Raw genomic sequence first — 49,537 nt, forward strand, 5'->3', positions numbered from 1 at the left:
GTCGAGATCGTGATCCCGCGCGCCTTCTCCTCGGGAGCCTTGTCGATCTGGTCATACGCCGTGAACGACGCACCGCCAGACTCAGCCAAAACCTTCGTGATCGCAGCCGTCAAGGACGTCTTGCCATGGTCGACGTGACCAATCGTTCCAATGTTGCAATGCGGCTTCGTGCGAGCGAATTTCTCTTTGGCCATCGTAGCCTCCGTCCGTCAGTCGTTTTTAATCGAAAAGGGTTCAGATATCGCAGATCAGGCGTATTTGGCCTGGACCTCGGCGGCGACCGCCGAAGGAACCTGCTCATAGTGGTCGAACTGCATGGTGTAGTTGGCGCGTCCCTGGCTGAACGAGCGCAGCTGGTTGACGTAGCCGAACATGTTGGCGAGCGGCACCATCGCGTTGACGACGACGGCGTTGCCGCGCATGTCCTGGCCCTGGATCTGGCCGCGACGCGAGTTCAGGTCGCCGATGACCGAACCGGTATAATCTTCCGGGGTCACGACCTCGACCTTCATGATCGGCTCGAGCAGCACGGAGCCACCCTTCTGCAGACCTTCACGCAGCGCGGCACGCGACGCGATTTCGAAGGCGAGAGCCGACGAGTCGACCTCGTGGAAGGCGCCGTCGGTCAGCGTCACCTTGACGTCCACCACCGGGAAGCCGGCGATGACGCCCGATCCGATGACCGAGTTCAGGCCCTTTTCGACGCCGGGGATGTATTCCTTCGGAACCGACCCGCCGATGACCTTGGACTCGAACAGGAAGCCCTTGCCGACTTCATTCGGCTCGACCGTCAGCTTGACGCGGGCGAACTGACCCGTGCCGCCGGTCTGCTTCTTGTGGGTGTAGTCGATGTCGACCTTCTTGGTCAGCGTCTCGCGATAGGCCACCTGCGGCGCGCCGATATTGGCGTCCACCTTGTAGGTCCGGCGCAGGATGTCGACCTTGATGTCGAGATGCAGTTCGCCCATGCCCTTGAGAATGGTCTGGCCGCTCTCCTGGTCGGTCGAGACGCGGAAGGACGGATCCTCGTTGGCGAGCTTCGCCAGCGCCAGACCAAGCTTCTCCTGGTCGGCCTTGGACTTCGGCTCGATCGCGATCGTGATGACCGGCTCGGGGAACTCCATCCGCTCGAGGATGACGGACTTGATCGGATCGCACAGCGTGTCGCCGGTGCGGACATCCTTGAGGCCGGCCAGCGCGACGATGTCGCCGGCGAAAGCCTCCTTGATGTCCTCGCGGTTGTTGGCGTGCATCAGCAGCATGCGGCCGACACGCTCTTTCTTGTCGCGGGTCGAATTGATCACGCCTGCGCCAGTCTCGACCTTGCCGGAATAGACGCGGCAGAAGGTGATGGTGCCGACGAAGGGATCGTCCATGATCTTGAAGGCGAGCATGGAGAAGGGATCCTCGTCCGTCGGATGACGAACGGTCTCTTCCTCGGTCTTGAAGTCGATGCCCTTGATCTCGCCACGGTCGACGGGCGAAGGCAGGAAATCAACCACTGCATCAAGAAGCGGCTGGACGCCCTTGTTCTTGAAGGCCGAACCGCACAGCACGGGATGGAAGGCGCGGCGCTGGACGGCGGTCCGGACCAGGCGACGCAGCGTCTCGGCGTCGGGCTCGGTGCCTTCGAGATAGGCCTCCATCGCCACGTCGTCCATGTCGACGGCGGCTTCGACCAGCTTGTTGCGGTATTCGGCGGCCTTGTCGGCGAGATCGGCGGGAATGTCCTTCTCTTCGAAGGTCGCGCCGAGGGCCTCGCCGTTCCAGACGATCGCCTTCATCTTGATCAGGTCGATGACGCCGACGAAGTCGGATTCAGACCCGATCGGGATCTGCAGGCAGACGGGCTTGCCGGCGAYGCGGTCGATGATGTCCTGGACGCAGCGATAGAAATCGGCGCCGATCTTGTCCATCTTGTTGACGAACACGATGCGCGGCACGTCATACTTGTCGGCCTGGCGCCAGACGGTCTCGGTCTGGGGCTCGACGCCCTGGTTGCCGTCGAGCACGCAGACGGCGCCGTCGAGCACGCGCAGCGAACGCTCGACTTCGATGGTGAAGTCGACGTGGCCAGGCGTGTCGATGATGTTCAGGCGATGCTCGCGCCACAGGCAGGTGGTGGCAGCCGAGGTGATCGTAATGCCACGCTCCTGCTCCTGCTCCATCCAGTCCATGGTGGCCGCGCCGTCATGGACTTCGCCGATCTTGTGCGACTTGCCGGTATAAAACAGCACGCGCTCGGTCGTCGTCGTCTTGCCGGCGTCGATATGCGCCATGATGCCGAAATTGCGGTATCGGTCGATGGGATGAGTGCGTGCCATAGGAGCGCTCTGTCTTTCTCAAATCTGCCGAACGGTTACCAGCGGTAGTGCGAGAACGCGCGGTTGGCTTCCGCCATCCGGTGCGTGTCTTCACGCTTCTTCACCGCGTTGCCGCGGTTGTTGGCGGCGTCCATCAGCTCCGAGGAGAGCCGCTCGACCATCGTCTTGTCGTTGCGGCCGCGGGCGGCCGTGATCAGCCAGCGGATCGCCAGCGCCTGACGGCGCTCGGTGCGAACCTCGACCGGAACCTGGTAGGTGGCGCCGCCGACGCGACGCGAGCGGACTTCGATCGCCGGAGCAACGTTCTCGAGCGCGCTCTTGAAGACGGCGAGCGGATCGCTCTTCATTTTGCCTTCGATGATTTCGAAAGCGCCGTAGACGATCCGCTCGGCGGTCGACTTCTTGCCTTCGTACATCACCGAATTCATGAACTTCGTCACGATGATATCGTGGAACTTCGGATCGGGAATGATCTCACGCTTTTCAGCGCTATGGCGGCGGGACATCGTCTAGTCTCCGGTCAAATCTAAAACGCTGCGAACCGGCTGGGCTCATCGCCCTGCCAATCAGGCAGAACTCACTTCGGACGCTTGGCGCCGTACTTCGAACGACGCTGCTTGCGGTTCTTGACGCCCTGGGTGTCGAGCACGCCGCGCAGGATGTGGTAGCGCACGCCGGGCAAATCCTTGACGCGGCCGCCGCGGATCATGACGACGGAGTGTTCCTGAAGGTTGTGGCCTTCACCGGGAATGTACCCGATCACCTCGAAGCCATTGGTCAGCCGCACCTTGGCGACCTTGCGGAGCGCCGAGTTGGGCTTCTTCGGCGTCGTCGTATAAACGCGCGTGCAGACGCCGCGCTTCTGCGGGCAGGACTCGAGCGCCGGAGCGGTGTTGCGCGCCTTGACGGGCGAACGCGGCTTGCGAATGAGCTGGCTGATTGTCGGCATTCTGGCCTCTCGCTCCACTGAGCGTTTGGAAATCTTTAGGTCCGTGGCCCAGACCGAACGAAGCCATGACACAAACGAAGCCGCGCCATCGGCTCCCGGCAGGGAAACCTCAGGCGCGTTCGCCAGCAGAGGACCACGGGTTACCCCGCGCTCATGCATCCTGCCATGTCGTCTATCGACGCTGGAATTTCCGGTGGAGTTTCGGCCGCGAAATTCGCTCGCAACGAGGCAAGAGCGACATACGTGTCCGACAACCACCGACAGTGGCGCGCTTATGACTCGGCATCCGAGTCGCGTCAACCCCGAATTAGCATTTGGCGGCCCTCACCGCCGGATCAGTCCAGCTCCGGAGCGAAACCAGGGCCCTCATGCCGATGGATGGCGTCCAGACGCATTCGAACGCGCAAGGTCCTCATATGAAAGAGGCCGCCCCGAAGGACGGCCTCGATCAGGATCGATGGCTGAGGCGCCCGAGCGCCGGCAACCTTACTCGGCTGCGGGCAAGGCCGCAGCGATGGCCGCGGCCGCGCTGGCTGCCGCCGCATTGGCGGCCTTGGCCGCCTTGGCTGCGGCATCCGCCTTCTGGCTGACGATGAGATCGTCGCGACGCGTCGCCACCTGCTTGATGCGGGCGACCTGCGCGCCGGTGCCGGCCGGGATCAGCGAGCCGACGATGACGTTCTCCTTGAGGCCTTCCAGCGTGTCGTACTTGCCGTTGACCGCCGCCTCGGTGAGGACGCGGGTGGTTTCCTGGAACGACGCCGCCGAGATGAACGACCGCGTCTGCAGGCTCGCCTTGGTGATGCCGAGCAGGACGGGCACTCCGGAAGCGGGCTTCTTGCCCTCTTCCTTCATCTTCGCGTTGATCTCCTGCAGCTCGATGCGGTCGATCTGGTCGCCGGTCAGGATGTCGGTATCTCCCGACTCGGTGATCTCGATCTTCTGCAGCATCTGCCGGACGATCACCTCGATGTGCTTGTCGTTGATGCCCACGCCCTGGAGGCGATAGACCTCCTGGATCTCGTTCACCAGATAAGCCGCCAGCTCCTCGACGCCCTTGATCGCAAGGATGTCGTGCGGGGCCGGATTGCCGTCGAGGATATAGTCGCCCATCTCGACGACGTCGCCGTCCTGGAGATGGATGTGCTTGCCCTTCGGGATCAGGTATTCGAGCCCGTCGGAACCATCATGCGGGGTCAGCGTGACCCGACGCTTGTTCTTGTAGTCCTTGCCGAAGCCGATGACGCCGGCCTTCTCGGCGATGATCGCCGCATCCTTGGGACGGCGCGCCTCGAACAGTTCCGCCACGCGCGGAAGACCGCCGGTGATGTCGCGGGTCTTGGCCGAGTCGGTCGAGACACGCGCCAGCACGTCGCCAGCCTTGATGTGAGCGCCCGGCTCCATCGAGATGATGCCCTCGACAGGCAGGATGTAGCGGGCTTCGCCGCCACGCGCGAGCTTGGCGATCTTGCCGTCGGGGCCGTGCACCGTCAGCGCCGGACGCAGGTCCGACGTGCGGGCCGAGCCGCGCCAGTCGATGACGACGCGCTTGTTGATGCCCGTCGCCTCGTCGGTCGTCTCGGTGATCGACATGCCGTCCACGAGATCCTCGTAGCCGACCGTGCCGTCCACTTCCGCCAGGATCGGGCGGGAATAGGGGTCCCACTCGATCAGGCGCTGGCCGCGCTTGACCTTGTCGCCCTCGTCGACACGCAGCTTGGAGCCGAACTGGACGCGGTGAACCGCGCGCTCGGCGCCGTCTGGTCCGACGATCACGACGGCGATGTTGCGCGCCATGGCGATCAGGTCGCCGTCCGAGTTGCGCGCCACATTGCGGTTGCGCATCTTCACCACGCCCTCGAAGTTCGACTCCACGAAGGACTGGTCGGCGATCGTCGCCGCGCCGCCGATGTGGAAGGTGCGCATGGTGAGCTGCGTACCCGGCTCGCCGATCGACTGCGCCGCGATGACGCCGACGGCTTCACCCATGTTGACGGGCGTGCCGCGGGCGAGATCGCGTCCGTAGCAGGTCGCGCAGACGCCGTTCTTGGTGGCGCAGGTCAGCACCGAACGGATCTTCACCTCCTGCACGCCGGCGGCGTTGATCGCCTCGATATGCGCCTCGTCGATCATCGTGCCCTTCGGCACCAGAACCTTGCCGTCGATATCGGTGACATCCTCCGCGGCCGAACGGCCGAGGATGCGGATGCCGAGCGAGGCGACGACCTGGCCCGCGTCGATGATGGCGCGCATCTTGATGCCGCTCTCCGAGCCGCAATCGACTTCGGAGATGATGGCATCCTGCGCCACGTCGACGAGACGGCGCGTGAGATAGCCGGAGTTGGCCGTCTTGAGCGCGGTGTCGGCGAGGCCCTTGCGGGCGCCGTGGGTCGAGTTGAAGTACTCGAGAACGTCGAGGCCTTCCTTGAAGTTAGAGATGATCGGCGACTCGATGATCTCGCCCGAGGGCTTGGCCATCAGGCCGCGCATCGCCGCGAGCTGCTTCATCTGGGCTGGCGAACCGCGCGCACCCGAATGGCTCATCATATAGATCGAGTTGATCGGCAGATCGCGGCCGTCCTTGTCCTTCTTCACCGTCGAGATGCGCAGCATCATCTCCTGGGCGAGCTTGTCCGAGCACTTCGCCCAGGCGTCGACGACCTTGTTGTACTTCTCGCCCTGCGTGATCAGGCCGTCCTGGTACTGCTGCTCGTAATCCTTGGCGAGCGCGCGCGTGGTGTCGACGATCTCCCACTTGTTCTCCGGCACGACCATGTCGTCCTTGCCGAAGGAGATGCCGGCCTTGAAGGCGTGTGTGAAGCCCAGCGACATGATGCGGTCACAGAAGATCACCGACTCCTTCTGACCGCAGCCGCGATACACGGCGTCGATCATCCCGGAGATTTCCTTCTTCGTCATCAGGCGGTTGCTGACGTCGAAGGTCATGTTCGCGTGCCGGGGCAGCGCGGTCGAGAGGATCACGCGACCAGGCGTGGTGTCGTAGATCTTGGTGTAGTCCTTGCCGTCGGCGCCGAGGCCGGTCCAGCGATATTTGATCTTCGAATGCAGCGTCACGACCTTCTCGTGCAGCGCGAATTCAAGCTCTCCGATATCGCCGAAGATCTTGCCCTGGCCCGGCTCGCCGTCCGAGACGATCGAGAGGTAATACAGGCCCAGCACGATGTCCTGCGACGGCACGATGATCGGCAGGCCGTTCGCCGGATGCAGGATGTTGTTGGTCGACATCATCAGCACGCGCGCTTCCAGCTGCGCCTCGAGCGACAGCGGAACGTGCACGGCCATCTGGTCGCCGTCGAAGTCGGCGTTGAACGCGGCGCAGACCAGCGGGTGAAGCTGGATCGCCTTGCCCTCGATCAGCGTGGGCTCGAAGGCCTGGATGCCAAGGCGGTGCAGCGTCGGCGCGCGGTTCAGCATCACCGGATGCTCGCGGATGACCTCGTCCAGGATGTCCCAGACCTCCGGCTTCTCCTTCTCGACCAGCTTCTTGGCCTGCTTGACCGTGGTCGAGTAGCCCTTGGCGTCGAGGCGCGCATAGATGAACGGCTTGAACAGCTCCAGCGCCATCTTCTTGGGCAGGCCGCACTGGTGCAGCTTCAGCTCCGGGCCGACGACGATGACCGAGCGGCCGGAATAGTCCACGCGCTTGCCGAGCAGGTTCTGGCGGAAGCGGCCCTGCTTGCCCTTCAGCATGTCGGCGAGCGACTTCAGCGGACGCTTGTTGGCGCCGGTGATGACGCGGCCGCGACGCCCGTTGTCGAACAGCGCATCGACCGATTCCTGCAGCATCCGCTTCTCGTTGCGGATGATGATGTCAGGCGCGCGCAGCTCGATCAGCCGCTTCAGGCGGTTGTTGCGGTTGATGACGCGACGATAGAGGTCGTTCAGGTCCGACGTCGCGAAGCGGCCGCCGTCGAGCGGCACCAGCGGGCGCAGATCGGGCGGGATCACCGGGACGATGGTCATGACCATCCATTCCGGCTTGTTGCCCGAAAGCTGGAACGCCTCGATGATCTTGAGACGCTTCATCAGCTTCTTGGGCTTCAGCTCAGACGTCGTCGTCGCGATCTCATGCTTGAGATCGGCGTTGATCTGGTCGAGGTCGAGCGCGCGCAGCATCTCGCGGATGGCTTCCGCGCCGATCATCGCAGTGAAGGTATCCGCGCCGTACTCTTCCTGGCAGCGGACATACTCTTCTTCCGAGAGCAGCTGACGGTCCTTGAGCGGGGTCAGGCCCGGCTCGATGACCACATACGACTCGAAATAGAGGATGCGCTCGAGATCCTTGAGCGGCATGTCCATCAGGAGGCCGATGCGCGAGGGCAGCGACTTCAGGAACCAGATATGGGCGACGGGGGCGGCGAGCTCGATATGGCCCATGCGCTCGCGCCGGACGCGGGCGAGCGTGACTTCCACGCCGCACTTCTCGCAGATGACGCCCTTGAACTTCATGCGCTTGTACTTGCCGCACAGGCACTCGTAGTCCTTGATCGGCCCGAAGATGCGGGCGCAGAACAGGCCGTCGCGCTCGGGCTTGAAGGTCCGGTAGTTGATGGTCTCGGGCTTCTTGATCTCGCCATAGGACCAGGACAGGATTTTCTCCGGGCTGGCGATCGAGATGCGGATCGCATCGAACGCCTGCTGCACCGGCTGCTGCCCAAAGAGATTCATGACCTCTTGCTTCATCGCCTGCTCTCCTGCCGCCGGCGGGGGTCTCTGGAACCACCCTGCCCGGCCTTCATGCGATCAACCGGCGGCGTGAGTGTCGCCGGCATGATGTCGTCTTCCGCCGTTCCTTAGGGAACGACTGGCTTATTCGGCCGCTTCGGCCGGCGGCAATTCGCCGGTCTTGGGCTTGTTGTTGATCAGTTCGACATTGAGGCCGAGCGAACGCATTTCCTTGACGAGCACGTTGAAGCTCTCGGGGATGCCCGCCTCGAAGTTGTCCTCGCCGCGCACGATCGACTCGTACACCTTGGTGCGGCCCGCAACGTCGTCCGACTTCACCGTCAGCATTTCCTGCAGGGTGTAGGCGGCGCCATACGCTTCGAGCGCCCAGACCTCCATCTCGCCGAAGCGCTGTCCGCCGAACTGCGCCTTGCCGCCCAGCGGCTGCTGGGTCACGAGCGAGTACGGGCCGATCGAACGGGCGTGGATCTTGTCGTCGACCAGATGGTGCAGCTTCAGCATGTAGATGTAGCCCATCGTGACCTTGCGGTCGAAGGGCTCGCCGGTGCGACCGTCATACAGCGTCGACTGACCAGATGAGTGCAGACCCGCCTGCTCCAGCAGCCGCTCGATATCGGCCTCCTTGGCGCCGTTGAACACCGGCGTCGCCATCGGCACGCCGCGACGAAGATTTTCGCCCATTTCGACGAGCTCGTTCTCGTCCATCGAGGCGATGATCTCGTTGTCGTCGTAGACGGCATCGAACGACGCCCGCAGCGCCTTGACGTCGTGCGCCTTCTTGTAGGCGTCGATCGCCTTGCCGATCTGCTTGCCGAGACCCGCAGCCGCCCATCCGAGATGGGTTTCCAGGATCTGGCCGACATTCATGCGCGACGGCACGCCGAGCGGGTTGAGCACGATGTCGGCATGGGTGCCGTCCTCGAGGAACGGCATGTCCTCGGCAGCCACGATGCGCGAGACCACGCCCTTGTTGCCGTGACGGCCGGCCATCTTGTCGCCGGGCTGGATCTTGCGCTTCACCGCGACGAAGACCTTGACCATCTTCATCACGCCGGGCGGCAGTTCGTCGCCACGCTGCAGCTTCTCGACCTTGTCGAGGAAGCGCTGCTCGAGGCGCTTCTTCGATTCGTCGTACTGCTTCCGCATCGCCTCGATTTCGGTCATCAGGGCGTCGTCGCCGGTGGCGAACAGCCACCACTGCGAACGCGGGAACTCGGTCATGCCCTCGCGGGTGATGACGGTGTCCTTCTTGAAGCCCTTGGGCCCGGCGAGACCGGTCTTGCCGGTCAGGATGTCGGCCAGACGCGCGAACGTGTTGCGGTCGAGGATCGCCTGCTCGTCGTCGCGGTCCTTGGCGAGACGCTCGATTTCCTCGCGCTCGATCGCCTGGGCGCGTTCGTCCTTGTCGACGCCATGGCGATTGAACACGCGCACTTCGACGATCGTGCCCTGCACGCCGGGCGGAACCCGCAGCGAGGTGTCGCGAACATCGGAGGCCTTCTCGCCGAAGATGGCGCGCAGCAGCTTCTCTTCCGGCGTCATCGGGCTTTCGCCCTTGGGCGTGATCTTGCCGACGAGGATGTCGCCCGCAGCCACTTCGGCGCCGATATAGACGATGCCGGCTTCATCGAGGTTCTTCAGCGCTTCTTCCGAGACGTTGGGAATATCGCGCGTGATTTCCTCCGGCCCGAGCTTGGTGTCGCGGGCCATGACCTCGAATTCCTCGATATGGATCGAGGTGAAGATGTCTTCCGAGACGATCTTCTCCGAGAGCAGGATCGAGTCCTCGAAGTTGTAGCCGTTCCACGGCATGAACGCGACGAGCACGTTGCGGCCGAGCGCGAGCTCGCCGAACTCGGTCGACGGGCCGTCGGCGACGATGTCACCCTTCTTGATGACGTCGCCGACGCGCACCAGCGGACGCTGCGTGATGCAGGTCGACTGGTTGGAGCGCTGGAACTTCTGCAGGCGGTAGATATCGACGCCGGGCTTGGTCGGATCCATCTCGTCCGAAGCGCGGATGACGATACGCGTCGCATCGACCTGGTCGACGATGCCGGCGCGACGGGCCGCGATGGCCGCGCCAGAGTCACGGGCGACGACCGCTTCCATGCCGGTGCCGACGAAGGGCGCATCGGCGCGAACCAGCGGCACCGCCTGGCGCTGCATGTTCGAGCCCATCAGCGCGCGGTTGGCGTCGTCGTTCTCGAGGAACGGGATCAGCGCGGCCGCGACCGAAACCAGCTGCTTGGGCGAAACGTCCTGGAAGTCGACCTTGTCGACCGGCGTGACGATGACCTCGCCGGCGCGGCGGCAGACGATCAGGTCGTCGGTGAGGCGGCCTTCCTTGTCGACGGCGGCATTGGCCTGGGCGACGTTGTACTTCGCCTCCTCCATTGCCGAGAGATAGATGATCTCCTCGGTCTGCTTGCCGTCGCGGATGCGGCGATAGGGGCTCTCGATGAAGCCGTACTTGTTGACGCGCGCAAAGGTCGCGAGCGAGTTGATCAGGCCGATATTCGGGCCTTCCGGCGTCTCGATCGGGCAGATGCGGCCGTAATGGGTCGGGTGCACGTCGCGCACCTCGAAGCCGGCGCGCTCACGCGTCAGACCGCCAGGTCCAAGCGCCGAAAGGCGACGCTTATGCGTGACTTCCGAGAGCGGGTTCGTCTGATCCATGAACTGCGAGAGCTGCGACGAGCCGAAGAATTCGCGCACCGCGGCAGCCGCGGGCTTCGCGTTGATCAGGTCCTGCGGCATCACGGTGTCGATGTCGACCGACGACATGCGCTCCTTGATGGCGCGCTCCATGCGCAGCAGGCCGAGGCGATACTGGTTCTCCATGAGCTCGCCGACCGAGCGCACCCGGCGGTTGCCGAGATGGTCGATGTCGTCGATCTCGCCCTTGCCGTCGCGCAGGTCGACCAGCGCCTTGACGACCGCGAAGATGTCTTCCTTGCGCAGGATGCGCACGGTGTCCTCGGCGTCGAGGTCGAGACGCATGTTCATCTTGACGCGGCCGACGGCCGACAGGTCGTAGCGCTCCGAATCGAAGAACAGCGACTGGAACATGTTCTCGGCGGTTTCGAGCGTCGGCGGCTCGCCGGGACGCATCACGCGATAGATGTCGAACAGCGCCTCTTCGCGGCGCGAGTTCTTGTCCACGGTCAGCGTGTTGCGGATGTAGGGACCGACCGTGATGTGGTCGATGTCGAGCACCGTGATCTCGGTGTAACCCTTGGCGATCAGATCGACGAGGTTGCCCTTCATTTCGCCGGTCTTGGCCTCGGCGGCCATGGCCAGCTCTTCGCCGGCCTCGGCGTGGACTTCACCCGTCTCGGGATCGACGATGTCCTCGGCGATGTACTGGCCGACAAGGTCCTCGTCGGTCGCGCGCAGGAACTTCAGGCCCTTCTCGGCGAGCTGCCGCGCGGTTCGCGCGACGAGCTTCTTGCCGGCTTCGACCACGACTTCGCCGGTGTCGGCGTCGATCAGGTCGACGGTGGCCTTGAAGCCCTTCATGCGCTCGGCGTCATAGGGAACGCGCCAGCCCTTGCCGTCGCGGACATAGGTGATATGGGCGTAGAAGCGGCTGAGGATCTCTTCGCCGTCCATGCCGAGCGCAAACAGCAGCGACGTCACCGGGATCTTACGCTTCCGGTCGATGCGCGCGTAGACGATGTCCTTGGCGTCGAACTCGATGTCCAGCCACGAGCCGCGATAGGGGATGATCCGCGCGGCGAACAACAGCTTGCCCGACGAATGGGTCTTGCCCTTGTCGTGGTCGAAGAACACGCCCGGCGAACGGTGCATCTGCGAGACGATGACGCGCTCGGTGCCGTTGACGATGAAGGTGCCGTTATCGGTCATGAGCGGCATGTCGCCCATGTAGACGTCCTGCTCCTTGATGTCCTTGACCGACTTCGCCTGGGTATCGGGATCGATATCGAACACGATCAGGCGCAGCGTCACCTTGAGCGGCGCCGAGAAGGTCATGCCGCGCTGGCGGCACTCGTCGACATCGTATTTCGGCGGCTCGAAGGTGTACTTGACGAATTCGAGCAGGGAGGCGCCGGAGAAATCGCCGATCGGGAAGACCGAACGGAAAACCGACTGCAGGCCTTCGTCGCCGCGGCCGCCCTTGGGCTCCTCGACCATCAGGAACTGGTCGTAAGACGCCTTCTGAACCTCGATGAGGTTCGGCATCTGCGCGACTTCCTTGAGTTTTCCGAAGAACTTGCGGACGCGCCTGCGGCCCTGGAGCGAATTGACCATGTTGTTCCTCGCAATCTCGGGGACATGACGCCAGACGGTGGAAACCACCCTCCGGGAAACGCCCTGCCCCAACCCTACAGTTCAGGGGCGGATTCGGATGCCCGATCGATCCGACCCGACATCATCCAGCCCTGGACGGCTCACCCGGCGGCCCGCCGGACAAAAGGCGGCATGGCCGCCGGGTGAACCGCTCGGCGCCATCGCGCCGAAATCTTCTCGAAGCCCCCGCAACCGGAAGCTGCGTTCGTAGCGCTTGCAACCTTCCGCACGCCAGTGCGGAAACGACGCAACAGCCCCGGAGGCGGAGACCGCCCCGGGACTGTTTGTAGTGTTAGGGTCGGACCGGCATCAGCCGGCCCTGCTCACTTGAGCTCGACCTTGGCGCCGACGCCCTCGAGCTGCTTCTTCAGCTTCTCGGCTTCGTCCTTGGTAACGCCTTCCTTCACGGCCTTCGGAGCGGCCTCGACCAGATCCTTGGCTTCCTTGAGGCCCAGGCCGGTGATGGCGCGGACTTCCTTGATGACCTCGATCTTCTTGTCGCCGAAGGCGGCAAGCATGACCGTGAACTCGGTCTGCTCTTCGACGGCAGCCGCGGCGGGGCCGGCGGCGGGGCCGGCGACTGCGACGGCGGCGGCGGCGGAAACGCCCCACTTCTCTTCGAGAAGCTTGGCGAGGTCGGCGGCCTCGAGGACCGTGAGGGACGACAGCTCGTCAACGAGCTTGGCAAGATCAGCCATGATTGGCTCCTGTTTGGTAAGAGGTTCGAACGTTGATCAGGGGTAACTGGCCTGGATCAGGCCGCTTCCTTGTCGGCATATGCCTGGAACACGCGCGCGAGCTTGGCTGCAGGCGCGGTCGAGAGCTGGGCGATCTTCGTTGCCGGGGCCAGGAGAAGGCCGAGCAACTTGGCGCGCAGTTCATCGAGCGAGGGCATCGAGGCCAGAGCCTTGACACCTTCGGGGTTCAGGGCGGTCTTGCCCATCGCGCCGCCGAGAATGACGAGCTTGTCATTGTCCTTGGCGAAGGCGATGGCGACCTTCGGCGCCGCGACCGGATCGTTGGAATAGGCGATCAGGGTGGGCCCCGTCAGCAGGTTGCTGACGGACGCGACGTCGGTGCCTTCAAGAGCGATCTTGGCCAGCCGGTTCTTTGCGACCTTCACGGTGGCGCCATTCGCCTTCATCTCGCGACGAAGCTTCTGGAACTGGGCCACCGTCAAACCCGCATAGTGGGCCACGACGACGACCGAGGTGTTCGCAAACACCGCGTTCAGCGACGCGACGGCATCATTCTTTGCCGTTCTATCCACTGGGCTCTCTCCGGTAGGCGGCAGGCTTGAGGGCTTGCCGCCGGTTGCACGTGTCGCTCTCGACTAGACCCCGGTTGACACCGGCGCTTGAAGAAAGCGACGCTCAGTGCCCTGTCCCCGCTCCTGGCCATGGCTGGCCTTGATCGGGCGAGATGGTTCGAACCGTCTTCGGGACCTTGCGATCCCGCTTGAGCTCTTGCACCGTCTATGCAGGCCTCTTGGCGAAATTATGCCCTCGGGCGAACCCTCAGTGCACCTGCAGTCTCAGACAGGACTGGATGATTCGGGTGCAAAGATCGCTCTTGGCACCCCAAACACCCATCTTTCGGCGGCGAACCGCCAAAAAACGCGAAACGGACCCCTTCGCGACAAGCGCGCTGGAGCCCACATCACTTATGGAAACAGGATTGCGTCTTAACGCCTTCGCCTGTCTCTGCCAAGTGGGGACTTGACGCAGTCGGGTCAAGTCCAGGGCGACGGCCGGCGAAACGCCAGCCGTCAGGCCTCTCAGCCGCCCATGACCGTGTTGGGCTCGATCTTGACGCCCGGACCCATGGTCGAGGAGATCGCGACGCGCTGGACATAGGTGCCCTTGGCGCCGGCAGGCTTGGCCTTGGCGACCGAATCGGCGAACGCCTTGATGTTCTCGGCGAGCTTCTCGGCCGAGAACGAGACCTTGCCGACTGCGGCATGCACGATGCCGGCCTTCTCGACGCGGAACTCGACCGAACCGCCCTTGGACGCAGCAACCGCCGAGGTCAGGTCCATGGTGACGGTACCGACCTTCGGGTTCGGCATCAGGCCGCGCGGGCCGAGAACCTTACCGAGACGGCCGACGAGCGGCATCATGTCGGGGGTCGCGATGCAGCGGTCGAAGTCGATCGTGCCCTTGGAGACGATCTCGACCAGATCCTCGGCGCCGACGATGTCGGCTCCGGCCTTCTTGGCCTCCTCGGCCTTGGCGCCGCGGGCGAACACGGCGACGCGAAGCACCCGGCCCGAACCGTTGGGCAGGTTGCAGACGCCGCGGACCATCTGGTCGGCGTGGCGCGGATCGACACCGAGATTCATCGAGACCTCGACGGTCTCGTCGAACTTGGCGGTGGCGCGCTCCTTGACGAAGTTGATTGCGTCGCTGAGCGGGTAGAGCTTGGTGCGGTCAATGCCGTCACGGCCCTTGACGACGCGCTTTCCGATATGTGCCATAATCGCTCCCCTCAGCCCACGACTTCCAGGCCCATGGACCGGGCGGAGCCCTTGATCATGGACGAGGCGGATTCGACCGAATCGCAGTTGAGATCGGCCATCTTCTTTTCGGCGATCTCGGTGATCTGGGCGACAGTGACCTTGCCGACATTGCCGCCGCGACCGGGGGTCTTGGAGCCCGAGGTCAGGCCGGCGGCCTTCTTCAGCCAGTACGACACCGGCGGCTGCTTCATCTCGAAGGTGAAGGAGCGGTCCTGATACGCGGTGATGATCACCGGGATCGGCATACCCTTCTCCATCTGCGCGGTCTTCGCGTTGAAGGCCTTGCAGAATTCCATGATGTTGAGACCGCGCTGACCCAGCGCCGGACCGATCGGCGGCGACGGATTGGCCGCGCCCGCCGGAACCTGAAGCTTCACGTAGCCCGTGATCTTCTTTGCCATGATGGCTGCTCCTGCCGCCCGCCCCGATGCCTATCGGAACGACGACAACCCCGCCCGTGAACGACTTCGTTCCGGACCGGGATGGTTGCAGAGCGTGGTACGGCAGGGAATTCCGGTTGGCGACCGGCTTGCCTCCCACGCATGTGAGGGCCGGGCTATGGCACAGTCGGCCGCGCAGGGAAAGCATTTTCAGCAGGTCTCAGGCGCTTTATCCGGCCTTCACATCCTGTGGGGCGAAGACGGCCCGGCTCCCGCCGCGCTGAATGTAGTCGCCGAGCGCCAGCCCGATATGGACCGCGACAAGGCCGATCAGCGTGAAGGCGAGCACGGCGTGGCTCTTGAACAGCCAGTCCGCATAGCCCGCTCCCTCCGGCCAGATCGGCGGCAGGGACAGGCCGAAATAGACACCGCGCGCACCATAGTCGGAAATCCCGGCCCAGCCGAGCAGCGGCACGAGGACGAGCCCGGCATAGAGCACGCCATGGACCCAATGGCTGCCCGCGCCCCTGCGCCAGCGGCCCGAGAGTTGCGCGGCGATGCGATAGCACAGCCGCAGCAGCACCAGCCCGAGCAGACTGACGCCGCAGACCTTGTGGAAGGTATAGAGCGCAGCCAACAGGCAAGCGAGCATACCAAGCAGGCCGCCCCAAAGGGCCATGCGCTGCGGTACCGTTGCCTTGAAACTCTTGGGAAACATGCGTGTCCACGCCGGGGTTGCCGGCGAAGACCTTGCGTCAGCTCACTTAACGAGGCCTTAACCAAGCCGCCCAGCGACCGGCGATCCGCCGGCCTCGCGAGCCCGTGATCGCAGGCGTCCCGCTCAGAGCTTCTCGACCTGGCTGTATTCGAGCTCGACCGGCGTGGCGCGGCCGAAGATCGAGACGGCGACCTTGAGCCGTGCGCGACCATGGTCGACATCCTCGACGACGCCGTTGAACGAGGCGAAGGGGCCATCGGCGACCTTCACCTGCTCGCCGATCTCGAACACGATCGTCGGCTTGGGCCGCTCGATGCCCTCCGCGACCTGGCCCTTGATCCGCATCGCCTCATGCTCGGGGATCGGCATGGGCTTGGCCTTGTCGGCGCCGAGGAAGCCGGTGACCTTCGGCGTGTTCTTGATCAGGTGGTAGACCTCGTCGGTCATTTCGCATTTCACCAGCACGTAGCCGGGGAAGAACTTGCGCTCGGCATCGACCTTGCGGCCGCGCCGGACCTCGACGACCTTCTCGGTCGGCACCAGCACCTCGTCGAACTTGTCGGCGAGGTTGCGCTGCGCCGCCTGGTCGCGGATCGACTGCGCAACCTTGTTCTCGAAGTTGGAATAGGCGTGGACGATGTACCAGCGGGTGTTCACGTGTCTGATTCCGTTCAGCGGGCGCCGAGGATGAGGCCGAGCGACCAGCGGATGATCGTGTCGGCGAAGAGGAAGAACAGGCTGGAGACCACGACCATGGCGAGCACGAGGCCCGTCGTGATCAGTGTCTCGCGCCGCGACGGCCAGGTGACCTTGGTCGCCTCGTTGCGGACATCCTGCAGGAAGCTGAAGGGATTGGACTTCGCCATCACGTCACCTTGGGTTCCGAAGCCGCGCTGCGAACCACCGCCGCACCGCCGAATCGGCCGTCCTGAAACATTCGCGGCGCGGGGCTCAGGGAGCCGCGCGCCGTCATGACGAGCCTCATACAACGGGCCGGGTCGTTAGCCAAGCGGCTTTTCAGATCGCGCGCCGCGGCGTCGGACGCGCCTGAGGGACAGGCGCGGACGAGGCCGCACCGGAGTGCCCTGATCAGTAGCCGTACCCGCGACGATAGCCGGGCCGAGGACCGCCATAGCCGCGGCGATACCCATAGCCGGGTCCGCGCCCATAGCCTCCACGTCCGTAGCTTCCGCGCCCGTAGCGCTGCCGGTTGGTGTTCCGGATGATCTCCATCCGGCGCTCATGGGCGGCGGTCGCAGTGAATCCGACGGCCTGATCGTCGAGTTGCCGCGCAACTTGCGCAGGCAGGGCTTCGGCCGCGCCTGCCGTTGCGGGGGCAGCGATAGCGGCAGCTGCCAAAGCAATGGCGCCAAACGTTGCGCCAACAAATGATTTCAGATTCATCCCGGATCCTTTCGCGCCGCGGAGAGCGGGCAGACATCAACCCAACGCACGCCGGATGGTTCCCGCCAATGCCTCGGGGCACTCATTACAATGCGTCGAAATGCCGGGAAATGCGCGCAGCCACTCGCAAGCGCGGCATGAAAAAGGGCGGCCACACGTTGCGTGCGCCGCCCAATCCATTGATATCGCAATTCAATTCTTGGCAGGGGCGGTAGGGCTCGAACCTACGACAACCGGTTTTGGAGACCGGTACTCTACCAACTGAGCTACACCCCTGTAGTCGGCGGTGGTTTGCCCCAAAGGCCTGAGCTTTTCAAGTCGAAAACGCATGGCCGCTCCGGCAGGACGGTTTCAGGCGTCAATGCCGCGATACGGGCCGAGCTGTGCGGCATATTTCGCGACGAGCGTCAGGCCAAAGGCTGTCGGACGCATTGCGGGGGACCGGTCGTGAATCTCGATTCCGGCGCGCACGCCCATGATCCGCTTGCCATAGCAGAGCATCGTTTCGATCGACTGCATGATGAAGACGATCGCCGGCAACACCTCGCGATAAGCCGCCTCGACCCCCGCCTTATCCCGCGCGAGGTGGCGCGCATAGGCCAGCAGGGCATGGTCGATTGTGTCCGGAGCCAGGATCATGCCGGCGCAGCCGGCTTCGAGATTGTCGATCAGCTCAAGTCCGCCCCGCCCGTTCAGGATCGGCAACGTCTCCCGCGTGACCTCGATCAGATGGCGGATCTCGGTCGCGCTGCCCTCGCCCTTGATCAGCTGGATGTTCGGATGCTGGCGGACCAACTCGCGGATGTCGTCTGCCGAAAGGCCGCGGCCCATATAGGCCGGCGCGTTCTGGATCGCGACCGGCAGCGCCGTCGCCTCGGCGACGCGACCGAAGAAGCGGATGTACTCGGCTGCCCCGAATGAGCCGACCATGGGCGGCTGCAGGATAACCCAGTCGGCGCCGCAGCTCTCGGCCGCTCTGACGAGTTCGACCTGCTCGGCGACCGACGAGCCGAAAATGGTGAAGGCGAGCGGAACCCGGCCGGCATTGTCCTCCGCGAGCCACTCCATGACGGTCCGACGCTCGGCAAAGCTCAGCTTCGAGACCTCGGTCGCCAATCCGAGCGCCGCGACACCCTGCACGCCAAGACCGATGCAGAGTTCAGCCTGCTTGCGCATCGCCACCCGATCGAGCCGCTCCTGCGCGTCGAACAGTGCGTAGAGAATGGCGTGGATGCCGGGGAACGGCGGCTTGAAACGCATCGTAACCTCCCTGTTCTCGGAGGTCGTGTGCGATGGCCAACCTCTCTTGAGGAACAGTCAATCACGTTCCGCGGCAGCTGTTCAGCACGTTCGCGCCGGAAGTCCGATCGTCGAAAGCATGTATGGTGGCAAAGCGCCGATCTAGCATCGCTTAGGCCGCTACCGTCAGTTTGATTCCGAGTGATTTCAGGACACCAAGCAGCGTCGAAAGGCGCGGATCGCCGTTTTCGCTCAGCGCCTTGTATAGCGCCTCGCGCGTCACGCCCGCTCCGCGCGCGACTTCGGTCATTCCCCGGGCTCGCGCCACGACGCCGAGCGCATTGGCGATATAGGCAGCGTCACCGCTGTCGAAGGCATCCGCGAGCAGATCGGCCTGACTTTCCGGCGTTGTCAGGTATTTTGCCGCGTCGAACGGATATGTCTCGATCGCCATGTCAAAATTCCTTTGCCATGAGCTTTGCTCGTTCGATGTCCCGGCTCTGACTGCCCTTGTCGCCACCGCACAGCAAGATCACGAGTTCGCCGCCCTGCTGAACGAAGTAAATTCGATATCCAGGCCCATGATCGATCCTGAGTTCGCCGATGCCGTCGAAGAACTTGGCATCTCCGACAAGGCCCGATTGCAGGCGCAGGATCCGCTTGGCGATGCGTTGAGCAGCGATATGGTCTTTCAGGCGATCAAGCCAATCGCGAAAGACCGCCGTCTGCCTGACCTGCAGCATGCGTGAACTATAGTTCACAAAACACTTGATGTCGATACGGCCTCAAATGAAAAAGGGCGGTTCCGTTACCGCCCTTCCCCAAATTCAAGGCTGAACGTCTGGCTCAGGCGATGATGCTTGCGACGACGCCTGCGCCGACGGTGCGTCCGCCTTCGCGGATGGCGAAGCGCAGCTTCTCTTCCATGGCGATCGGCACGATCAGGTGCACTTCCATGGTGATGTTGTCACCAGGCATCACCATCTCCGTGCCCTCGGGCAGGTGCACCACCCCGGTCACGTCCGTCGTGCGGAAGTAGAACTGCGGGCGGTAGTTGGTGAAGAACGGGGTATGACGACCGCCCTCCTCCTTGGTCAGGATATAGGCCTCGGCCTTGAACTTGGTGTGCGGCTTCACCGAACCCGGCTTGCACAGGATCTGCCCGCGCTCGACGTCCTCGCGCTTGGTGCCGCGAAGCAGCGCGCCGATGTTGTCGCCAGCCTGGCCCTGGTCGAGCAGCTTGCGGAACATCTCGACGCCCGTCACCGTCGTCTTGACCGTGTCCTTCAGGCCCACGATCTCGATTTCCTCGCCGACCTTGACGATGCCGCGCTCGACGCGACCCGTCACCACCGTGCCGCGGCCCGAGATCGAGAACACGTCCTCGACCGGCATCAGGAACGGCAGGTCCAGGGGACGCGCCGGCTGCGGGATGTAGTCGTCGACCGTCTTCATCAGCGCCACGACCGCGTCATGGCCGATCGCCTTGTCGCCGCCATCCAGCGCAACCTTCGCCGAACCCTTGGTGATCGGGATGTCGTCGCCGGGGAAGTCGTACTTCGACAGAAGCTCGCGGATCTCCATCTCGACCAGCTCGAGCAGCTCGGCGTCGTCGACGAGATCGACCTTGTTCATGAACACCACCAGCGCGGGCACGCCGACCTGGCGCGCCAGCAGGATGTGCTCGCGGGTCTGAGGCATCGGGCCGTCGGCCGCCGACACCACCAGGATCGCGCCGTCCATCTGGGCTGCGCCCGTGATCATGTTCTTCACATAGTCGGCGTGGCCGGGGCAGTCGACATGGGCGTAATGCCGCGCCGCCGTCTCGTACTCGACATGCGCCGTCGAGATCGTGATCCCGCGCGCCTTCTCCTCGGGAGCCTTGTCGATCTGGTCATACGCCGTGAACGACGCACCGCCAGACTCAGCCAAAACCTTCGTGATCGCAGCCGTCAAGGACGTCTTGCCATGGTCGACGTGACCAATCGTTCCAATGTTGCAATGCGGCTTCGTGCGAGCGAATTTCTCTTTGGCCATGACACCCTGTTCCTGATCGACGGCCCTACGCGGCCGGAAAACGCGGTCGCATTAGGGGGTTTTGGCCGGGGATGCAAGGTTGCGCCCCGAGAACGCCCAGCCCGCACCGACCGGGAACCGCGCTTTCGACGGCTCATGATGTTCGTGAACCTTCAGCCGAAAAAACCAAAAATTTTCGGCTGTCGTGAATCTACAATTTAGAGAATTTATGACATATCGCGGCGAGGTTTCCTGCAGAGCGGTCGGATATGTTGCGTTCCCCTACTTCCCTACCCGTCAGCCTGCTGCTTGCAGCCACGGTCGCGACAGCCCTCGCCAGCCCCGCGCAGGCCGGTCTGCTCGACGCGCTGTTTGGCGTCGGAAGTCCCCCGCCGCGCCTTTACGAGCCGGAAACGGACCCCCTCAACGTCACCGTACGCAAGAAGGCGCGCAAGACCGCCGCGCCACAGACCGAGCGTCCGCCCATCCTGCAGAAATCGACGCTGGACCCATCCAAGGACCCGCACTGGTATCTCAAGGACGAGACGCTGCGCCGGGGCGACATCGTCGTACTGCCCAACCGTGTGCTGATTCTCAGGGACGGCGGTGGCAGCCTGCGACCAGCCGCATTCGAGGATATCAAACGCACCACGAGCCTCTCCGAGCGCGAGCGCGCCCGCATCATCGCGATCACCGAATTCAGGGCCGGTATCGTGCCGAAATACAAGATCATCGCCGAACCGACCAACGCTCCCAATACGATCAGCCAGCTCGACCGCAGCAGCATCCCGATGATCATGCCATAGGGCGATCAGGCGTAGCGACCTTCGCTCCGGCAGAGCGTCGTCTGGGACGACCCAGACACGGTCGGTCGTCTCAACCGCCGCCGAACACCCGCCGATAGCGCGCCACGACCTCGGCCGCCCCCGAGACCTTCTCGGGATTGTCTGACAGCTTCACCGCCGGCTTTCCATTGGCCTTGCTGACCTTGCAGACCAGCGACATCGGGTCGAGCGCCCGCGAACCGTCGGGCGAACAGCCAACGAGGTCGTTGGTCAGATCCGTGCCCCAGCCGAAGGCGATGCGGACCTTGCCGTCGAAATGGGCGTAGACGCGCTCGATCGCGGCGACGTCGAGCCCGTCGGAGAAGACCAGCAGCTTGTCCTTCGGGTCTCGTCCCTTGGAACGCCACCAAGCCATGATCTCCTCGCCGGCGTCGATCGGCGGGGCGGAATCGGGTCGAAATCCGGTCCAGTCGGCGACCCAGTCGGGCGCATGCCGAAGGAAGCTCGTGGTTCCGAAGGCATCGGGCAGCGCGATCAGAAGATTGCCGCCATAGACCTGGCGCCATTCGTCGAGCACGCGATAGGGCGCGCGCAGCAGCTCCTCGTCGCTCTCGGCCAGCGCCGCCAGAACCATCGGCAGTTCATGGGCGTTGGTGCCGATCGCCTCGAGATCGTTATCCATCGCCAGAAGCACGTTGGAGGTTCCGCTGAAAGACCCGCCAAGCCCTTCCTTCAATGCCTCGACGCACCAGCGCTGCCAGAGGAAACCATGGCGGCGGCGCGTGCCGAAATCGGAGATGCGCAGGTTCGGCAGCTTCTGCAGCCGCTCGACCTTGTCCCACATCTTGGCCTTGGCGCGGGCATAGACCACGTCGAGCGAGAAGCGCTTCTGCCCGACCATGACGCGGCGCGCCCGAAGCTCGTTGATGATGGCGAGCGCCGGCACCTCCCACATCGTGGTGTGGGTCCACGGCCCCTCGAAATGCAGTTCGTACTGGCCGTCGACCTTGCGCAGATCGTAGTCCGGCAGGCGAAACTCCGCGAGCCAGGCGATGAAGTCCGGCGAGAACATCTGCGTCTTGCCGTAAAACGAGTTGCCGGCGAGCCAGATCAGTTCTTTCTTCGAGAACCGGACCTCGCGGGCATGGTCGAGCTGGGCCCGCAGTTCCGCCTCGTCGACGATGTCGGCGAGCCTGATGTGCCGGGAGCGGTTGATCAGCGAGAACGTGACCTGCACCTCCGGATGGAAGGCGCGGATCATCTGCAGCATCAGCAGCTTGTAGAAATCGGTGTCGAGCAGGCTGCGGATGATCGGGTCCAGCCGCCAGCCATGATTATAGGTCCGCGTCGCGATATCGGTGACGGTCATGGCGGGGCCGTTTCGTCCGTGATCTGCTTCGTGAGCGGACCATGACTAGGCGAGGTCGCGCGGCTTTGACAATCGCCCGCCGCCGTCGTGCGCCTGCATGGCGCGCAGGGCGCCCGGCGGGACAGACCGCTTGCCGCCACAAGCCGAAGCAGGGACAGTCTGCGGCAAATCAGAAAATGCCGGGGAGAGACGATGATTTCGGACGCCATGTGCGCAGGCTGGCCAAGCCATGGCTGAGCCCGCCGGACACGCCATCCCCAATACGAGCCTCGCGGAGCGCGCCTGGCGCATCCGCCGCAATGCGTTGCGCATGGGCGAGGTCCAGGGCCAGGGTTACATCGCACAGGCGCTCGGCATAGCCGACGTGCTGGCGGTGTCCTATTTCCACGCCCTGACTTATCGCGCTCACGAGCCGGAATGGGAGGGCCGCGACCGCTTCCTGCTCTCGATCGGCCACTACGCGATTGCGCTCTACGCCGCACTGATCGAGGCCGGAATCCTGCCCGAGGACGAGCTCGAAACCTATGGCGGCGACGATTCGCGCCTGCCGATGTCGGGCATGGCGGCCTACACGCCGGGCATGGAGATCACCGGCGGCTCGCTCGGCCATGGGCTGGGCATCGCGGTCGGCATGGCGCTGGGACTGAAACGCAAGGCCTCGAAGAGCTTTGTCTACACCCTGTTCTCCGATGGCGAGCTCGACGAGGGCTCGGTCTGGGAAGCGGCGATGGCGGCCGGCTCCCACAAGCTCGACAATTTGATCGGCATCGTCGACGTCAACAATATGCAGGCCGACGGTCCTTCGACGCAGGTGATGAACTTCGAGCCGCTGGTCCCGAAATTCGAGGCCTTCGGCTGGCATGTCCAGCGGGTCGACGGCAACGATCTCGCGGCGCTGGTCAAGGCCTTCGACAAGGCCCGGAACGCGAGCGCGCCAAAGCCCCGCATCGTCATCTGCGACACGAAGATGGCCAAGGGCATTCCGTTTCTGGAGGAACGCGAGCGCAACCACTTCCTGCGCGTCGAGCCGGAGGAATGGACGAAAGCCATGGCTATCCTCGATGCAGGGAGGCCGGCATGAGGCCCTCGAAATACGAGCGCCCGGCGCATCTCGACAATCCGTCATCGGGCGGCACGCGGCTGACGACCTCGGCGATGATCGCCTCGATCGCAGGCCCCGACCAGCGCACCAGGCCTGCGCCCTTCGGCCATGCGCTGGCGGAACTCGGCAAGACCCGGCCCGACATCGTCGGCATCACGGCCGATCTGAGCAAATACACCGACCTGCACATCTTCGCGAAAGCGTATCCCGACCGCTTCTACCAGATGGGCATGGCCGAGCAGGCGATGATCTCGGCGGCGGCAGGGCTGGCGCGCGAGGGCTTCACGCCGTTCGCCACGACCTACGCCGTCTTCGCCTCGCGCCGCGCCTACGATTTCATCTTCATGGCGATCGCGGAGGAGAACCTCGACGTCAAGATCGTCTGCGCCCTGCCCGGCCTGACCACCGGCTACGGACCAAGCCATCAGGCGACCGAGGATATCGCGATCTTTCGCGGCATGCCCAACCTGACCATCCTCGACCCCTGCTGCGCCCATGAGATCGAGCAGGTCGTGCCGCGATCGCCGAGCATCGGGGGCCGGTCTATATGCGGCTGCTGCGCGGCAATGTGCCGGTCGTGCTGGACGAGTACGGCTATCGCTTCGAACTCGGCAAGGCCAAGCTCATCCGCGACGGTCGCGACGTGCTGGTCATATCGTCGGGCCTGATGACGATGCGCGCGCTGGAGACGGCCAGGCGGCTGGAGGCCGACAGGATCGATGTCGCGGTTCTGCATGTCGCCACGATCAAGCCGCTCGACGTCGAGACGATCGAGCGCGAGGCGGCCCGCACTGGCCGCATGGTCGTCGTCGCGGAAAACCACTCGGTCGTCGGCGGGCTTGGCGAAGCAGTCGCCGGCGTGCTGATGCGCGCAGGCGTCCATCCCCCGAGCTTCCGCCAGATCGCCTTGCCCGATGCTTTCCTCGACGCCGGAGCGCTGCCGACGCTGCATGACCGCTACGGCATCTCGACCGAGGCGATGACTGCAAGCATCAGGAGCTGGCTCTAGCAGAGCTCGCAGAGCACAGCGCACGCTGCCGGTTGGCGGAATCGCTATGTAGCGTCAACAACCCATATGAATTTTTTGGAGAATGCGGCGCATCCATTCCCGCTATGGTTGCGTACAGCCCTGACAAGAGCAGTTCTCAGGGGTTGAGCCATGGTCCAGTCGATCGTGATCGCGATGCTGGTTTTCGGCATGTCCGTCAGCAGCGCAATCGGCTTCCTTCGCGAGCGCCGGAGCTTACCGCGCGACTGAGCCTGCCCGCCGCGTTGACAGGCTCCGGGAACTCGGCAAGGAGCAAGCCCTGCCGGTTCGTCTGATGCGCTCCGGCCGCTCGGGAGCCGGATTTGGACGCGACATCGCAGGCGGCGCAAGACTTTATCGGCCGCGTCTCGCGCCGCGAGGCCGTGCTGGGCATCGTCGGGCTCGGCTATGTCGGCATCCCGCTCGCGCTGGCGGCGCTGTGGCAAGGCATCAGGGTCATCGGCTTCGATATCGACGGACCCCGCGTCGAGCAGATCAACGCCGGCAGCGAGACGTTCAGGCATATTCCGATGGAGCCGATCGCTGCGGCGGTTCGGGCCGGGCGCTTCATCGCCACATCCGATTTCGACCGCATGGCCGAGCCCGACGCCCTGCTGATCTGCGTGCCGACGCCGCTCTCGCGCCATCGCGAGCCCGATCTCTCCTATGTCCGCCAGACAACCGAGGCGATTGCGAAGCGCCTGCGGCCGGGCCAGCTCATCGTGCTGGAATCGACGACCTATCCCGGCACCACCGACGAGCTGATGCGCCCGATCCTCGAAGCGGCCACAGGGCTGAAGAGCGGGCAGGATTTCTTCCTCGCCTATTCGCCCGAGCGCGAGGACCCCGGCAATGGCGAGTTCGGCACCTCCGACATCCCCAAGGTCGTCGGCGGCGACGGCGCGGATGCGCTCGCCATGGCCGACGCGCTCTATTCCGCGCTCGTGGTCAGGACCGTTCCCGTTTCATCGACCGCGACCGCCGAAGCCGTGAAGCTGACCGAGAACATCTTCCGTGCTGTCAACATCGCGCTCGTCAACGAGCTGAAGCAGGTCTACGCCGCGATGGGAATCGACATCTGGGAGGTGATCGACGCCGCCAAGACAAAGCCCTTCGGCTACATGCCGTTCTATCCGGGCCCGGGGCTGGGCGGGCACTGCATCCCGATCGATCCGTTCTACCTGACCTGGAAGGCGCGCGAATTCGACATCGCGACCCGCTTCATCGAACTCGCAGGCGAGATCAACACGGAGATGCCCTATCGCGTCGTCGATCGGCTGGCGGAGCTGGTCGACACGCAACTGCACCGCAGCTTCAGCGGCGCGCGCATCCTGGTCATCGGCCTCGCCTACAAGAAGAATATCGAGGACATGCGCGAGAGCCCTGCCCTCAAGCTGATCGAACTGATCGAGGCGCGCGGCGCAAGCGCCGCCTATCACGATCCGCATATCCCGGAGATCAGGCCGAGCCGCAAACATGGCGGCCTGACCGCCCGCGCCAGCGTCGCGCTGAGTCCGCAGGCCATCGCCGCTTTCGACGCCGTGCTGATCGCGACCGACCATGACGATGTCGACTACGCCATGATCGTCCGCGCGGCGAAGCTCGTGGTGGACACCCGCAATGCCTGCGCGCGCCATGGGCTTGCGGCGCGGACCATCTTCAAGGCCTGATGGCGCGATGAACAGCACTGAGCCGACTTACGACCTCGCCGTCATCGGCGGCGGCATCAATGGCTGCGGCATCGCCCGCGACGCGACAGGGCGCGGCGCCTCCGTCATTCTGCTAGAGAAGGACGACCTCGCCAGCGCGACCTCCTCGGCCTCGACCAAGCTGATCCATGGCGGGCTGCGCTATCTCGAACATTACGAGTTCCGGCTGGTGCGCGAAGCGCTGATGGAGCGCGAGCGGCTCTGGAAGCTCGCACCCCACATCATCTGGCCGCTGCGCTTCGTGCTGCCGCATCACGAGGGCCTGAGGCCGGCCTGGCTGCTGCGGCTCGGGCTCTTCCTCTACGACCACATCGGCGGGCGAAAGCTGCTGCCGGCGACGCGCACGCTCGATCTCGCCACCGCCGCGCCCGGCCGCCCGCTCAAGGACGACACGGCGAAGGCCTTCGAATACTCCGATTGCTGGGTCGAGGATTCGCGTCTCGTCGTGCTGAACGCATCCGACGCCTCAGCCAGGGGCGCGGCGATCCACACGCGCACGAAAGTCGTCTCGGCCGATCGTGAGGGCGGCCTCTGGCGCATCACGACCGAAAGCGACGGCGGTCCCGTCACGATCCTCGCAAAGGCGCTGGTCAACGCCGCCGGCCCCTGGGTCGGCGAGGTGCTGGGTGGCGTCGTGCGCTCGAACACCAAGGCGGCCGTCCGCATGGTGCAGGGCAGCCATATCGTCGTGCCGCGACTCTACGAGCACGACCGCTGCTACATTTTCCAGAACGCCGATGGCCGCATCATCTTCGCCATCCCCTATGAGCGCGACTTCACCCTGATCGGCACGACCGATCAGGACTACAAGGGCGACCCGGCCGCGGCGAAGGCTTCGCCGGAGGAAATCGACTATCTCTGCGCTGCGGCGAGCGAGTATTTCCGCGAGCCGGTCAGACCCGAGCAGGTGGTCTGGACCTATTCCGGCGTGCGCCCGCTCTATGACGACGGAGCGTCGAAGGCGCAGGAAGCGACGCGCGACTATGTGCTGACGCTCGATGCGCCCGCGGGCGAAGCCCCGCTGCTCTCGGTCTTCGGCGGCAAGATCACGACCTACCGCCGGCTCGCCGAGGCCGCGGTCGCCAAGCTCGCGCCGCATGCCGGATGGGCTTCCAAGCCCGATTGGACGGTGAACGGCACGCTGCCCGGCGGCGACTTCCCGGTGACGGGGTTCGACGCGCTCGTCGCGGAGATCGCCGCCGAACACCGCTGGCTCGCGAAGCCGACGGTGATACGCCTCGTGCGCGCCTATGGCACGAGAACCCGCGACATTCTCGGCGAGGCGAAGGACATCGCCGGGCTCGGCCGTCATTTCGGCGCGGACCTCTACGAAGCCGAGATCGCCTATCTGATGCGCGCGGAATGGGCCAGGCGCGCAGCCGACGTGCTCTGGCGGCGCGGCAAGCTGGGTCTGCGCCTCACGCCGCAGGAGCGCGAGGCGCTGGACGACTACATGCTGGCGCGGGCCGCGGCCGCGCCAGCAGCCTGAGACCGGCCTACTGCCCGATCTTGACCTTCAGGAACTCGCCGATCGTGCCATTCCAGGTCGTGACGCACTCGGCCCCGCAGCGCCCGGCGAAGGCCGGCAGGATGACCTTGACCAGCGCCTCCTTGCGCAGCGTCTCGTCCTCGGGCGTCACCGGAACGAGCTTCATCGCGGCCGGCGGCCCCTCGGCGCAGGCCTTGCCGGTGTTGCAGTCTAGGCCGGTCTGGGTCTCGGTCTTGGCCTGATCGAAGATCGAATCCTCGAGCTTACGCAGGCCCGTGGTCAGGAAGGCCTGGACCTTGGGATCGAGCGTGTTCCACCACTTGATGTTGGCGAGCTGGGCCGAGAGACCAAAATTGATCGGCATCGGCGAGATGAACTTCGCCGCCTCGTGCCATTTCGAGCGATAGCCCGAGAGCGCGCCGGTGATCGCGCAGTCGATCACGCCATTGGCGAGCGCAGGCTGGACTTCGGCGAAGGCCAGGTTGATCGGCGAGCCGCCGATATGGGCGACGAAGGCCTGCTGCGAAGCGCCCGACGCACGCACCTTGCGGCCCTTGAGATCGGCGACCTTGGTGAAGCTGTCGCGGCAATAGATCACCTGCGCCTGGTAGGTTCCGAAGCCGAGCAGCTTCAGCCCATGCTTCTCCTCGAGAAACTTGGCGTAGGTCGGCCGGAACACGTCGACGACCTTCTGCAGTTCCTCGACCGAGCCGACGAGCCCGACCAGATCGGTCGCCTCGTTCATCGGCACTTCGCCGGAATTGTAGTTCAGCACCGTCGTGGCGAATTGCAGGGTGCCGGCCGAGACGAGGCGGAAGATTTCCGGGCCCTTGAAGCCGAGTTCGGTAAAGGGCTTGACCTGAACCTTGATCGCTCCGCCCGATTCCTTGGGAACGGTCTCGTTCCAGAACGGAACCTCGCGGCTGGTATACATCGACAGGTTGCCGATGCTGCCGACGACGTTGAAGCTGGTGGCGGGCAGGCCCTGCGCATAAGCGCCCCCGCCAAGAAGGGTGACGGCGAGTGCTGCGGTCGAAAGCAGGCGTTTCATCGGCTTTGAATCTCCTGTGAAGAGGCATGCGGACGCTTTTTGCGTCAGCCGCCGGCCTTGGGGTTGAGGATGGTCGGCAGCCACAGCGCAAGCTGCGGAAAGGCGATCAGAACGGCGATCATGATCAGCATCATCAGGACGAAGGGCAATGCGCCGATGCAGAGATCGGCGAAGTTGCCTTTCCCCCGCACCGCCTGGACGACGTAGAGGTTGAGGCCCACCGGAGGCGTGATCAGCGCCGCCTCCATCAGGATGACGAAGATGATGCCCCACCAGACCGGACTGTAGCCCAGCGCGGTGATGACCGGCACCACGACCGGCGTGGTCGCGATCATCATCGAGAGCGTCTCCATGAAGCAGCCGAGGATGAGATAGAAGATCACGATCGCGGTCAGCATGCCGAGCGGCGGCCAGCCCAGCGCTAGCACGAGATCGGTGATCGCCTTGACCAGCCCGATCGAGACCATGACGAAGTTGAGGAAGAAGGCGGCGATGACGATCAGCATGACCATGCAGGTCGTCCGCACCGTGCCCTCGAAGGCCCGCACCAGCACCGGCAAGGTGAGCTGCCCGTTGACCGCAACCAGCGCCAGCGTCGCCATCAGGCCAAGCGCGGCGGCCTCGGTCGGCGTCGCGACGCCGGCATAGATCGACCCGACGACGACGAGAAAGAGCCCCAGCGGCGGAATCAGATGGCGCAGGCCGGCGACGCGCTCCTGCCAGAGATTGCTGGTGTCGACCTTCGGCCCGGCCCATTCCGGCCGATAGAGCGCGAGCCCGAGCACCATCAGCGAGAACAGCCCCGCCAGCATGAAGCCGGGGATGAAGCCGGCGGCATAAAGGTCTGCAACCGAAGTGTCGGTCAGCACCGCATAGATGATCATGTTGATCGAGGGCGGGATCAGGATGCCCAGCGTGCCGCCGGCCGCGATCGAGCCCAGGAACAGCGGACGGTTGTAGCCGCCCTTGTCCATGTTGGGGATCGCGACCGTGCCGATGGTCGCGGCGGTGGCGACCGAAGAGCCCGAGGTCGCGGCGAAGATCGCGCTGGCGGCGATATTGGTGTGGATCAGCCGGCCGGGCACGCGGGCGAACCAGGGCGACAGCGCCGAGAACAGCCGCTCGCTCATGCCCGAGCGGTGCATCAGCTCGCCCATCATGATGAACATCGGCGCCGCGATCAGGATGAAATCGTTGGACGAGTTCCAGGCGAGTTCGCCGACCGCGCCGGTCATCGGGAAGAAGGCAAAATTGGCCTGCAGCACATAGCCCATCAGCGCGAGCGCGGCCGCGACCGGCAGGCTGAGAGCGACGAGGACGACCAGAAGCGTGAGCGCGGTTCCGATCATGGCTCGCCCCTGCCCGCGACCGGCTGCTCGACACCCGACTGCTCGATCTCCTCCGTGACGCGCAGCGAGCCGATCAGCGCGTCGAAGCCGATGCGATCATGGGCAAACAGCCGCATCACCGCCTGAATCGGGATCAGCACCGCCATGCAGGCGAACCAGAAGATGCCGGTGAACCAGATCCCCTGAGGGATCACCATCGGCACCTGCAGCAGCGAGATCGACTTCGCGCCGAGCGCCCAGGACTGCGCCAGCGTGCCCCAGGCGAACCAGGCGAGCGTCAGCGCGATCAGCGCCAGCGCCAGCGAGGCGATGAGGTCGCAGACCACGCGCATCCGGTCCGGCAAGGCGTCGAGCAGGATGTCGACGCGAATATTGGCTTTCGAGGTCACTGTGAAGGCAAGGCCGAGCCCGATGCAGGCCGCCAGCGCGTAGCCCGAAATCTCGAAGCTCTCGACCATGCCGCGCTTGAAGAAAAAACGAGTCACGACATCGACGGTGATCAGAAAGCTGCAGCCGAACAGCACGATCGCGCCGGCGAGCCAGGCGAGGATTCGCGAAATGCGTTGCGGCAGAGGCTCGTCGGGAAGCAGGCGGGAGGCGTCGCTCATGCGCCCGCCATGCAGATGTCTTGCCAGCCCTGCCGGGCCGGACGCCTTGCCGTCGTCATCGCGATGATCCCCTCGGGCGGCGTTGTCGCCGCTTTGTGTACCGGCATGTGACCACGCGGGATGGCGGCTGTCCAATCGCGCGATGCGATGATGATCGATAAGCAACGACGATCGATCAACGCTGCTCGGCCTCGGCCGCATACTCCGCCGCCATCGCCGCGGCGGCTGGGTGTGCCGAGCGAAGGTGATCAACGGCAGTTGCGCCAGCGCCGCGACCGAAAGCGGCAGATTGGGCAAGGCGAAATCGGGGCTCGCCAGAAAGGCCAGCGGCACGCGATTCAGCGGCAGGTTCCGCACAAGCGGGTCGGTCAAGGGGCCGAGCAGGAAGGCGAGATCGATCTCCTTGGCGATCAGCCGCCCGCGCAGCAGCGGGCTGGTGTCGACCTCTATCTCCACAGCGATAGCCGGGTGCTGGCGCGCCACATGCCCGATGAAACCGGGTAGCCAGCTATGGACGATCGTCTCCGCCACGCCGAGCCGCAGCGTACCGCGCATCGCGCCCGGCTCGGAGAGCGCGCTGCGCATCTCGGCGCCAAGGCGCAAGATGCGTTCGGCGTAGGCCAGGAATTCGCGGCCCTTATCGGTGGTGGTCACGACACGGCTCGTCCGCTCCAGAAGCCGCGCGCCATAGTGGTGCTCGAGTTGGGCGATGCGTTGCGAGACGGCGGGCTGGGTCGTGTTGAGGCGCTCTGCCGCCGCGCGAAAGCCGCCGAGCGTCGCGACCGCCACGAAGGTTTCCAGAGTCTTGAAATCCTGCATCGCCGCCCCCGGTTGAATAAGCATCTTTTATCCATCGCGATCGCGAAGCAAGATTGGACCTCCGTCGTTTTCCCGGTTCTGGTGGCGGCCTCGGCGATGCTTTGGCCGGGACGGGGGTGCGGCATGTCTTGGATCGAACTTCAAAGCGGCCACGCCGTCAGGCTTGCGGCCCGCTCAGGCGATCTGCGCGGCCAGACCTCGGGGCTGGCGCGCGGCTTCGTGCAGGCCAATCTGGTGATCCTGCCGGCGGCGGACGCTGCCGATTTCCTGCGCTTCTGCATGCTGAACCCCAAGCCATGCCCGCTGCTCGACATCTCCGAACCCGGTAGCCGCAGCTTGCCGCGCCTCGGCGCAGACCTCGACATTGCCTCGGACGTGCCGGCCTACAAAATCTGGCGTGACGGCGTCCCCGTCGAGGAGCCACCCAGCATCGGGGCGTTCTGGCGCGACGATCTCGTCACCTTCGCGCTAGGCTGCTCGTTTTCGTTCGAGGAGGCGCTGATCGCGGACGGGCTGGCGATCCGCCATGTCGAGGCGGGCTGCAACGTGCCGATGTACCGGACTTCGCTCGCCTGCGAACAGGCCGGGCGCTTCGTCGGTCCGCTGGTGGTGACGATGCGGCCGTTTCGCCCGGCCGACGCGATCCGCGCGGTCCAGATAACCTCGCGCTATCCGGCGGTCCATGGCGCGCCCGTCCATCTCGGGCGGCCCGACCTGATCGGCATCGCCGATCTCGCCAGCCCAGACTACGGCGACGCCGTCACTGTGGGCGAGGATGAAATCCCGCTGTTCTGGGCCTGCGGGGTGACGCCGCAGGCGGTGATCGCGGCCGCGCGCCTGCCTTTCGCCATCACCCATGCGCCCGGCTGCATGCTGGTCACCGACCTGCTGAATGCGCGGCTGGCGACGACTTAACCCGATATGACGTAGCCATCCGCGCGGTCGGCCGCGACGGCCACCGGGTCGCGCTCTCCCGGATCGCCATGGCCGCCGCCGCCCGGCGTCTCCATGCGCACGATGTCGCCGGCCCGCAACACAAAGCCGATCGTCTTCGCCGCAAGCTCGGTGACGGCCCCGTCGCGGATCACGCAAAGCCTGCCACCGTGTCCGGGCTCGCCGCCCGCAAGTCCGTAGGGCCGCGAGGCGAAAGCGTCGAAGGAGGCGTTGAGCAGGCCGTGCTCGGCGACGAAGCGCCACTCGCGCACGAGGCCCAGGCCCCCGCGCATCCGACCGGCCCCCCCTGAATCCGGCAGGAAGCCATAATGCGTGAACCGCAGTGGGAAGATCGCCTCGATCATCTCGATCGGCGTGTTTTGGCCGTTATGGAAGCCGGCCGAAAGCCCAGACGGTCCGTCGGCTTCGGGATGGCCGCCCCAGCCGCCGATCTCGGCGTCGAAATAGACCTGCCGGCGGCCGTCCGCATGGCGGATGTTGACGGCGTGATTGAAGGTCACGCCGTAGTAGGAGGCGGGGATGCGCTCCGGCACAACCTCCGCGAAGGCTTTCAGCACGGCTGTGGCGATCCGATGCCCGGTCAGCATCCGCATCGAGACCGGCGCCGGAAACTGCGCATTGACCAGCGAGCCGACCGGGGCCGTGACCGTGATCGGCCGATAGCAGCCGGCATTTGCGGTCGCCTCGATGCCCGACGCCGCGATCACGGCGTAGTAGACCGCCGATTTCGTCGTCGCCATCGTTGCGTTGATCGGCCCGCGCGCCTGCGCGGCCGAGCCGGAAAAATCGACCGCGATCGTGTCGCCGGCGATGGTCAGCGTCACCGCGATGCGCTTCTGGCCGGCTTCCATCCCGTCGCCGTCGACGAAATCCTCGGCGCTGTAGACGCCGTCCGGCAGTGCCGCCAACGCCGCCCGCATCGCGGTCTCGGAATGGTCGAGCAGCGCCGCGCCAACCTGCCGCAACGTCTCGACGCCATAGCGCCCGGCGAGTTCGCGTATCGCGCGAGCCCCGACCTCCAGCGCCGCGATCTGACTCAGGAAATCGCCCCGGAAGGTCTCGGGCTCGCGGACGTTCTGGAGGATGGTGGCGAAGAGATCGTCCTGCATCTCGCCGGCCCGGACGATCTTCACCGGCGGCAGGCGAAAGCCCTCCTGGAAGATTTCGACGGCATGGGCGTTATAGCCGCCGGCAGCCCCGCCGCCGACATCGACATGGTGGATCAGCACGCAGGTGATGGCGATGCGCCGGCCGTCGACATAGACCGGCTTGAAGGCGAGGAAATCCGGCAGATGCTGGCCGCCGCAATAGGGGTCGTTGGTGACGACGACATCGCCCTCGCGCCAGCGCTCCAGAGGCAGGTGATGGGCGATCACCTCCTGGAGGCAGAGCTCCATCGAATTGAGATGCACCGGCATGCGCGCGGCCTGGGCGACGTTGCGGCCGTCGCCGTCGAACACAGCGGTCGAATAATCGAGGAGTTCGCGCACCGTGGTCGAGCGGCTGGTGCGCCAGACCGTGATCGACATCTCCTCGGCCGCGGAAACCAGCGCGTGCGAGACGATTTCGAGAAGGACCGGATCGACCTTGCTCATGACTTGGCCTCCCGTTTCGCGACGAGATCGCCTGTCGCGGCGACAGTGACGCGCCAGCCGGCAGGGATCAGCAGCGTCGTATAGGCCTGCTCGATCACGGCCGGGCCCGATAGCGTCGCGCCTGCGCCCAATCGGCCTTGCTCATGCACCGGCGTGTCGCTCCAGCGCCCGTTCATATGCACGAGGCGGTGACGGGGCGGGACTCCCTCCCCGCCTTCGGGCGCGACCGTCGCCGCCATGCCGCCGAGGCGGCCGATGGCGGCAAGCCGCATCGTCACCAGCTCCACGGTCTCGGACGGATCGTCGAAGGAGAAGCGCTGGCGATGCAGATCGTGGAAGCGGACGCATAGAGACGCGATCGCGGCCTCATCGGGCGCGCCGTCGTCGAGCCCGACCATCAGTTCGAAGGCCTGGCCGCGATAGCGCAGATCGGCCGCGAGCCTGAGATCGCAACGCTCTGGCGGCAGGCCGTCCGCCTCCAGCAGGGCCGCGCCCTCGCCCAGCAACTCGCCCGCCAGTGCGGCGACCGCTCCGGCAGCGCCGGGCTGCAGCGAAACGATCCGCGTGCGGGCGAGGTCGTGGACGATGTCGGATTGCAGGATGCCATGGGCCGAAAAGGTCGAGGGATCCTTGGGAAAGATCACGGTGGTCATGCCGAGTTCCTCGGCGACCTCGATCGCGTGCAGGCCGCCCGCCCCGCCAAAGGACATCAAAGCGAAATCGCGCGGATCGAGCCCGCGCTCGAACAGCGACAGCTTGATCGCGCCGGCAAGCTTGGCGACGACGACGGCAAGAATGCCCGCAGCGGCACGGTCACGATCGAGCCCGAGCGGGCTGGCGATCCGGACCTGCAACGCCGCCCGCGCGCCGTCGAGATCGAGCGCGAACTCGCCACCGAGAAAGGTCGCGGCATCGAGCCGGCCGAGGATCAGGTTGACGTCGGTCACGGTCGGCTCGGCGCCGCCCCGCCCATAGCAGACCGGGCCGGGCTTCGCGCCGGCGCTGCGCGGGCCGACCTGAAGCCGCCCCGAGGCGTCGAGCGAGGCGATCGAGCCGCCGCCAGCGCCGATCGTGCGCATATCGACCATGGGCACGCGCACCGGCAGGCCGTCGATGTCGCCCCGCGCCACGACGGCGCGCCGGCCCTCGCGGATGACGGCGACGTCATAGCTCGTACCGCCCATGTCGACGCCGACGACATCGGGACAACCGAGTCGATTCGCGACCGTTTCGGCCGCCAGCACGCCGCCCGATGGGCCCGACAGCAAAAGCTTGGCCGGCCCCTGACCTGCGGAAGCAGGGCTGGTCGCGCCGCCATTCGACTGGACGAGATAGAGCGGCGCGGTCAGTCCATGCTCGGCGATGCGTTTGAGCAAGGCCTCGACATAGCGCTTCACCACCGGGATCAGCAGCGCATTCAATACCGTCGTCGAGGTCCGCTCGAATTCGCGGATCTCCGGCGAAACCTCATGCGAGCAGGAGACGGCGAGGTCCGGCAGCCGCGCCTTCAGCGCGTCTCGGATCGCGATTTCATGGACCGGATTGGCGAAGCCGTTGAGCAGCGAGACCGCGCAGGCCTTCGCGCCGGACGCCGCGACCCTGTCTACAGCAGCCGCAACGCTGGCCGTGTCGAGCGCCGTCATCACTGCGCCGTCGGGGCCGATGCGCTCGATGACGCCGAAGCGATGCCGGCGCGCCACCAGCACGCTGCGCGGCTCGGGCTTCAACTTGTAGATGTTGGTGCGCGCATGCCGGCCGATCTCGAGCACGTCCTCGAAACCCGCGGTCGTGATCAGCGCGCCCTGCGGCAGATCGCGCGTCAGCACCGCATTGGTCGCGATCGTCGTGCCGTGCATCAGGAAGGTCACGTCCGACAGCGCGAAATCGAAGCGCGCCGCTGCGCCCAGAATGGCGTTCATCAGCCCGATCGAGGGATCGTCTGGCGTCGTCGCGGTCTTGAAGCTGCGGGCCTGGCCTGTCGCCTCGTCGAGGAACTCCAGATCGGTGAAAGTGCCGCCGATATCGACGGCGATCCGGATTCGTCTGGCAGTCATCGAGAGATTCGGGCTTTCCGGTTGCGGCTGCATCGTGAGCCCGCTCGGACCAAGGCTCGCATGCCATCGCGGCGGCAGGCAAGTCATCTCGCGGGTGCGAGAACCTATGCCGTGCTGGCGACCGCCTCGATCCTCTCGATCCCGCCGAGTTTTGGCGCAAACGACGCCCAGACCTTGCGCGCGCCGGCCTCCCAGGCCGGACGGTCCTGCGGCTGCACGACCTTGCCGCCCTCGGCCGCCGCCTTCGCCATCGAGGCGGCTTCGTCGGCGACGATCAACTCGTCGAAATAGCCGACGCCCTCGGCCGCCGCAGCGGCCAGCGCCGCCTTGTCGTCGGCGGAAAGCGCCTTCCAGAACGCCGCCGAGACGAAGATCACGCCGGAAGCCCAGATGTGCCCGGTCTCGATCAGATACGGCACGACCTCATGCAGCCTGAAGCCGACATAGGCCGATTTGGTCAGATCCATGCAGTCGACCACGCCGCTTTTCAGCGCATTATAGGTCTCGGGGATCGGGATCGGCGTCGGATATGCACCAAGTCCCGACCACAGTTCGGTGTGGAGCGGGCTCTGGATCACGCGGATGCGCTTGCCCCGTATGCCGGCGGGCGTCGTGATCGGCTCCTTCGCCAGCAGATGGCGCGCGCCGTAATTGATGAAGCCGAGCACCACGAAGCCCTGCGCCTCGAACTTGCCTCTGAGTTCGTCGCCGAGCGACCCGACGAGCACGCGCTTCAGGTGCTCGCGATCGCGGAACAGGAAGGGCAGATCGAGGATCTGACTGTCGGGGACCCAGCCCGAGAGCGCCGAGATCGTCGAGAGCGAGGCCTGCACGGAGCCGAGCCGCATGCCCTCCGCGACCTCCTTCTCGCCGCCCAGCGCCGCATTGCCGACGATGCGCAGGTCGAAACGGCCAGGTGCGGTCCGACCCAGCGTCTCGGCGATCCTGCGCCAGATTTTCGTCTCCGGCTTGTCCTCGCCAAACAGCGAGGCGACGGTGACCGGCCGGCCGGCCGCATGGCCGGCGCGCGACGACAGGATCGCTGGCGCGGCCAGCAGGGCAGACGTGACCATGCGGCGGGTGGGCGACATCAAAACAGTCCTTTGAACGACGGCGGCAGCGACGGCCAGGCGGCCGCGCCGAGACATAATATCGCCAGCGCGACGAGCAAGCTCGCCAGCAGCGGCAGCACCGCCCGGAAGACGTCGCCGGCAGGTACGCGCGTGATCCCGCTGACGACATAGACGAGAATTCCCAGCGGCGGCGTCAAGCCGTGGATCATCAGATTGACCACGAGAATCACGCCGAACTGGATCGGATCGAGCCCCGCTGCGATCGCGACCGGCAAAAGCAGCGGCGCCAACAAAAGGATCGCCGCGCCGATATCGAGGAACAGCCCGGCCACCAACAGCACGAGATTGGACAGCAGCATTACGGCGTAAGGCCCGCCGCCAAGCGTGGTCACGAGGCCTGCCATCTGGTCCGATACGCGGTCGAGCGCGAGCAGGAAGGCGAAAGGCGCGGATGCGCCGATCAGCATACCGACGGCGGCGGCTTCCGTCGCCGATTTGCGCAACGCGAGGACCACGGTGCCGGCGTTCAGGCTGCGCAAGGCGAGGCAGGCTGTAAGCGCATAGGCGACGGCCAGCGCCGAAGCCTCGGTCGTCGTCACCACGCCGAAGCGGATGCCGACGACTACGACCACGCCGAGTCCGATCGCTGGCAGCGCGCCAATGAGACTCCGCACGCGCTCCTGCCCGCTCGCCCTGGGAGCCGCGTCGACGACATCGCGCACGCTGAGATGAAGGCCGACGCCCAGCGCCAGCGCCAGCACGCCGCCGGCGACGAAGCCCCCGACCAGCAGCGACCCAACCGAGAGATTGGTCGCCGTCGCCAGGATCAGGAAGGCGATCGAGGGCGGGATGATGTTGTCGAGCATGGAGACGCCCGCCACGATCGCCGCCGCATGCGCCGGCGGATAGCCGCGCGCGATCAGTGTCGGCGCCATCACCTTGGCCCCGAAGGCGGCGTTCGCCACCGAAGAGCCCGAAGCGCCCGAGAACAGCACGCTGGAAACCAGCGCCGTCTGCGCCAGCCCCGCCCGCAAATGCCCGACCAGCGCGGCGGCAAAGCGCACCAGCCGCTCGGCCAGCCCGCCGGTCGTCAGCAACTCGCCGGCGAGTAGGAAGAACGGGATCGCGAGCAGCAGGAATTTCGAGACGCCCGAAACCGTGTTCTGCACGATCGCAGGCTCGGGCAGCAGCCCACCGAACGCCCCGGTCAGCGAAACGCCGGCCAGCAGCGCATAGGGCAAGGGCGCGCCCAGCAGCAGGCCAAGCCCTGCCGCGAGCGCCGCGATGAGGCTCGGTGTCGAGACGAACAGGCCGGTCGAAAACTGCGCAGCGGCATAGAGCGCGACGCCCAGCACGAGTGAGGCCAGCACCGAGGCCATGGAGCGATCGAGCGCGGCGCGCCAGAGCACGACGAGCACGGTGAGGCCGCCACCGACCGCAAAGGCGCCAAAGCGCAGGCTTTCCGGCAGGCCCAGCACGGTCGATGTGCCGCCGACCAGCGCCGCGACACTTGCGCCGCCGATCGCCAGCACCAGCGCGCCATGCACCGCGACCGCGTCGGCAAGGATCGCTGCGAGCGCCTGCCCCCGCGCCGGCAGCAGGCGCACGACCACGTCGAGCCGCATCGACAGCGCGCTCGTCGCCGCCAGCGGCGCGCCGACCGCCACCAGCGCGACATTGAGCCAGATCGCCAACTCGTCGGACCAGACGAGCCCGCCGCCAAGCGCATAACGCCTGATGACCGCAAGCATCACGACGCAGAACAGCAACGCAAGGATCAGCGCACCGGCAATCTCCAGCGCCGCGACGACGCCGGCCAGCGCCCGCGCGAGCCGCAATCGGCCCGGCGTCGCGGCGATCTGTGATGAGGATGTGCTCATGATGTCTGCGGGAGAAGAGCGGCGACCGGATTGAGGCAGGAGCCCGGCTCGCGTCGAGCCCGGCGTTGCGACGGCCTACCGCATTGCGTCGCATCGCGCAGCCCTTTCGAGAGCGGGCGAAAGTGACGCGTTGCGCTGGAGGGCCCCGGTCGGGAATATGGAACAGGCGCGAGCACTGCTGAATCAGGCCCGGTGCCGCCCTTTGCCGATGCTTTAATCCGACGAATGAAAGACGCCGCATGAAACTGCTGACCAGCGCCGCCCTGATCGCCGCCGCCTTCGCCGCCAACGCAGCCCAGGCGCAGGACATCGCCGCCGGCGAGCGCTCCTGGAACAAGTGCCGGGCCTGCCACCAGACCGGCGAAGGCGCCAAGAACCTGATCGGGCCTCAGCTCAACGGCGTCTTCGGGAGAACCGCAGGCACGGTCGAGGGCTACAGCTATTCGTCCGCCAACAAGAGTTCGGGCATCACCTGGGACGAGGCTGTCTTCGCTGACTACATCAAGGACCCGAAGGCGAAGATCCCCGGCACCAAGATGATCTTCGCCGGGATCAAGAACGAGCAGGAGATCAGGGACCTGACGGCCTACCTCAAGCAGTTCGGCGCGGACGGCAAGAAGCTGTAGACGGCCTCAGCGATAGCCGGCCGCCTGCAGCTCGAACAGTTCGGCGTAGCGGCCGCCCTGCGCGACCAGTTCGTCATGGCTGCCCTGCGCTTCGACCTTGCCGCCGGCGAGCACGAGGATTCGGTCGGCCATGCGCACGCTGGAGAAGCGGTGCGAGATCAGCACGGCGGTCTTGCCCTTGCTCAGTTCCTTGAAGCGCTGAAACACCTCGAACTCCGAGCGCGCATCGAGCGCAGCCGTGGGCTCGTCGAGGACGAGGACGGCGGCCTCGCGCATATAGGCTCTCGCGATCGCGATCTTCTGCCATTCGCCGCCGGAGAGCTCGACGCCGTTCTTGAAGCGTTTGCCGACCATCTGGTCGTAGCCGGCGGGCAGCCGGGCGACGACCTCGTCGGCCTGGCTGCGCTCGGCGGCGCGCGCGATGCGTCCATGGTCCTCGCGGGCCTCGATCCGGCCGACCGCGATATTGTCGCCGGCGGTCAGGTTGTAGCGCACGAAATCCTGGAAGATGACGCCCATGCCACCGCGCAGCGCCTCGAGATCGTACTCGCGCAGATCGCGCCCATCGAGCAGGATGCGGCCTTCGTCGGGATCGTAGAGCCGCGTCAGCAGCTTCACCAAAGTGGTCTTGCCGGCGCCGTTCTCGCCGACCAGCGCCAGCACCTCGCCGGCCTGCAGCGTGAAGCTGAGATGACGCACCGCCCAGCGCTCCGCGCCGGGATAGATGAAGCCGACATCCTCGAAGACGAAACCCTGCCGGATCGGCCGGGGCAGCGGCAGCGCGTTGGCAGGCGAGAGGATTTCCGGCTTGACCTCGAAGAAGGCGAAGAGGTCGTTCAGATAGAGCGCCTGGCTGGCGGTGATCGAGAAGCCCGACAACAGCCCTTCGAGCAGCGCCCGCAACCGCCGGAACGAGCCGGCGAGAAAGCTCAGATCGCCGATCGAGAATTCGCCGGCCAGCGTGCGCCAGACGATATAGGCGAAGGCGAGATAATAGCCGATCGTTCCGATCGTGGTGAACAGCCCGCCCCAACCGGCGCGGCGCAGCGCCAGCCTGCGGTTGCCCGCGTAGAAGATAGCAGAGAGACGCCGGTAGCGTTCGATCAGGAAGCCGTTGAGGCCGAAGATCTTGACCTCCTTGGCGGTTTCGACGCTGGCCGCGGTCTGGCGGACATAGTCGAGTTCGCGGCGCTCCGGCGTGCGCCCGAAATCGAGCGAATAGCTCTTCGCGTTGAAATGGGTCTCGCCGAGGAAGGCCGGCACCAGCGCCAGCAGCAACAGCACGATCAGCCAGGGCGCATAGACGATCAGCCCGGCCACGAAGCTTGCGACCGTGACGATGTCCTGCGCCTGTCCAAACAGTTGACCCAAGAGCGAGAGCCGGCCGCTGGTCTGCCGGCGGGCGCGTTCGAGCTGGTCCTGGAACTCCGAATCCTCGAAATCCTCGAGATCGAGCGTCGCGGCATGCTCCATCAACCGCACGCTGGAGGCGTTGTTGACGGTTTCCGACAAAAGCCCGTCGACGAGCGAGACGACGCGGCCGAGCACATCCGCCAGCACCGCCAGCGCGAACTCGGCGAGGATCAGCAGGCAAAGCCCGTTCAGCCGCCCGCTCTGCCACCATTGCGCCAGCGTCGCCGGCCGGTCCGGCTGCTGCAGCAGAAGCACGACATCGTCGATGATCAGCTTGCCGATGAACAGCGTCACGACCGGAAGCAGCGCGCGCACCAGCCGCAGCAGCAGCGAGGACGCCGTCAGCAGCGGAGCGGTGCGCCAGACCATCGCCATGAACGGACGCAGATTGCGCAGCGCGCCGACCCGTTCCTTGAGGGACCTGGCGGCGCCCGGCTGCATCCGCCCGGGCGATGGCCCGGCGCGTGAGCCGGTCGATGCGTCGTCAGGGCGGGCTGTTTGAGGCATTCCGGCAGGTCTCGGGGAAAAGGGGATAGTGGGTCACTGACCGGCGATGCCGGCGCTCACGACGGAATCAGGAAGCAGCGGTCGCCGTCAGAACAGTATTTCCGCGCCGGTTATGGCAACACGGGATACCATGAAATGACACTGCAGCCGCCTGGCGGGGCCGTCGGCATCGAGGGCCGCTTTGGCTGGTGTCGCGTCGGTCATCGCAGGACGGCCGTCGGCGGAGGCGCAGACACACCTTTCGTCGGCGGCCTGTCGGGGCAATCGGGCAGAATACCGGTTCGCGGCGCGCCTCGGACCAAACTCTGGTTTGCGCGGACAAGATGTGGAGCGGGTGGAGGGAATCGAACCCTCGTATTCAGCTTGGAAGGCATGAGGGTTTTACAGCAAAATCAACGAGCGTTCCAACTTATGTGTCCCGAAGAACGGCACATTTTGACACCTTAGTTGGAATGATCGCGACAGAAGATAGAGCTTCAACCGAAGATCGCGCCAGTGAGTTTTGCACTGGCAGTTCGGTTGCCCAATTGCCCCGACTTGTAGGCCAAGAACGCCTCCGCAGCATCGGTGCCGAGAGCCATCTCGACATCCCGGAAGTTTTCCTGAAGACGCTGCAGCTCGCGCTTTACTAGCCAGCCCATTATGCTCTGTTGTGTTTGAACGAGCGCGATCGAAGTCCCGAACGCTAGGAACACCGTAATGCCAGCGGCCGCCAGCCGATCGGACTCGCCAAATTTCCACCCGGCATTCATCATGGATCGAAAGAATTCGTCGTCCCAAGCGATATGGTACGCGACGACAACACAGCATCCGAATATCGCCGCTGCAGCCAGCAGGGTCGTAAGCGTGAGTGCCTGGCCGCCGGTCATCGCCGCCTTCTGCCGTGGGTGAGTGTGTGGGCATTTCTGGCCTGCCCCAGCGGAATTTGCAACGGTCGTGAGAAGACTCGCTATGCCAATATAATTTGTCAGGCGAGAGGCCCGTTGAACGGAGCGAGCGAAAACGCTGGAAGGCCTGATTTCACGGCCCTACTGCGCCAGGCTAGGCTGATCACTGGTCATCATCAGTCGGAAACTGCGTCCGGTATATCTCCGACGCCGACAGCCAGCGCTCCAGTGCATCGAGCGGATCAATTCCCGCGAAAGCCTCCTTCGCCAGATCAAGCCGATGCTGAAGCCGCGGTCGACGTTCGTCTGGAACTTGGGCTAGCCGCATCTCTGCGCTACGGAAAAATTGGTCCGCTGCCTCTGCGGCCGCCCATTTCGCTATGATCTCTTCGAGCTGCCGCTTGCTTTCGACCCGAGCCTCGGAAACGCGCTGCGCATCCCTCGCCCGCAACCGGCTTTCACGAGCGGCGGATTCGATCAGCTGTTGCGCCAGGCGCTGCTGTTCGAATTTTTGTAATTCTATTGCCCATGCCTTCTGCGCTTCGGCTGCATCCTCAGCCGCCTGCTTCATTAAAGCCGGAGCCTGCAGGTGCAAATCTCTGAGCTCATTTACGATCTTTGGTAGCATGGCCGTGATCGAAGTCTTCGGCGTCTCGTCCCAGGTTCGGCTCCAGCTAACGAACGGCGCGGGCGTGAACGCGAGGATGCGGCACCGCCCGCTCAGGAAAGTCACTTTCTCAGTCAACCAGCGGACGCCAGCGGCTCGCGCCAGCGTGTTCGTGCAATCGCGGACGTACTGACCATTTATATTGAGCACCTCCACGATTTCGGTCATCTCAGTCAGAACAAGGGCCACCGCTAACGGTCCGACGTATGCGACCGTGGACCTACTGGGGACCCACACCACACCTCCGCGGTGGTTCGGAGCTGTTCGTTGTTCGGAGGCAACCTCCTGTTTTTCAGCCCGCCAAGACGGCGTCGGTTCTTCCGGCGGCGCTAGCCGAACACGGAATCCGCAACGTTCCAGAGCTTGGTAGACCTTATTCGCGACGTCTAACGAATGATGCAGACCGGACGCCGAGCAGGAGATATCAGGTAGTCTTCGAGCGGTGGGTCTGAGGAATTCGTCGTCGGAGCAGATATAGGACTTTCGGAATTGCTCCTCCGCCCCAACGAGCAGGGGGTGTAGCGGGGACCGAGGCGAGCGCGCCGGAGTTCGGCTTTGAGCGCGTCTTTCGTGCCTCGTTGCCGGCAAGGTCAAGCCGTTTTCCTTGGTCCAAAACAGCTGATCTCCAGGAGCGGCAGCGGGCAGTTTCGGTGGCCGAGCTGCCTTGCCGACTGCCTTCTTCGCCCAATAGCCCCGAGGTGGGCGCGGGACGTTCAGTGCGGTGCAGATGCGCGCTAGGTAGGAACCCGACACGCCGAGCCGCTTCGCTATTTCCTGCGCCGGCTTAGACCACAGCTCCGCGTAAAGAGCGTCGCGGGCGATCTGCGCCTTATTCGGGGTATCAGGCGTTCGGATCATCTGCGAAACCCGCCCTCACCGTCACCCAGGGAAAGCAGCGGTGCCCAGGCTCGTCAGACACGATCACCGCCTCATCCTTCTTTACGCCCCGCGCGACCTCAACCTAGTGAGGGCAACCACACCAAGTTCACGCAGCAAAAAAAGCGGAGAATCTTGCGATTTTGCGTGATTTTCGGCCATCCTTATGCGCGCTCGCAAGGTTGTCTGGAGCTTTCAAACGTTAACTTGACATTCACGTTCCCTGCCCAACATTAGCACCGTCAAGCCGACCCACTTGCCGAATTGTCGCCGGATGGCGTGCGTGGTCAGCAGTCGCTGATCTAGGCAAGCGGGTCGCACCCTTCATCGAAAATGCCAAATATTTTGGATTTTGGGCTCGAGGGCGCTCAGCCAACGCTGCGCGTTGTCCCGGTCCTTTCGTTGGGCGCGGCCGATGGCTCCGGCGCACATGTCAGCGAGCTGCACGAGACGATCTCTGCTCGAATCGGAAAACTTGATTTTCCGGACAGCGCCTGGGCCGGTATAGCGTCGCAGGTAACCTGCTAATTCTTGACGAAAAGCGCGTTCGCCACTGCCATCGATCACCACCTTTGCTTGCGCAAGCAAGCCGTTGTCGAACGTCAGCATCGACTTCACGAAGAAGCTATAGAACGCCTCTTTGTCCGACCTCAGATGAGAGCTGTAGATCAATTCTTTTCGGACGACGATTGAGCGCACGCAGAAATCGAACGGCATAACGGCGCGAAAGAATTCGTCGCGCACCTCTGATCGGCTTTTCCCAAATTTAAATTCTTGGGTAAGACGAAGCCGATCAGCCAGCGTGTCGATCGCAGCCGCCGTTCTCGTCGCCTGATCAAGGTCATGGAAAGCGACCATCGCGACGACGAAATGCGGCGAAGAACCCTTGGTCAATTTGAAGCCGGCATCGCCAGACTCATCGATGAAAATAAGCATGCCCGATCTCGTGCATGCCGAATCATGATTTGCGCAAGCGCGCTCTGCGCTATTCGATGCAATCCACAGGCCTCCACCGCCGGCGCCGATACATCCACGGTCGCCGGCGGCTCGTCGAAGACGCGGCGGCAGCTGCAACCGCGCATCAATCTCGTTTCCCGACACGAAGCGTGGGGGTCGTCAGCGTGCGATCGCCTGCCTCTTTCAGTCGATCTTGCTTGCGTGCGCCGTGGCGGCGCCTGGCCCGGTGCCGGCGCACCCCCAATCGGGCTTATCGAAATCAGCCTTATCCTATTGCGGAGACCCGGCCGCCGCCTTCACGGCCGCTATCACATGGTCCCGGTCCACCCCATCGCCCTTCACCATATGCCCTGCGCGGTTGACCAGCGGGGCAAACAGGCTGGATCCGTACCGCTTGCCCGCGGTGAGACCCCACCATTGAGCCGCGCGGAGGCAGACGACCACGCGCCTGCCGGCCTCCGCATCGGGGAACAGAACGCGCTGCGCCCATTCTATCGTGGCACGACATGAAGGCAGAGCGGCCAACGCGGCATGGTCGGTGAAATCTTTCGACTTGTAGGGCGAGATGTTCAAAACGGCGACGCGCTGTCGAAGCTCGTCTGGTTTCCCGAAGACGCGCGTGCGTGGCGTCCACCAGTCCCACAGATCCTTCCAGTTTTCAGCCGTCGCTAGGGGCTCCTGCCCCGCTCTGATCCGCACGTAGCGCTGCTGGGCTTTGGGATCGCGAGCCTCTGCCAGATCCTGATCCGAGAGCCCCGGTGAGAGGTACAGGAGCACGACTGGAGCGTCGGCGAGACGACCATAATAGGGTGTCGGTAAGCACGGGCTGAAGGTAGGAGCGAGCCGATCCCATGTCGCTCGATCATCGGGATGAATCAGATCATGAGGACCAAGACGCGACCAATATTCGATAAGGCTGTTAGGCATCGGCGGCGGCCCTATCCCGCTTGCCGCCGCGCGCCACGATCTGCAGGCTCTCGTCGGGCAGCTTGCGCTGCAGGTAGCTCGCGATCGGCCACTCGGCCGTCATCCAGGTCTCGCACTGCTCCGGAGTCGTCAGGATCACCGGCATCGCCTTGGGATGGATCGCCCCGACCTCGGCGTTCGGATCGGTCGTCAGGAAGGCGAAGAGATCGGCCGAGACCTCGCCTTCCCTGACCTTTCGGACGCTCTTCCATTGCGGCGTCCATATCCCGGCGAAGAAGGCGAGCGGGCGCGTCTCGTCGAAGGCGAACCAGATGTCGCCGCCGGCGTCGCGGTTGAACTCGCTGAAGCTCGAGAACGGGACCAGGCATCTGTTCTCGACGCCGAGCCAGCGCCGCCAGTGCGGAGACTTAGTGTTGCGGACGTTGGTGACGCCGGTATCGGTCTTCTTGCCGGCCAGCACAAACTGCGGCGAGGGCATCCCCCAGCGCGTCATCGCGAGCGCGGCGACGCCGTCACCTTGGTTGCGGAGGATCGGCGCCGCATAGTCGGGAAAGATGCCCGGCAGCGGCGGCAGATTGGTGTCGGGCGCGTCGAACTTCGCGAAGAGCTTGCGCATCGCGTCGACGCTGCGGGTCATGCTGTAGAGGTTGCACATCGCTCACGCACCATACCGAACACCGGTCACTTCAGTTTCGTAGCAACGCCAGTCGAAAGCGCGGTCGCTCCTGATACATAATACAGGGTTTCGAAGGGCGACCGGCTCGCTAGATCTGCACCCGCAGGAACGCCGAGTTCCGAATAGGCCGCAGCCATTGTCGCCGTGCCGCGAGGTGAACGGCTCTGATGGAAACCGAGTCCCTTTTGCCCCTTCGAGCCGACACCTTCGACAACCCGCGATCCGCCGCCGTAGATGGGCTCTGTCCCAGCAGCGAACAACAAGGTGCAAGCACTTCCGCAAAGGCTACCGGCGTTGACCAACGTCGTTGCGCCAATGGCCTTGATGCTGCGGGCCATTTCGATAGCAGCCGGGAGCCCTCCCTCACCAGCGCCAGGGCTCAAAAGGATAACCGTTCTATAGCTTCCCTGCGGAGCGGCTGCTGCAAACGTGGCGTCGTCACCCGGCCCGATCGAGCCCCGTACCGTCACGGTCATGCCCGATTTCGTCACCTGCGCGGCATCGGCACTGAAGCCAGCAACGAGCATCACGGCAACAACGAAGGAAAAGCGTTTCATCTGAGATCCCGGTCGTCGCATTAGTCGTTGGCCAATACGCGTCCGGCGGGATCGCCGCGTCAATAGGCTAGGCATCGTCGCCACCGACCCTGCGCTGGCGGGCCGGCAGCATGTCGTCATTGCCGCCCTCGATCAGGTTCAGCCCGGTCATCGCCGGCGGGAGATCGGGCGGCCGACCCGAATTCAGGTCCGGCAGATAGGCCCCGCAGCGCATCCCGTATTTCTGCGGCTTGCGCAGCTCCGTGAACGGACACCACGGGCAGCCCGACATGAAGCCGTGCAGCACCTGCCGGACCGGCACGCGATGGCCGTAGCGCGCCGCCAGCGCCGCCAGGCGCACCTCGGCATGGCGGGGGCAGACATGACAGCGCAGCCGGACGACCACCCATGGATAGCGGAAGAGCTGCGTTGCGAGGTCCGGCGGATCGTCGCTGCCGCTCACGGTTCATCGTCTACCTGCTGGCGTCGGGCGCCATCKGCGAACCGGCCGCGCARATAGCCGCGCGAGATCGCCTCCTGGGCATCGRCGATGAGCGTCGCCTGATCGTCCAGGAGAGCGCGGATTGCRGCCAGCGCGTCGCCGCCAAACTCGGCCAGCACCTCGACYGCTTCGGCCTGCCGCATSGCGTCGTCGATGGGCGAAAGGGACGGCTTCACGGCGGTCATTGCGTTCCTCGAAATGAGAACGTAATGAGAACGAACGCGCCCCGGAGAGTCAAGCCATGAACGTCGACACATTCTTCCTCCAGCCGTTCAAGACCCATCGCAAGAAGCTCGTGCCGGCCCAGCGCGTGCCGGCCAAGACCAAGCATCACGCCCTGCGGGATGGCGAGCGATTGGGCCGCACGGCCGAGGGCCTTGCCGTGGTGCATGTCTGCGCCGACGATGAGACCGGCGAGGTCAGCGCGATCGAGGTACTGGCGCGCCACGGCCAGATCCCCGAGCAGTTCGAGGAGGAGATCAGGGCGCTGTGACGCTGAGCCTGCGGCGCTCCGATTCGGGCTTCATCCCCGAATGGGACCGCGACAAATTCTGGACGGTCATGTGCGAAGGCACGACCGTCGGATCGATCGTTCTGCAGACGCACTTCCATGGCGACGACGCGCCATGGAGCTGGTCGATCACGATGGCGACGCCGGCATCGCAGTTGACCTGCAAGCACGGCCGCGAGGCGACCCGCGACCACGCCATGGCAGCCTTCCGCTGCGCCTGGGATATCTACCGGTCGGAAATCGGCGACGACTGGTGGCGGCGCCATCTCGACCACTGCGCGCGGCTGGACGCACAGGATGCCCGCAGCCGCCGGCAACGCGAAGGAACCAGGAACCCTGATCTCAGTTGACGCTCCGCCACGGAGCCACGCGATGCCCACGATCAAGATCGAATCCGACGCGCAGTATCAGGAAGTCGTCGAGCGAACCCAAGCCCTGCTGGGGTGCACGGAAGGATCGAAGGAAGAGCGCGAGCTGGTCGAACTCGTGCTGGCGATCGAGATATGGGACACGGTGAGGCAGTGGCGGACGTGACGCGCGCGCAATAATCCCCGGCCGCTCAGGAGATCGCCGATGTCGTTCCCGCCCGACAATCCGCCCATGGCCTATTCCCATCTGGCCGGCCGCGAGGTCTCAACCTGGTCGGGCGAATGGCAGCACGAGACCGAGGTCTACTATCTCGCAATGATGCCGATCGGTAAGCGCAACACCTTCCTCGATGGGGTGCCCGGCGGGACGGGCGACGATCGCGGGATCAAGGGCGTTCGGGGTGAGGCTGCTGTCGCTGCGCTGCGGGCGGCTATCGAGCGATACGAGCAAATTGTCGCGAGGCCGCACTGATGTCAGCGGTCGCTAATTTCATAGACGTCGCCTGCATCCGCATCCTCGCGCAGGCCCTTGAAGGAGGCGTGGCGAAGCTTGTCGTCGTCGGTCCAGCCTCGGAAGGCGATTTCGGCGGGCAGGACTGGTGACAGCCAGACGGTCCCCTTCGCCTTGATCGGCAAGGCCGGCTTTTCGAC

General features: G+C 64.9%; 47 protein-coding genes, 1 tRNA gene and 1 pseudogene. 12 read left to right on the plus strand and 37 right to left on the minus strand.

The features are described 5' to 3' along the window. The 19 genes from AC1DZY_RS23880 to tuf form a co-directional block, all read right to left on the minus strand. On the minus strand, positions 1-194 hold a 194-nt coding region (locus AC1DZY_RS23880; RefSeq protein ID WP_476822650.1), incomplete at its 3' end, for a GTP-binding protein. 54 nt (positions 195-248) lie between these two features. Beyond that, positions 249-2,324 (minus strand): elongation factor G, encoded by a 2,076-nt coding sequence (gene fusA, locus AC1DZY_RS23885; RefSeq protein WP_476822651.1) that lies wholly within the window; start codon positions 2,322-2,324, stop codon positions 249-251. Positions 2,325-2,359: 35 nt separating this feature from the next. Further along, entirely contained in the window at positions 2,360-2,830 is a 471-nt protein-coding gene (gene rpsG, locus AC1DZY_RS23890) for a 30S ribosomal protein S7 (RefSeq protein WP_476822652.1), read from the minus strand. A gap of 71 nt (positions 2,831-2,901) precedes the next feature. Next, entirely contained in the window at positions 2,902-3,273 is a 372-nt protein-coding gene (gene rpsL / locus AC1DZY_RS23895; RefSeq protein WP_038358286.1) for a 30S ribosomal protein S12, read from the minus strand. A gap of 486 nt (positions 3,274-3,759) precedes the next feature. After that, positions 3,760-7,977 carry a DNA-directed RNA polymerase subunit beta' gene (gene rpoC / locus AC1DZY_RS23900; protein ID WP_476822653.1) on the minus strand — a complete coding sequence of 1,406 codons (4,218 nt, stop codon included), beginning with the start codon at positions 7,975-7,977 and terminating at the stop codon, positions 3,760-3,762. A gap of 126 nt (positions 7,978-8,103) precedes the next feature. Next, complete coding sequence (gene rpoB / locus AC1DZY_RS23905; RefSeq protein ID WP_476822654.1) at positions 8,104-12,255, minus strand: DNA-directed RNA polymerase subunit beta; 4,152 nt, start codon at positions 12,253-12,255, stop codon at positions 8,104-8,106. A gap of 362 nt (positions 12,256-12,617) precedes the next feature. Then, positions 12,618-12,992, minus strand: coding sequence for a 50S ribosomal protein L7/L12 (gene rplL / locus AC1DZY_RS23910; RefSeq protein ID WP_476822655.1), 375 nt, complete (start codon positions 12,990-12,992; stop codon positions 12,618-12,620). Positions 12,993-13,048: 56 nt separating this feature from the next. Next, positions 13,049-13,564, minus strand: a complete 516-nt coding sequence (rplJ, locus tag AC1DZY_RS23915) for a 50S ribosomal protein L10 (RefSeq protein ID WP_476822656.1) — start codon at positions 13,562-13,564, stop codon at positions 13,049-13,051. Between the two features lie 507 nt (positions 13,565-14,071). After that, complete coding sequence (gene rplA / locus AC1DZY_RS23920; protein ID WP_476822657.1) at positions 14,072-14,770, minus strand: 50S ribosomal protein L1; 699 nt, start codon at positions 14,768-14,770, stop codon at positions 14,072-14,074. An 11-nt stretch (positions 14,771-14,781) separates the two neighbouring features. Further along, complete coding sequence (gene rplK, locus AC1DZY_RS23925; protein WP_476822658.1) at positions 14,782-15,213, minus strand: 50S ribosomal protein L11; 432 nt, start codon at positions 15,211-15,213, stop codon at positions 14,782-14,784. Positions 15,214-15,421: 208 nt separating this feature from the next. Further along, positions 15,422-15,910 (minus strand): cytochrome b, encoded by a 489-nt coding sequence (locus AC1DZY_RS23930; RefSeq protein WP_476822659.1) that lies wholly within the window; start codon positions 15,908-15,910, stop codon positions 15,422-15,424. Positions 15,911-16,033: 123 nt separating this feature from the next. Continuing rightward, positions 16,034-16,567, minus strand: coding sequence for a transcription termination/antitermination protein NusG (gene nusG / locus AC1DZY_RS23935; RefSeq protein ID WP_476822660.1), 534 nt, complete (start codon positions 16,565-16,567; stop codon positions 16,034-16,036). Between the two features lie 14 nt (positions 16,568-16,581). Beyond that, positions 16,582-16,776 carry a preprotein translocase subunit SecE gene (gene secE / locus AC1DZY_RS23940; protein ID WP_476822661.1) on the minus strand — a complete coding sequence of 65 codons (195 nt, stop codon included), beginning with the start codon at positions 16,774-16,776 and terminating at the stop codon, positions 16,582-16,584. A 223-nt stretch (positions 16,777-16,999) separates the two neighbouring features. Then, positions 17,000-17,269 (minus strand): hypothetical protein, encoded by a 270-nt coding sequence (locus tag AC1DZY_RS23945; protein WP_476822662.1) that lies wholly within the window; start codon positions 17,267-17,269, stop codon positions 17,000-17,002. A gap of 245 nt (positions 17,270-17,514) precedes the next feature. Next, positions 17,515-17,590, minus strand: a tRNA-Trp gene (locus tag AC1DZY_RS23950). A 75-nt stretch (positions 17,591-17,665) separates the two neighbouring features. Next, positions 17,666-18,574, minus strand: a complete 909-nt coding sequence (locus AC1DZY_RS23955; RefSeq protein WP_476822663.1) for a dihydrodipicolinate synthase family protein — start codon at positions 18,572-18,574, stop codon at positions 17,666-17,668. 151 nt (positions 18,575-18,725) lie between these two features. Next, positions 18,726-19,007 (minus strand): addiction module antidote protein, encoded by a 282-nt coding sequence (locus AC1DZY_RS23960; protein ID WP_476822664.1) that lies wholly within the window; start codon positions 19,005-19,007, stop codon positions 18,726-18,728. 1 nt (position 19,008) lies between these two features. After that, positions 19,009-19,296, minus strand: a complete 288-nt coding sequence (locus AC1DZY_RS23965) for a type II toxin-antitoxin system RelE/ParE family toxin (protein WP_476822665.1) — start codon at positions 19,294-19,296, stop codon at positions 19,009-19,011. 103 nt (positions 19,297-19,399) lie between these two features. Then, positions 19,400-20,590 (minus strand): elongation factor Tu, encoded by a 1,191-nt coding sequence (tuf, locus tag AC1DZY_RS23970; protein WP_476822666.1) that lies wholly within the window; start codon positions 20,588-20,590, stop codon positions 19,400-19,402. Between tuf and AC1DZY_RS23975 the strand changes: the two genes are divergently transcribed. After that, complete coding sequence (locus AC1DZY_RS23975; RefSeq protein ID WP_476822695.1) at positions 20,522-20,791, plus strand: hypothetical protein; 270 nt, start codon at positions 20,522-20,524, stop codon at positions 20,789-20,791. The two genes, tuf and AC1DZY_RS23975, sit on opposite strands and share 69 nt — an antisense overlap. A 47-nt stretch (positions 20,792-20,838) precedes the next feature. Continuing rightward, positions 20,839-21,375, plus strand: a complete 537-nt coding sequence (locus AC1DZY_RS23980; protein WP_476822667.1) for a hypothetical protein — start codon at positions 20,839-20,841, stop codon at positions 21,373-21,375. Between the two features lie 70 nt (positions 21,376-21,445). Here AC1DZY_RS23980 and pncB read toward each other — a convergent pair whose 3' ends face one another. Continuing rightward, a complete protein-coding gene (pncB, locus tag AC1DZY_RS23985) occupies positions 21,446-22,723 on the minus strand; it encodes a nicotinate phosphoribosyltransferase (RefSeq protein ID WP_476822668.1) in 1,278 nt (425 codons plus the stop codon). 229 nt (positions 22,724-22,952) lie between these two features. Between pncB and AC1DZY_RS23990 the strand changes: the two genes are divergently transcribed. From AC1DZY_RS23990 to glpD, 4 genes and pseudogenes are all read left to right on the plus strand, one after another. Beyond that, complete coding sequence (locus AC1DZY_RS23990; RefSeq protein ID WP_476822669.1) at positions 22,953-23,804, plus strand: transketolase; 852 nt, start codon at positions 22,953-22,955, stop codon at positions 23,802-23,804. Beyond that, positions 23,801-24,834, plus strand: a pseudogene (locus AC1DZY_RS23995) (transketolase family protein). Before AC1DZY_RS23990 ends, AC1DZY_RS23995 begins: the two are co-directional and overlap by 4 nt. Before the next feature lie 341 nt (positions 24,835-25,175). After that, on the plus strand, positions 25,176-26,522 hold the full coding sequence (locus AC1DZY_RS24000; protein ID WP_476822670.1) for a nucleotide sugar dehydrogenase: 1,347 nt from the start codon (positions 25,176-25,178) through the stop codon (positions 26,520-26,522). Positions 26,523-26,529: 7 nt separating this feature from the next. Further along, positions 26,530-28,050: a glycerol-3-phosphate dehydrogenase gene (gene glpD, locus AC1DZY_RS24005; protein WP_476822671.1), complete on the plus strand. Its 1,521-nt coding sequence runs from the start codon at positions 26,530-26,532 to the stop codon at positions 28,048-28,050. Between the two features lie 7 nt (positions 28,051-28,057). On the opposite strand, the gene AC1DZY_RS24010 is transcribed toward glpD, so the two are convergent. The 3 genes from AC1DZY_RS24010 to AC1DZY_RS24020 are packed head-to-tail and all read right to left on the minus strand — an operon-like array spanning position 28,058 to position 31,901. After that, positions 28,058-29,101: a TRAP transporter substrate-binding protein gene (locus tag AC1DZY_RS24010; protein WP_476822672.1), complete on the minus strand. Its 1,044-nt coding sequence runs from the start codon at positions 29,099-29,101 to the stop codon at positions 28,058-28,060. 44 nt (positions 29,102-29,145) lie between these two features. Next, positions 29,146-30,450: a TRAP transporter large permease gene (locus AC1DZY_RS24015; RefSeq protein ID WP_476822673.1), complete on the minus strand. Its 1,305-nt coding sequence runs from the start codon at positions 30,448-30,450 to the stop codon at positions 29,146-29,148. After that, entirely contained in the window at positions 30,447-31,901 is a 1,455-nt protein-coding gene (locus tag AC1DZY_RS24020; RefSeq protein ID WP_476822674.1) for a LysR substrate-binding domain-containing protein, read from the minus strand. The genes AC1DZY_RS24015 and AC1DZY_RS24020 overlap by 4 nt, the downstream gene beginning before the upstream one ends. A gap of 99 nt (positions 31,902-32,000) precedes the next feature. Here AC1DZY_RS24020 and AC1DZY_RS24025 point away from each other — a divergent pair, with 99 nt between their 5' ends. Continuing rightward, on the plus strand, positions 32,001-32,792 hold the full coding sequence (locus tag AC1DZY_RS24025) for a putative hydro-lyase (protein WP_476822675.1): 792 nt from the start codon (positions 32,001-32,003) through the stop codon (positions 32,790-32,792). Here the strand turns inward: AC1DZY_RS24025 and AC1DZY_RS24030 are convergent. The 4 genes from AC1DZY_RS24030 to AC1DZY_RS24045 all read right to left on the minus strand — a co-directional run bounded on the left by AC1DZY_RS24030 (position 32,789) and on the right by AC1DZY_RS24045 (position 39,433). Then, on the minus strand, positions 32,789-34,426 hold the full coding sequence (locus AC1DZY_RS24030; protein WP_476822676.1) for a hydantoinase B/oxoprolinase family protein: 1,638 nt from the start codon (positions 34,424-34,426) through the stop codon (positions 32,789-32,791). The genes AC1DZY_RS24025 and AC1DZY_RS24030 overlap by 4 nt on opposite strands. Further along, positions 34,423-36,480, minus strand: a complete 2,058-nt coding sequence (locus AC1DZY_RS24035) for a hydantoinase/oxoprolinase family protein (protein ID WP_476822677.1) — start codon at positions 36,478-36,480, stop codon at positions 34,423-34,425. Before AC1DZY_RS24035 ends, AC1DZY_RS24030 begins: the two co-directional genes overlap by 4 nt. A 104-nt stretch (positions 36,481-36,584) precedes the next feature. Next, positions 36,585-37,571: a TRAP transporter substrate-binding protein gene (locus tag AC1DZY_RS24040; RefSeq protein WP_476822678.1), complete on the minus strand. Its 987-nt coding sequence runs from the start codon at positions 37,569-37,571 to the stop codon at positions 36,585-36,587. Next, positions 37,571-39,433, minus strand: a complete 1,863-nt coding sequence (locus AC1DZY_RS24045) for a TRAP transporter large permease (RefSeq protein WP_476822679.1) — start codon at positions 39,431-39,433, stop codon at positions 37,571-37,573. The genes AC1DZY_RS24040 and AC1DZY_RS24045 overlap by 1 nt, the downstream gene beginning before the upstream one ends. 239 nt (positions 39,434-39,672) lie before the next feature. Here AC1DZY_RS24045 and AC1DZY_RS24050 point away from each other — a divergent pair, with 239 nt between their 5' ends. Further along, on the plus strand, positions 39,673-40,059 hold the full coding sequence (locus tag AC1DZY_RS24050; protein ID WP_476822680.1) for a c-type cytochrome: 387 nt from the start codon (positions 39,673-39,675) through the stop codon (positions 40,057-40,059). A 6-nt stretch (positions 40,060-40,065) separates the two neighbouring features. Here the strand turns inward: AC1DZY_RS24050 and AC1DZY_RS24055 are convergent, their stop codons facing one another. The 9 genes from AC1DZY_RS24055 to AC1DZY_RS24095 all read right to left on the minus strand — a co-directional run bounded on the left by AC1DZY_RS24055 (position 40,066) and on the right by AC1DZY_RS24095 (position 48,192). After that, on the minus strand, positions 40,066-41,913 hold the full coding sequence (locus AC1DZY_RS24055) for an ABC transporter ATP-binding protein (RefSeq protein ID WP_476822693.1): 1,848 nt from the start codon (positions 41,911-41,913) through the stop codon (positions 40,066-40,068). A 542-nt stretch (positions 41,914-42,455) separates the two neighbouring features. Further along, the gene (locus tag AC1DZY_RS24060; RefSeq protein WP_476822681.1) at positions 42,456-42,848 is read right to left on the minus strand and encodes a hypothetical protein; all 393 of its coding nucleotides are present in this window, start codon (positions 42,846-42,848) and stop codon (positions 42,456-42,458) included. A gap of 181 nt (positions 42,849-43,029) precedes the next feature. After that, positions 43,030-43,722: a hypothetical protein gene (locus AC1DZY_RS24065; RefSeq protein ID WP_476822682.1), complete on the minus strand. Its 693-nt coding sequence runs from the start codon at positions 43,720-43,722 to the stop codon at positions 43,030-43,032. Between the two features lie 1,011 nt (positions 43,723-44,733). Continuing rightward, complete coding sequence (locus tag AC1DZY_RS24070; protein WP_476822683.1) at positions 44,734-45,345, minus strand: DUF3800 domain-containing protein; 612 nt, start codon at positions 45,343-45,345, stop codon at positions 44,734-44,736. Between the two features lie 291 nt (positions 45,346-45,636). Next, positions 45,637-46,293, minus strand: a complete 657-nt coding sequence (locus AC1DZY_RS24075; RefSeq protein WP_476822684.1) for a hypothetical protein — start codon at positions 46,291-46,293, stop codon at positions 45,637-45,639. Further along, complete coding sequence (locus tag AC1DZY_RS24080) at positions 46,286-46,948, minus strand: SOS response-associated peptidase (RefSeq protein ID WP_476822685.1); 663 nt, start codon at positions 46,946-46,948, stop codon at positions 46,286-46,288. The genes AC1DZY_RS24075 and AC1DZY_RS24080 overlap by 8 nt, the downstream gene beginning before the upstream one ends. A gap of 26 nt (positions 46,949-46,974) precedes the next feature. Then, positions 46,975-47,526 (minus strand): hypothetical protein, encoded by a 552-nt coding sequence (locus tag AC1DZY_RS24085; protein ID WP_476822686.1) that lies wholly within the window; start codon positions 47,524-47,526, stop codon positions 46,975-46,977. A 67-nt stretch (positions 47,527-47,593) separates the two neighbouring features. Beyond that, complete coding sequence (locus tag AC1DZY_RS24090) at positions 47,594-47,968, minus strand: hypothetical protein (protein ID WP_476822687.1); 375 nt, start codon at positions 47,966-47,968, stop codon at positions 47,594-47,596. Further along, the gene (locus tag AC1DZY_RS24095) at positions 47,965-48,192 is read right to left on the minus strand and encodes a hypothetical protein (RefSeq protein WP_476822688.1); all 228 of its coding nucleotides are present in this window, start codon (positions 48,190-48,192) and stop codon (positions 47,965-47,967) included. The genes AC1DZY_RS24090 and AC1DZY_RS24095 overlap by 4 nt, the downstream gene beginning before the upstream one ends. 56 nt (positions 48,193-48,248) lie before the next feature. On the opposite strand from AC1DZY_RS24095, the gene AC1DZY_RS24100 reads away from it, so the two are divergent. The 4 genes from AC1DZY_RS24100 to AC1DZY_RS24115 are packed head-to-tail and all read left to right on the plus strand — an operon-like array spanning position 48,249 to position 49,358. Continuing rightward, the gene (locus AC1DZY_RS24100; protein ID WP_476822689.1) at positions 48,249-48,500 is read left to right on the plus strand and encodes a hypothetical protein; all 252 of its coding nucleotides are present in this window, start codon (positions 48,249-48,251) and stop codon (positions 48,498-48,500) included. Then, on the plus strand, positions 48,497-48,868 hold the full coding sequence (locus tag AC1DZY_RS24105; protein ID WP_476822690.1) for a hypothetical protein: 372 nt from the start codon (positions 48,497-48,499) through the stop codon (positions 48,866-48,868). Before AC1DZY_RS24100 ends, AC1DZY_RS24105 begins: the two co-directional genes overlap by 4 nt. Before the next feature lie 22 nt (positions 48,869-48,890). Next, a complete protein-coding gene (locus AC1DZY_RS24110; RefSeq protein ID WP_476822691.1) occupies positions 48,891-49,052 on the plus strand; it encodes a hypothetical protein in 162 nt (53 codons plus the stop codon). 39 nt (positions 49,053-49,091) lie between these two features. Then, positions 49,092-49,358, plus strand: a complete 267-nt coding sequence (locus AC1DZY_RS24115) for a DUF7696 family protein (protein ID WP_476822692.1) — start codon at positions 49,092-49,094, stop codon at positions 49,356-49,358. Between the two features lie 2 nt (positions 49,359-49,360). Here AC1DZY_RS24115 and AC1DZY_RS24120 read toward each other — a convergent pair whose 3' ends face one another. Next, positions 49,361-49,522 (minus strand): ATP dependent DNA ligase, encoded by a 162-nt coding sequence (locus tag AC1DZY_RS24120; RefSeq protein WP_476822694.1) that lies wholly within the window; start codon positions 49,520-49,522, stop codon positions 49,361-49,363. Between the last annotated feature and the right edge of the window lie 15 nt (positions 49,523-49,537).

The sequence above is a fragment of the Allobosea sp. P2_A10 genome, from assembly GCF_056405115.1.

What these genes read in the sequence shown, in the direction of transcription:
- AC1DZY_RS24115 (WP_476822692.1), top strand. Translation starts at nt 49,092, where the DNA reads ATGTCGTTCCCGCCCGACAATCCGCCCATGGCCTATTCCCATCTGGCC.
- rpsG (WP_476822652.1), bottom strand. Translation starts at nt 2,830, where the DNA reads ATGTCCCGCCGCCATAGCGCTGAAAAGCGTGAGATCATTCCCGATCCG.
- AC1DZY_RS24030 (WP_476822676.1), bottom strand. Translation starts at nt 34,426, where the DNA reads ATGAGCAAGGTCGATCCGGTCCTTCTCGAAATCGTCTCGCACGCGCTG.
- rpoB (WP_476822654.1), bottom strand. Translation starts at nt 12,255, where the DNA reads ATGGTCAATTCGCTCCAGGGCCGCAGGCGCGTCCGCAAGTTCTTCGGA.
- AC1DZY_RS24015 (WP_476822673.1), bottom strand. Translation starts at nt 30,450, where the DNA reads ATGATCGGAACCGCGCTCACGCTTCTGGTCGTCCTCGTCGCTCTCAGC.
- AC1DZY_RS23975 (WP_476822695.1), top strand. Translation starts at nt 20,522, where the DNA reads ATGGTCGACGTGACCAATCGTTCCAATGTTGCAATGCGGCTTCGTGCG.
- secE (WP_476822661.1), bottom strand. Translation starts at nt 16,776, where the DNA reads ATGGCGAAGTCCAATCCCTTCAGCTTCCTGCAGGATGTCCGCAACGAG.
- rpsL (WP_038358286.1), bottom strand. Translation starts at nt 3,273, where the DNA reads ATGCCGACAATCAGCCAGCTCATTCGCAAGCCGCGTTCGCCCGTCAAG.
- AC1DZY_RS23980 (WP_476822667.1), top strand. Translation starts at nt 20,839, where the DNA reads ATGTTGCGTTCCCCTACTTCCCTACCCGTCAGCCTGCTGCTTGCAGCC.
- AC1DZY_RS24100 (WP_476822689.1), top strand. Translation starts at nt 48,249, where the DNA reads ATGAACGTCGACACATTCTTCCTCCAGCCGTTCAAGACCCATCGCAAG.
- AC1DZY_RS24045 (WP_476822679.1), bottom strand. Translation starts at nt 39,433, where the DNA reads ATGAGCACATCCTCATCACAGATCGCCGCGACGCCGGGCCGATTGCGG.
- AC1DZY_RS24055 (WP_476822693.1), bottom strand. Translation starts at nt 41,913, where the DNA reads ATGCAGCCGGGCGCCGCCAGGTCCCTCAAGGAACGGGTCGGCGCGCTG.
- AC1DZY_RS24020 (WP_476822674.1), bottom strand. Translation starts at nt 31,901, where the DNA reads ATGCTTATTCAACCGGGGGCGGCGATGCAGGATTTCAAGACTCTGGAA.
- AC1DZY_RS24010 (WP_476822672.1), bottom strand. Translation starts at nt 29,101, where the DNA reads ATGAAACGCCTGCTTTCGACCGCAGCACTCGCCGTCACCCTTCTTGGC.
- rpoC (WP_476822653.1), bottom strand. Translation starts at nt 7,977, where the DNA reads ATGAAGCAAGAGGTCATGAATCTCTTTGGGCAGCAGCCGGTGCAGCAG.
- tuf (WP_476822666.1), bottom strand. Translation starts at nt 20,590, where the DNA reads ATGGCCAAAGAGAAATTCGCTCGCACGAAGCCGCATTGCAACATTGGA.
- AC1DZY_RS24060 (WP_476822681.1), bottom strand. Translation starts at nt 42,848, where the DNA reads ATGACCGGCGGCCAGGCACTCACGCTTACGACCCTGCTGGCTGCAGCG.
- AC1DZY_RS23960 (WP_476822664.1), bottom strand. Translation starts at nt 19,007, where the DNA reads ATGGCGATCGAGACATATCCGTTCGACGCGGCAAAATACCTGACAACG.
- AC1DZY_RS23955 (WP_476822663.1), bottom strand. Translation starts at nt 18,574, where the DNA reads ATGCGTTTCAAGCCGCCGTTCCCCGGCATCCACGCCATTCTCTACGCA.
- rplA (WP_476822657.1), bottom strand. Translation starts at nt 14,770, where the DNA reads ATGGCACATATCGGAAAGCGCGTCGTCAAGGGCCGTGACGGCATTGAC.
- AC1DZY_RS24080 (WP_476822685.1), bottom strand. Translation starts at nt 46,948, where the DNA reads ATGTGCAACCTCTACAGCATGACCCGCAGCGTCGACGCGATGCGCAAG.
- AC1DZY_RS24075 (WP_476822684.1), bottom strand. Translation starts at nt 46,293, where the DNA reads ATGCCTAACAGCCTTATCGAATATTGGTCGCGTCTTGGTCCTCATGAT.
- rplL (WP_476822655.1), bottom strand. Translation starts at nt 12,992, where the DNA reads ATGGCTGATCTTGCCAAGCTCGTTGACGAGCTGTCGTCCCTCACGGTC.
- AC1DZY_RS24040 (WP_476822678.1), bottom strand. Translation starts at nt 37,571, where the DNA reads ATGTCGCCCACCCGCCGCATGGTCACGTCTGCCCTGCTGGCCGCGCCA.
- AC1DZY_RS24085 (WP_476822686.1), bottom strand. Translation starts at nt 47,526, where the DNA reads ATGAAACGCTTTTCCTTCGTTGTTGCCGTGATGCTCGTTGCTGGCTTC.
- AC1DZY_RS24050 (WP_476822680.1), top strand. Translation starts at nt 39,673, where the DNA reads ATGAAACTGCTGACCAGCGCCGCCCTGATCGCCGCCGCCTTCGCCGCC.
- AC1DZY_RS24035 (WP_476822677.1), bottom strand. Translation starts at nt 36,480, where the DNA reads ATGACTGCCAGACGAATCCGGATCGCCGTCGATATCGGCGGCACTTTC.
- rplK (WP_476822658.1), bottom strand. Translation starts at nt 15,213, where the DNA reads ATGGCAAAGAAGATCACGGGCTACGTGAAGCTTCAGGTTCCGGCGGGC.
- AC1DZY_RS24110 (WP_476822691.1), top strand. Translation starts at nt 48,891, where the DNA reads ATGCCCACGATCAAGATCGAATCCGACGCGCAGTATCAGGAAGTCGTC.
- AC1DZY_RS24025 (WP_476822675.1), top strand. Translation starts at nt 32,001, where the DNA reads ATGTCTTGGATCGAACTTCAAAGCGGCCACGCCGTCAGGCTTGCGGCC.
- AC1DZY_RS23965 (WP_476822665.1), bottom strand. Translation starts at nt 19,296, where the DNA reads ATGCTGCAGGTCAGGCAGACGGCGGTCTTTCGCGATTGGCTTGATCGC.
- glpD (WP_476822671.1), top strand. Translation starts at nt 26,530, where the DNA reads ATGAACAGCACTGAGCCGACTTACGACCTCGCCGTCATCGGCGGCGGC.
- AC1DZY_RS23990 (WP_476822669.1), top strand. Translation starts at nt 22,953, where the DNA reads ATGGCTGAGCCCGCCGGACACGCCATCCCCAATACGAGCCTCGCGGAG.
- AC1DZY_RS23930 (WP_476822659.1), bottom strand. Translation starts at nt 15,910, where the DNA reads ATGTTTCCCAAGAGTTTCAAGGCAACGGTACCGCAGCGCATGGCCCTT.
- pncB (WP_476822668.1), bottom strand. Translation starts at nt 22,723, where the DNA reads ATGACCGTCACCGATATCGCGACGCGGACCTATAATCATGGCTGGCGG.
- AC1DZY_RS24070 (WP_476822683.1), bottom strand. Translation starts at nt 45,345, where the DNA reads ATGCTTATTTTCATCGATGAGTCTGGCGATGCCGGCTTCAAATTGACC.